At 64.6% G+C, this 57,671-nt stretch carries 58 protein-coding genes and 1 pseudogene (1 of these 59 running past the window's edge); 27 read left to right on the top strand and 32 right to left on the bottom strand.

Annotation, left to right across the window (positions count from 1 at the left end; all coding sequences use genetic code 11):
* The 13 genes from GY937_04295 to GY937_04235 form a co-directional block, all read right to left on the bottom strand.
* Positions 1-323: the 5' portion of a dihydrodipicolinate reductase gene (locus tag GY937_04295; GenBank protein MCP5055929.1), read on the bottom strand. The gene continues 736 nt to the left of window position 1, outside the view; only the first 323 of its 1,059 coding nucleotides appear in the window; the start codon lies at positions 321-323; its stop codon lies beyond the left edge, outside the window.
* Positions 324-431: 108 nt separating this feature from the next.
* The gene (locus tag GY937_04290) at positions 432-1,643 is read right to left on the bottom strand and encodes an SDR family NAD(P)-dependent oxidoreductase (protein MCP5055928.1); all 1,212 of its coding nucleotides are present in this window, start codon (positions 1,641-1,643) and stop codon (positions 432-434) included.
* A gap of 112 nt (positions 1,644-1,755) precedes the next feature.
* On the bottom strand, positions 1,756-2,781 hold the full coding sequence (locus GY937_04285) for a TIGR03617 family F420-dependent LLM class oxidoreductase (GenBank protein ID MCP5055927.1): 1,026 nt from the start codon (positions 2,779-2,781) through the stop codon (positions 1,756-1,758).
* Between the two features lie 4 nt (positions 2,782-2,785).
* Positions 2,786-3,706, bottom strand: coding sequence for an SDR family NAD(P)-dependent oxidoreductase (locus GY937_04280; GenBank protein MCP5055926.1), 921 nt, complete (start codon positions 3,704-3,706; stop codon positions 2,786-2,788).
* Positions 3,707-3,742: 36 nt separating this feature from the next.
* Positions 3,743-4,924, bottom strand: coding sequence for a steroid 3-ketoacyl-CoA thiolase (locus GY937_04275; GenBank protein ID MCP5055925.1), 1,182 nt, complete (start codon positions 4,922-4,924; stop codon positions 3,743-3,745).
* A gap of 18 nt (positions 4,925-4,942) precedes the next feature.
* Positions 4,943-6,118 carry a lipid-transfer protein gene (locus tag GY937_04270; protein MCP5055924.1) on the bottom strand — a complete coding sequence of 392 codons (1,176 nt, stop codon included), beginning with the start codon at positions 6,116-6,118 and terminating at the stop codon, positions 4,943-4,945.
* A gap of 2 nt (positions 6,119-6,120) precedes the next feature.
* The gene (locus GY937_04265; GenBank protein MCP5055923.1) at positions 6,121-6,540 is read right to left on the bottom strand and encodes a hypothetical protein; all 420 of its coding nucleotides are present in this window, start codon (positions 6,538-6,540) and stop codon (positions 6,121-6,123) included.
* Positions 6,537-7,682 carry an acyl-CoA/acyl-ACP dehydrogenase gene (locus GY937_04260; protein ID MCP5055922.1) on the bottom strand — a complete coding sequence of 382 codons (1,146 nt, stop codon included), beginning with the start codon at positions 7,680-7,682 and terminating at the stop codon, positions 6,537-6,539. Before GY937_04260 ends, GY937_04265 begins: the two co-directional genes overlap by 4 nt.
* A 3-nt stretch (positions 7,683-7,685) precedes the next feature.
* Positions 7,686-8,663 carry a hypothetical protein gene (locus tag GY937_04255; protein ID MCP5055921.1) on the bottom strand — a complete coding sequence of 326 codons (978 nt, stop codon included), beginning with the start codon at positions 8,661-8,663 and terminating at the stop codon, positions 7,686-7,688.
* Between the two features lie 18 nt (positions 8,664-8,681).
* On the bottom strand, positions 8,682-9,863 hold the full coding sequence (locus tag GY937_04250; protein MCP5055920.1) for an acyl-CoA dehydrogenase: 1,182 nt from the start codon (positions 9,861-9,863) through the stop codon (positions 8,682-8,684).
* Between the two features lie 261 nt (positions 9,864-10,124).
* On the bottom strand, positions 10,125-11,033 hold the full coding sequence (locus GY937_04245) for a hypothetical protein (protein ID MCP5055919.1): 909 nt from the start codon (positions 11,031-11,033) through the stop codon (positions 10,125-10,127).
* Positions 11,034-11,228: 195 nt separating this feature from the next.
* Positions 11,229-12,446 (bottom strand): sigma-54-dependent Fis family transcriptional regulator, encoded by a 1,218-nt coding sequence (locus tag GY937_04240; protein MCP5055918.1) that lies wholly within the window; start codon positions 12,444-12,446, stop codon positions 11,229-11,231.
* The gene (locus GY937_04235; protein ID MCP5055917.1) at positions 12,443-13,264 is read right to left on the bottom strand and encodes a HAMP domain-containing histidine kinase; all 822 of its coding nucleotides are present in this window, start codon (positions 13,262-13,264) and stop codon (positions 12,443-12,445) included. The genes GY937_04240 and GY937_04235 overlap by 4 nt, the downstream gene beginning before the upstream one ends.
* A 159-nt stretch (positions 13,265-13,423) precedes the next feature.
* On the opposite strand from GY937_04235, the gene GY937_04230 reads away from it, so the two are divergent.
* The gene (locus tag GY937_04230) at positions 13,424-13,993 is read left to right on the top strand and encodes a TfoX/Sxy family protein (GenBank protein MCP5055916.1); all 570 of its coding nucleotides are present in this window, start codon (positions 13,424-13,426) and stop codon (positions 13,991-13,993) included.
* Here GY937_04230 and GY937_04225 read toward each other — a convergent pair.
* From GY937_04225 to GY937_04210, 4 genes are all read right to left on the bottom strand, one after another.
* Entirely contained in the window at positions 13,833-15,284 is a 1,452-nt protein-coding gene (locus GY937_04225) for an alpha-L-fucosidase (protein ID MCP5055915.1), read from the bottom strand. The two genes, GY937_04230 and GY937_04225, sit on opposite strands and share 161 nt — an antisense overlap.
* Before the next feature lie 4 nt (positions 15,285-15,288).
* Complete coding sequence (locus GY937_04220; GenBank protein MCP5055914.1) at positions 15,289-15,648, bottom strand: DUF4345 domain-containing protein; 360 nt, start codon at positions 15,646-15,648, stop codon at positions 15,289-15,291.
* 63 nt (positions 15,649-15,711) lie between these two features.
* Entirely contained in the window at positions 15,712-16,170 is a 459-nt protein-coding gene (locus GY937_04215) for an autotransporter outer membrane beta-barrel domain-containing protein (GenBank protein ID MCP5055913.1), read from the bottom strand.
* 12 nt (positions 16,171-16,182) lie between these two features.
* Positions 16,183-18,507, bottom strand: a complete 2,325-nt coding sequence (locus GY937_04210) for an autotransporter domain-containing protein (GenBank protein MCP5055912.1) — start codon at positions 18,505-18,507, stop codon at positions 16,183-16,185.
* Between the two features lie 240 nt (positions 18,508-18,747).
* Between GY937_04210 and GY937_04205 the strand changes: the two genes are divergently transcribed.
* Positions 18,748-19,236 carry a hypothetical protein gene (locus GY937_04205; protein ID MCP5055911.1) on the top strand — a complete coding sequence of 163 codons (489 nt, stop codon included), beginning with the start codon at positions 18,748-18,750 and terminating at the stop codon, positions 19,234-19,236.
* A gap of 48 nt (positions 19,237-19,284) precedes the next feature.
* Positions 19,285-19,764: a hypothetical protein gene (locus GY937_04200; protein MCP5055910.1), complete on the top strand. Its 480-nt coding sequence runs from the start codon at positions 19,285-19,287 to the stop codon at positions 19,762-19,764.
* Positions 19,765-19,893: 129 nt separating this feature from the next.
* On the opposite strand, the gene GY937_04195 is transcribed toward GY937_04200, so the two are convergent.
* Genes GY937_04195 through GY937_04185 form a run of 3 tightly spaced genes read right to left on the bottom strand, consistent with a single transcriptional unit; the run spans position 19,894 to position 22,528 of the window.
* A complete protein-coding gene (locus tag GY937_04195; GenBank protein ID MCP5055909.1) occupies positions 19,894-20,940 on the bottom strand; it encodes a hypothetical protein in 1,047 nt (348 codons plus the stop codon).
* Positions 20,937-21,731 (bottom strand): hypothetical protein, encoded by a 795-nt coding sequence (locus GY937_04190; protein ID MCP5055908.1) that lies wholly within the window; start codon positions 21,729-21,731, stop codon positions 20,937-20,939. The genes GY937_04195 and GY937_04190 overlap by 4 nt, the downstream gene beginning before the upstream one ends.
* A complete protein-coding gene (locus GY937_04185) occupies positions 21,728-22,528 on the bottom strand; it encodes a fatty acid desaturase (protein ID MCP5055907.1) in 801 nt (266 codons plus the stop codon). Before GY937_04185 ends, GY937_04190 begins: the two co-directional genes overlap by 4 nt.
* A 167-nt stretch (positions 22,529-22,695) precedes the next feature.
* On the opposite strand from GY937_04185, the gene GY937_04180 reads away from it, so the two are divergent.
* From GY937_04180 to GY937_04140, 9 genes are all read left to right on the top strand, one after another.
* A complete protein-coding gene (locus GY937_04180; protein ID MCP5055906.1) occupies positions 22,696-23,916 on the top strand; it encodes a cytochrome P450 in 1,221 nt (406 codons plus the stop codon).
* A complete protein-coding gene (locus tag GY937_04175; protein ID MCP5055905.1) occupies positions 23,913-24,500 on the top strand; it encodes a TetR/AcrR family transcriptional regulator in 588 nt (195 codons plus the stop codon). Before GY937_04180 ends, GY937_04175 begins: the two co-directional genes overlap by 4 nt.
* Before the next feature lie 81 nt (positions 24,501-24,581).
* On the top strand, positions 24,582-25,364 hold the full coding sequence (locus GY937_04170) for a hypothetical protein (GenBank protein ID MCP5055904.1): 783 nt from the start codon (positions 24,582-24,584) through the stop codon (positions 25,362-25,364).
* Complete coding sequence (locus tag GY937_04165) at positions 25,361-26,053, top strand: RDD family protein (protein ID MCP5055903.1); 693 nt, start codon at positions 25,361-25,363, stop codon at positions 26,051-26,053. The genes GY937_04170 and GY937_04165 overlap by 4 nt, the downstream gene beginning before the upstream one ends.
* Positions 26,050-27,009 (top strand): stage II sporulation protein M, encoded by a 960-nt coding sequence (locus GY937_04160; GenBank protein MCP5055902.1) that lies wholly within the window; start codon positions 26,050-26,052, stop codon positions 27,007-27,009. The genes GY937_04165 and GY937_04160 overlap by 4 nt, the downstream gene beginning before the upstream one ends.
* On the top strand, positions 26,999-28,489 hold the full coding sequence (locus GY937_04155) for a hypothetical protein (GenBank protein ID MCP5055901.1): 1,491 nt from the start codon (positions 26,999-27,001) through the stop codon (positions 28,487-28,489). The genes GY937_04160 and GY937_04155 overlap by 11 nt, the downstream gene beginning before the upstream one ends.
* A complete protein-coding gene (locus GY937_04150; GenBank protein MCP5055900.1) occupies positions 28,486-29,718 on the top strand; it encodes a DUF4350 domain-containing protein in 1,233 nt (410 codons plus the stop codon). The genes GY937_04155 and GY937_04150 overlap by 4 nt, the downstream gene beginning before the upstream one ends.
* On the top strand, positions 29,715-30,689 hold the full coding sequence (locus tag GY937_04145) for a MoxR family ATPase (protein MCP5055899.1): 975 nt from the start codon (positions 29,715-29,717) through the stop codon (positions 30,687-30,689). The genes GY937_04150 and GY937_04145 overlap by 4 nt, the downstream gene beginning before the upstream one ends.
* Entirely contained in the window at positions 30,686-31,990 is a 1,305-nt protein-coding gene (locus GY937_04140; protein ID MCP5055898.1) for a DUF58 domain-containing protein, read from the top strand. The genes GY937_04145 and GY937_04140 overlap by 4 nt, the downstream gene beginning before the upstream one ends.
* A gap of 81 nt (positions 31,991-32,071) precedes the next feature.
* On the opposite strand, the gene GY937_04135 is transcribed toward GY937_04140, so the two are convergent.
* Both GY937_04135 and GY937_04130 read right to left on the bottom strand, forming a co-directional pair.
* Positions 32,072-33,502: a DUF3179 domain-containing protein gene (locus GY937_04135; protein MCP5055897.1), complete on the bottom strand. Its 1,431-nt coding sequence runs from the start codon at positions 33,500-33,502 to the stop codon at positions 32,072-32,074.
* Between the two features lie 2 nt (positions 33,503-33,504).
* Entirely contained in the window at positions 33,505-34,026 is a 522-nt protein-coding gene (locus tag GY937_04130) for a VOC family protein (protein ID MCP5055896.1), read from the bottom strand.
* Between the two features lie 54 nt (positions 34,027-34,080).
* On the opposite strand from GY937_04130, the pseudogene GY937_04125 reads away from it, so the two are divergent.
* Positions 34,081-34,257: pseudogene (locus tag GY937_04125) on the top strand (30S ribosomal protein S12 methylthiotransferase RimO).
* A 136-nt stretch (positions 34,258-34,393) separates the two neighbouring features.
* Positions 34,394-35,959: a glycoside hydrolase family 5 protein gene (locus tag GY937_04120; protein ID MCP5055895.1), complete on the top strand. Its 1,566-nt coding sequence runs from the start codon at positions 34,394-34,396 to the stop codon at positions 35,957-35,959.
* A gap of 4 nt (positions 35,960-35,963) precedes the next feature.
* Here the strand turns inward: GY937_04120 and GY937_04115 are convergent, their stop codons facing one another.
* Both GY937_04115 and rplC read right to left on the bottom strand, forming a co-directional pair.
* Positions 35,964-36,554: an RlmE family RNA methyltransferase gene (locus GY937_04115; protein ID MCP5055894.1), complete on the bottom strand. Its 591-nt coding sequence runs from the start codon at positions 36,552-36,554 to the stop codon at positions 35,964-35,966.
* A 50-nt stretch (positions 36,555-36,604) separates the two neighbouring features.
* On the bottom strand, positions 36,605-37,456 hold the full coding sequence (gene rplC / locus GY937_04110) for a 50S ribosomal protein L3 (GenBank protein MCP5055893.1): 852 nt from the start codon (positions 37,454-37,456) through the stop codon (positions 36,605-36,607).
* Here rplC and GY937_04105 point away from each other — a divergent pair.
* From GY937_04105 to mfd, 8 genes are all read left to right on the top strand, one after another.
* On the top strand, positions 37,365-38,363 hold the full coding sequence (locus GY937_04105; GenBank protein ID MCP5055892.1) for an isocitrate/isopropylmalate dehydrogenase family protein: 999 nt from the start codon (positions 37,365-37,367) through the stop codon (positions 38,361-38,363). The two genes, rplC and GY937_04105, sit on opposite strands and share 92 nt — an antisense overlap.
* Before the next feature lie 9 nt (positions 38,364-38,372).
* Positions 38,373-40,007, top strand: coding sequence for a hypothetical protein (locus tag GY937_04100; protein MCP5055891.1), 1,635 nt, complete (start codon positions 38,373-38,375; stop codon positions 40,005-40,007).
* Positions 40,008-40,011: 4 nt separating this feature from the next.
* Positions 40,012-41,016, top strand: coding sequence for a polysaccharide deacetylase family protein (locus GY937_04095; GenBank protein MCP5055890.1), 1,005 nt, complete (start codon positions 40,012-40,014; stop codon positions 41,014-41,016).
* Positions 41,013-41,333 (top strand): hypothetical protein, encoded by a 321-nt coding sequence (locus tag GY937_04090; GenBank protein ID MCP5055889.1) that lies wholly within the window; start codon positions 41,013-41,015, stop codon positions 41,331-41,333. Before GY937_04095 ends, GY937_04090 begins: the two co-directional genes overlap by 4 nt.
* Positions 41,334-41,432: 99 nt before the next feature.
* Complete coding sequence (locus GY937_04085) at positions 41,433-42,242, top strand: glycosyltransferase family 4 protein (protein ID MCP5055888.1); 810 nt, start codon at positions 41,433-41,435, stop codon at positions 42,240-42,242.
* A 9-nt stretch (positions 42,243-42,251) separates the two neighbouring features.
* Entirely contained in the window at positions 42,252-42,989 is a 738-nt protein-coding gene (locus GY937_04080; protein MCP5055887.1) for a glycosyltransferase family 2 protein, read from the top strand.
* Positions 42,990-42,994: 5 nt separating this feature from the next.
* The gene (locus tag GY937_04075; GenBank protein MCP5055886.1) at positions 42,995-44,149 is read left to right on the top strand and encodes a glycosyltransferase family 4 protein; all 1,155 of its coding nucleotides are present in this window, start codon (positions 42,995-42,997) and stop codon (positions 44,147-44,149) included.
* Between the two features lie 105 nt (positions 44,150-44,254).
* Positions 44,255-47,770 (top strand): transcription-repair coupling factor, encoded by a 3,516-nt coding sequence (gene mfd / locus GY937_04070; protein MCP5055885.1) that lies wholly within the window; start codon positions 44,255-44,257, stop codon positions 47,768-47,770.
* Positions 47,771-47,791: 21 nt separating this feature from the next.
* Here the strand turns inward: mfd and GY937_04065 are convergent, their stop codons facing one another.
* The 5 genes from GY937_04065 to GY937_04045 all read right to left on the bottom strand — a co-directional run bounded on the left by GY937_04065 (position 47,792) and on the right by GY937_04045 (position 52,188).
* Positions 47,792-48,931 (bottom strand): inositol-3-phosphate synthase, encoded by a 1,140-nt coding sequence (locus tag GY937_04065; GenBank protein ID MCP5055884.1) that lies wholly within the window; start codon positions 48,929-48,931, stop codon positions 47,792-47,794.
* A 63-nt stretch (positions 48,932-48,994) separates the two neighbouring features.
* Complete coding sequence (locus GY937_04060) at positions 48,995-50,116, bottom strand: hypothetical protein (GenBank protein ID MCP5055883.1); 1,122 nt, start codon at positions 50,114-50,116, stop codon at positions 48,995-48,997.
* A complete protein-coding gene (locus GY937_04055) occupies positions 50,113-50,772 on the bottom strand; it encodes a TetR/AcrR family transcriptional regulator (GenBank protein MCP5055882.1) in 660 nt (219 codons plus the stop codon). Before GY937_04055 ends, GY937_04060 begins: the two co-directional genes overlap by 4 nt.
* 94 nt (positions 50,773-50,866) lie before the next feature.
* A complete protein-coding gene (locus GY937_04050) occupies positions 50,867-51,586 on the bottom strand; it encodes an HAD family hydrolase (GenBank protein MCP5055881.1) in 720 nt (239 codons plus the stop codon).
* On the bottom strand, positions 51,583-52,188 hold the full coding sequence (locus GY937_04045) for a TIGR00730 family Rossman fold protein (GenBank protein MCP5055880.1): 606 nt from the start codon (positions 52,186-52,188) through the stop codon (positions 51,583-51,585). Before GY937_04045 ends, GY937_04050 begins: the two co-directional genes overlap by 4 nt.
* Positions 52,189-52,199: 11 nt before the next feature.
* On the opposite strand from GY937_04045, the gene GY937_04040 reads away from it, so the two are divergent.
* Entirely contained in the window at positions 52,200-52,478 is a 279-nt protein-coding gene (locus GY937_04040) for a GIY-YIG nuclease family protein (GenBank protein ID MCP5055879.1), read from the top strand.
* 83 nt (positions 52,479-52,561) lie between these two features.
* Positions 52,562-52,771, top strand: a complete 210-nt coding sequence (locus GY937_04035; protein ID MCP5055878.1) for a hypothetical protein — start codon at positions 52,562-52,564, stop codon at positions 52,769-52,771.
* Here GY937_04035 and GY937_04030 read toward each other — a convergent pair.
* Positions 52,768-53,682, bottom strand: a complete 915-nt coding sequence (locus GY937_04030) for a 2-dehydropantoate 2-reductase (GenBank protein MCP5055877.1) — start codon at positions 53,680-53,682, stop codon at positions 52,768-52,770. The two genes, GY937_04035 and GY937_04030, sit on opposite strands and share 4 nt — an antisense overlap.
* Positions 53,683-53,684: 2 nt before the next feature.
* Positions 53,685-54,473, bottom strand: a complete 789-nt coding sequence (locus GY937_04025) for a class I SAM-dependent methyltransferase (protein MCP5055876.1) — start codon at positions 54,471-54,473, stop codon at positions 53,685-53,687.
* A 17-nt stretch (positions 54,474-54,490) separates the two neighbouring features.
* Between GY937_04025 and GY937_04020 the strand changes: the two genes are divergently transcribed.
* From GY937_04020 to GY937_04010, 3 genes are read left to right on the top strand one after another with little or no spacing between them, the layout of a single operon-like run.
* Positions 54,491-55,234 (top strand): SDR family NAD(P)-dependent oxidoreductase, encoded by a 744-nt coding sequence (locus GY937_04020; GenBank protein MCP5055875.1) that lies wholly within the window; start codon positions 54,491-54,493, stop codon positions 55,232-55,234.
* Positions 55,231-55,704, top strand: a complete 474-nt coding sequence (locus tag GY937_04015; GenBank protein MCP5055874.1) for a DUF3465 domain-containing protein — start codon at positions 55,231-55,233, stop codon at positions 55,702-55,704. The genes GY937_04020 and GY937_04015 overlap by 4 nt, the downstream gene beginning before the upstream one ends.
* Before the next feature lie 38 nt (positions 55,705-55,742).
* Positions 55,743-56,540, top strand: a complete 798-nt coding sequence (locus tag GY937_04010) for an enoyl-CoA hydratase (protein ID MCP5055873.1) — start codon at positions 55,743-55,745, stop codon at positions 56,538-56,540.
* A gap of 43 nt (positions 56,541-56,583) precedes the next feature.
* On the opposite strand, the gene GY937_04005 is transcribed toward GY937_04010, so the two are convergent.
* On the bottom strand, positions 56,584-57,384 hold the full coding sequence (locus GY937_04005; protein MCP5055872.1) for an SDR family oxidoreductase: 801 nt from the start codon (positions 57,382-57,384) through the stop codon (positions 56,584-56,586).
* Between the last annotated feature and the right edge of the window lie 287 nt (positions 57,385-57,671).

Genomic DNA, 57,671 nt, shown 5'->3' with positions numbered 1-57,671 from the left:
TCGGTATCTCGGAATGGATAGAACCAGCCGAGGGGGGTCACTACGTTCTTGCCGGACGCGAGGATGCGCGCCACCTCTTCGGTATCGGGAAGCAGGGGGCTATAGAGCACGCAGTCGGCTTTCAGGGCGAGGATCTCCTCGATGTCGCCAGTGCTGGCGATGCCCATGTGTTTTCCGCCGCTGATCTCACCCGCATCCAGTCCGGCCTTGTCTTTGCTGTGAACCCAGCAGCCGACGAGTTCGAGCTCCGGGTGCTCGGCAATGCCCTGGATGGCCGCACGGCCCACGCCGCCCGTGGCCCACTGAATGACGCGATGAATCATGTCGCTCTCCCTGTTTGCCGGAGTCCAGAGTTCAGGTGTACTCGTGCAGCCCCGCCGCCTTCTCGGCCTCGAAGAAGGCCAACAAACGGATAGGGATTTCAGCAGGGGCTAGCGCATGTCCTCCGGCGTCTGCTTCTCCATGACGTCCTTCGCGACCATCGCCAACCAACTGCGCGGCATGATCCGGAATGCTGCGTTCGCCCGCAGCCAGTTGAACCAACCCGAAATGACAGAGGGTTGATGGCCGAGCGCATCGAGCGCCACCTCGACCACGTGGGCGGCGGGCTCTCCGGCGTGCGGGATCTCGCCCGCCACCTCCATGAACTCGCTCTCGGTCGAGCCGGGCAGCAGCGCGAGCACGTCGACTCCGGTACCGCGCAGCTCTCCCCACAAGCCTTCCGCCAGCAGATTGTCGAAGCTCTTCGTTGCGCTGTAGAGCGCATGCAGCGGGAGCGGCTGAGAACCGGCGACCGACCCGGTGAAGATCACGGCGCCCCGCCCCCGCTCGCGCATTCCCGGAAGCAGCTCTGCCGTCAGCGCGACGGGCGCCGCACAGTTGAGCTGAACCATCTGGGCCAGCCGATCCCGATCCTGTTTGTCGAAGCGGCCGGAATAACCCACACCCGCGTTGTTCACGAGCATGCCGATCTCGAGATCGGCGACCTGCGAGAGCAACAATTCGACACCGGTTGCGGTAGCGAGATCGACCGGAACCGTGCGGACGTCTACGCCGTGCTCGCGTGTGAGCTGTTCGGCGAGTTCCTTGAGGCGATCTTCCCGACGAGCCGCGAGCACACAGGAAAACCCTTCGCGGGCCAACGCCCTGGCAAACTCGGCACCGATTCCAGCGGAAGCACCGGTGATGATCGCCCATCCGCCGTAGCGCTCACTCAGTGGCCCACTCGTCTCGCCCTGGAAGAGCTCCCGCGCGTTCCACAGGGCGATCGTCGGAAGCATGAAGAACGCACCCGCAAGCAGCCCGACGACCCACGCGCCTTCGGCTTCCGTGTACAGCATCGGCCAGATCAGCATCGAAACGACGACCTGGCCCGCGTAGACGGCCGCCCAGGGCCACATCCAGGAATGCAATCGCCAGAAGCCGATCATGCCGGCCGCGTAGACGAACCAATGGGGAATCTCCAGGGCTTTTGCCCAGAGCCCATGAAAACGCACGCCGAACCAGACTTCCTCGTCCGCCGCGATCGGCTTGATGAAGAGATCCCATGGCATGTAGACCAGCGCCATGAAGGCGCAGAACAGCATCAGTGCATTCATCCAATGCGGACGCCGAGAGAAATGGTGACGAAGCCAGCTGCCCATGGGTTTCTCCGCGAAGGGGGAACGGGAGGGTAGCCCGCCCCGGAGCCGCCGGGAATCAGGGGCGCTGAGCCTCGAAGCATTCCAGGCTTCCGCCTCCGGTCTCGAGCGGGAGCTAGCTGGAGCGCAGGGCAGCGACGACCTCCCCGTAGCGCCCGTCGTCATCGGGATCCTTCGGCATACGGAGGCTGATCGCGGAAGCCACGCCGGCGTAGCGGCTCGCCAGTTCCCCGGCGATGTCGTCATAGGCTGCGGACGGCACCAGCACATCGAGCATCTCGTCGTTGATCAAGCTGGACATTCCGGCCCAGTCGCCCTTGCGCGTCTTCTCGAGCAGCGTGCGCCCGACCTCGCCCCAGCCGTGGTGCTCGAGCGTGGCCCAGTAGGCAGGCGTCGAGTAGGTGAACGCCAGGATCTCGCGAGCGGCCTCACGCTCCGCGGAGACAGCCGCCATGTCCGGCCCCGTGGCCGTCATCGGATTCGCGATGACCTCGATCTCGCCGACATCTCGGTCCCCAGCGTGCGCGCCCCCTTCGAGCATGCTTCCCATGACGTCGCGTAGATAGCCAGGGCTCGAGTTCGTGGGATGTGCGATGACCTTGTTGGCGACCTCTCCCGCCACAGTGGTCATCTTGGGCCCGATCGCACCCAACATGATCGGGAGGTCCGGGTGGTCGATCGGGCCAGGACTGAAGAAGGGTTGCATCCTGGTCAGCGTGTAGCTCTCGCTCTCGTAGCGGAGCGGCGTACCGTTCTGCCAACACTCGAAGATGGCGCGCAGGGCCCCGACGTAGTCGCGCATGCGCGCGGCCGGCGCCGACCAGGGCATGCCGAAGCGTTTTTCGACATTGCCCCGGACCTGGGGGCCGAGACCGATACCGAAACGACCCCCACTCATCCTGGCGAGACTCCAGGCATCCTGGGCCAGGAGCATCGGGCTGCGCGCGAACGCGACCACGACGCCGGTGAGCACATGGATCCGTTCCGTGTGTTCCAATGCCAGGAGCGAACCCAGAATGGCGTCGTTCACCGCTTCGGGGATGATCAAGCCATCGAAGCCCAGACGTTCTGCGCGCTGCGCATGAGCCGGGTAGTCGGCAAGCGGCAGGTGGATATCGTCCACCGACGCGTAGACGCGCACGGTCTTACGCCATGGGCAGCGCGAAGCCATCCTCGACGGGTTTCTTCCCCTCGAAGAAGCTACCGAGCACCTTGTCCAGTTCGTCGACGCTCCACGGGGCTTCATTCTCGTGATCGAGCGCCGCCTGGGGGCGCTCGTAGACACGAATGTGCTTGCCCCAGAGTTGCAAGACCTGGCCGGAGACGTGTGCGGCCTGAGGCGACGCGATCCATGCGATGAGCGGCCCGATGTGCTCTGGAGCGAAGGTATCGAAGCCTTCCTCGGGCTTTCCGAAGATCCCGGCCCACGGCCCGCTCATGGTCATCCGCGTTCGGGCCCGGGGAAGCACGACATTCGCTGTCGCGCCGAAGCGCTGGCATTCACGCGCCGCGGACATCGTGAGATAGGTGATCCCGGCCTTGGCCGCGGCGTAGTTGGGCTGGCCCACGTTGCCCATCAAGAAGGAATCCGATGCCGTGCTGATGAGTCGTCCGTAGAGCGGATCCCCCCCTTCGGCTTTCGACTTCTCACGCCAGTAGGCCATGGTGTGCCGGATCATCGCGAAGTGGCCCTTCATGTGAACCCGGATCACCGAGTCCCACATTTCTTCGGTCATCTTCACGATCATGCCGTCGCGGGAGAAGCCCGCATTGTTCACCATGATGTTCAGATCGCCGAAGGTATCGACGGCCGTGCGAACGACGCGTTCGGCGTCCTCCCAGTTGGCGACATCGCCGAAAGCCGCGACCGCCTTGGCGCCGAGGGCTTCGATTTCCTGGACCACGGCCTGGGCCGGCTCTTCACTCGTGCCCGAGCCATCGGCCTGGGTACCGAGATCGTTGACGACCACGCTGGCGCCATGACGCGCCAGCTCCAGGGCTTCGATCCGTCCGAGGCCCTGGCCTGCGCCCGTCACGATGGCGACTTTCCCGTCGAGAATTCCCATCTCACTCTCCCGTTCGTTGTTGACCCGTTCGTTTTCTTAGATGCGCTCGATGATCGTGGCGGTACCGACAGCGGAGCCGCAGCACATGGTGATGAAGGCCGTGCTCTTGTCCTGACGTTCCAGCTCATGAAGGGCCGTGACCAGCAAACGAGAACCCGTGCATCCGACAGGGTGGCCCAATGCGATCGCTCCACCGTTCACGTTGACCTTGTCCGCGTCGATCTGGGGGAAGCTCTTCAGCCACGCAAGCATCACGCCCGCGAACGCTTCGTTGCATTCGAAGAGATCGATATCCGTGAGCGAGACCCCGGAGCGCTTCAGGATCTTGTGCGTTGCATCGATCGGTCCCTCCAGGAGGGTCGACGGGTCGCAACCAGTGACCACCTCATGGACGATCCGCGCCCGCGGCCGAAGCCCCAACTCCTTCGCGCGTTCCGCGGTCATGTAGAGAAGGCCCGCTGCGCCGTCCGATACCTGGGAAGAGGTTCCCGCCGTGTGGACACCGCCCTCTTGGACTGGCTTCAAGGCCGCGAGGCCTTCGAGGGTCGTGTCGCGCAGGCCTTGATCTCGGCTGACCTGTTTCATCTCACCGGTCGGCGCACCATCATCACCTAGCACCGGAGCTTCGACGGGAAGAATCTCCCGATCGAAACGTCCCTCGTCCCAGGCCTGCTTGGCGAGGGTCTGGCTGCGCAGGCCGAGAGCATCCGTTTCGTCCCGGGTGATTCCGAACTTCTCCGCGATGAGTTCGACACCGATGAATTGGGACATCGGCTCCTCCCAGGGAAAGTCCTCGGGGAGAAAGAAACCGGGGCCGTTCATCACGTTCATGCCCAGGCCCACATGGCTCATCAATTCGACGCCACAGGCAATGCCGATGTCGATCGAACCGGTCTTGACCAGGGCGCTCACCAGGTTGTTCGCCTGCTGACCCGAACCACATTGCACGTCGATCGTGGTGCCGGCGGTCGAGTAGTCGTCGGGCGAAATCGAAAGCCAGGCATGGCGGGCAATGTTGTTCGATTGCTCACCCGCCTGGGTGACGCATCCGCCGATGACCTGGTCCACGTCGCCAGGCTCGATGCCCGCTTTGTCGATCAGGCCACGCTGCACCTTCCCCAACAACTGGGCCGCATGCAGCCCCGAGAGATCACCCTTGCCCATCTTTCCGCGGCCAATCGGCGTGCGGAGCGCCTCGACGATCACGGCTTCCGGCATCTGCAGTACCTCCTTTTCTCAGCTCTGCTGGCCGAGGATCATTGCGGCCGTGGGGACTCCGACTCCTGAAGTCACCAACACGTGATCGTTCTTGGCGGGCTGATTCGTCGATGTCCCACGAATCAGGCGCGTGCCTTCGACGATGCCATTGACGCCATGGATGTAGGCCTCGGAAAGCTGACCACCGTGGGTATTGGTGGGCAGGCGGCCGCCATCTGCGCGCAGCGCGCCATCCTTCACGAAATCCTTGGCCTCGCCGGGCCCGCAGAAACCGAAGCTCTCGAGCTGCATCAAGACGATCGAGGTGAAGGCGTCGTAGATGATGGCCGCATCGATGTCATCCGGTCCGAGGCCCGCCATTCCGTACATCTGCTTTGCCACCAGCTCCATCTCCGGGATGTTGGAGATCTGCGGCCGATAGAAACTCGTCATCTGTTCCTGGTCGTCGCCGGAGGCCTGGGCAACGCCGCGGATGACGGCCGCCGGCTGGGCCAGATCCTTCGCACGCTCGGGGGTCGTGATGACCACGGCGCAGCCGCCATCGGTTTCCTGGCAGCAATCGTAGAGCCGCAACGGCTCACAGATCCAGCGCGCGTTCATGTACTCGTCCATCGTGAGGGGACGCTCATGAAAGAACGCGGCGGGGTTCTTCACCGCATGGTCCCGCGTGGCGATCGCCACCTCGGCGAGATCTTCGGGCTTGGCTCCAAAATCATGCATGTAGCGCTGGGTGAACATCGCCACCCAGCTGGCCGGCGTGAGCAGGCCCCATGGCATGTACCAGCTCCAGTGGATGAGATCCGTCGTGACGATGTCCCCGGAGACGCCATCGCTATAACGCTGGCCCGATCGTCCATTCAGCGCGCGATAGGCAACGACATAGTTCGCCGCACCGGTCGCCACGGCCATGACCGCCTGGTGGATGATGCCGATGGCTGCACCACCTCCGTAGCCGATCTTGCTGAAGAACGTGATGTCTCCGCAGCCTACCGAACGCGCCACCTCGACCTCATCGTTGGTATCGAGGATGAAGGTGGTGAGACCGTCGATATCTTTCGGCTGGAGGCCGGCATCGAGAATCGCCTTTCGGACGGCCTCGGATGCCAATGCCAGCTCCGAAACGCCGGAGTTCTTCGTGTACTTCGTCTCGCCGATTCCCACGATGGCGGCCTGATTGTGAAGAGTGCCCGCCATGCTCAAGCTCCCGCAGGCAGGGCCACGGTCACCTTGCCCTCAACGTGGTTGCCCCACGAGTTCTTTCCAACGACTTCCACGACGATCGTTCCGTCGTCCCCCTTCTCCACCACCTTGCCGCGCATCTTCATCGTGTCCCCTGCGACGTTGGGTGTGCCGAGCTTGATTGCCAGGCCTCTGATGCATGCATCGACGCCCGCCCAATCCGTGACGTACCGCCCGACGTAGCCATTCGTCGTCAGGATGTTCATGAAGACGTCATTCAGGCCCTGGGCATTGGCCGCTGAACGATCGTGGTGGACCGGCGTGAAATCCCGGGAGGCGATCGCGCCGCCCACGATGACCGCCGTCGTGAGCGGGACGTCCAGCGCGGGGAGCTCGTCACCCACACCGACGTCCGAAAGGGAGAGGGAAGTCGTCATACGGATTCCTCCAGTCTCGTCCTGGCGAGATCGCTACCGAGCCACGCGAGCTGCGGCGATGCCGAGCCGAGTTGAAGCTCCAAGGCCCGCGCCCACAGGAAATATCGCTGAATCGGGTAGTCCACATCCGAGCCGATGCCGCCGTGAAGATGGACGCTGGCCTTGGCCACCCTCGAACCGGCTTCCGAGGCCCAGTATTTCGCGACCGCCGCATCGCGTGCTGCCGGCTGACCGTCGGCGAGCTTCCATGCGGCTCGCCAGGTGCACCAACGCAGGGCCTCCACGTCGATGAAACAATCCGCAGCCCGGTGTTGGACGGCCTGGAAGGTTCCGATCGGAACACCGAATTGCTCGCGCTCGCGCGTGTAGCCGGCGGTGATATCGAGTGCCTGTTCGGAAACGCCAATCTGGATGGCCGCCGTAGCGACGAGCGCTCTCTCGTGGAGCCAGGTCAAGATCTTCTCACCGTCGGCTTCCTCACCGCCGAGGCGTTCGTCTGCATCGACTCTCACGCCCGAGAGCTCCATCTCGAAGAGCAGGGCGCCGGTCGAGATTCGACTTCCGGACAGTTTCACGCCCGGTCCGTTCGGATCGACGAGGAAGATCGCGACTTTGCCGTCCGCTCCTTCCAACCGAGCCGGCACGAGTATGCGATCAGCTCTGGAGGCGGCTGACACGAAGCACTTGCGCCCTTCGAGAACGAAATCGACTCCCTCGGCTCGAGCGATCGTGGCCGGGGCTGCCACCTCGGCCGAATCCGCGTCGAGCAGGGCCGCGCCCAGCTGCGCCTTGCCGGCCGCGATGCGCGGCAACCACTCCGCCTGCTGCGCCGCGGTGCCGTAGGAAACGATGGGCAACGCACCGAGCACCAACGTCTCCAGTGCAGGAACCGGCGCAACGACCCGGCCCACTTCTTCGAGCAGACAGCAGAGTTCGAGGAATCCCATCCCCATGCCGCCGTGGGCTTCGGGGATGGCGATACCGAGCAGGTTGGCCTCCGCCAGTTTCGCCCAGAGCTCATCGTCCTGTGCAGACTCGCTAGCCGACGCCTGCTTGACGCGATCCGTGGACGCTTCCTTCTCGAGGATCTCGCGAGCCAACTCGCGAACCGTCTCCTGCTCTTCGGTGAACGTGAACTCCAAGGTTCAGGCCGCCGGGCGGAAGACGGGCAGCTTCAGGCCATCGTCGCCCTCTTCTACCGCGCCCTGGACCGCCATTCCGATGTGCACGTCTTCGGGCTTGCAGCCGAGCAGATTCGACACGATCCGGGTGCCTTCCTCCAGATCGATGAGTACTGCGAGGATCGGGAAGTCATAGCCGGGGAACTGGGGATGGTGCATCACCGTGTAGGTATGCACCGTGCCCTTCCCGGAGGCCGCGATGTAACCCATGTCCATCGCACCGCACTCGCCGCACATCGGGCGCGGCGGATGAAAGAGCTTGCCGCATTGGTTGCATGTCTGGATGGGAATCTTCCCGGCCTCGACTTCGTTCCACCATGGAGCATTGTCGTGGCCCATCGGCGCCTTGATCCGCGCGGGCGCAGCGGCCGCTGCCGTCTCGCCTGAATCGGCCGCCGCAGCCTGCTGAGCGGGGATGAACTTGAGCACGCGGAACGTCAGCCAGCCGATTTCATCGCCGTTCTGGTCCGTGTAGCGCGACCGCGTGTCGATGAAGTAACCGATTCCGAGCGCCGTGGCCTTTTCTTCGGAAACCGATTCGATCACGGTCTCCTCGGTCACTTCGTCGCCCGGCTCCAGGTAGCGTGTGTATCCCTGTTCGGTATTCGTCGCGACGACGGATGTGTAGCCATGATCCGTCAGCAATTTGTGGATGCGCTGCACACCGTTGGTCGGCTCGTCGTAGCCCTCGTGCATCTCGAAGCCGTCCATCGTCCATGCCTGGAGCATCGTCGGCGGCGCGACGATCCCTTCATGGCACGAGTCCTTTGCGGCACTGGGTTCGAGATACGCGGCGTTCGTATCGCCCATCGCGTCACACCACGCCCGGATCATCGGTTCGTTCACCGCATCGCGGCCGGTCTTGGGCGGACCGATCGGCTTGCCCACGAACTCGTTCAGCTTCGCTTCGAGTTCTTTCTTCTGGTCGGGGGTCAGAGGCATTTCGTCTCTCCCTTCTGACTAACGCCGGGCGCGGGGCATCTGGAGGCCGGCCGCCGCGATGATGTCGCGTTGCACTTCGTTCACACCGCCGCCGAAGGTATTCACCATCGCCATTCGATAGGCGCTTTCGAGCAACCCGCCGAAGAGTGCTCCACCTTCCCCGCGCCGCACGATTCCAGCCTGGCCCGTGATCTCTTGCAACAACCGGTAACAATCGATCACCATCTCGGTGCCGAAGGCCTTGACCGCCGAGGATTCCGCCATTCCTGGTGTTCCCTGATCGATCAGCCAGGCAGAACGCCAGTTCATCACCTTGAGCGCTTCGACCTCGGCATAGACCTTCGCCAGGCTCTGCTGCACCCACGGCTCGTCGAGCATGCGTCCACCGCCCGGGCGTTCCGTCTTCTCCGTCCAGGCCCACACCTCATCGAACAGCCGGTCGAGGCTGGCCGGCATGGCGAGGGTGATGCGCTCCAGGTTGAGCTGCCCGGTGATCAACCCCCAGCCGCCGTTCTCAGGCCCGATCGTATTCGAGACAGGCACGCGGATGTTCTCGTAGAACGTTGCGTAGGTGATCTCACCACCGATCGTTTCGATCGGCGTCGCCGTGTAACCGGGATCGGTGGTCGGCACGAGGATGATCGAGATGCCCTTGTGCTTCGGTGCATCCGGATCCGTGCGACAGGCCAACCATACGTAGTCCGCATCGTGGGCGTGGGTCGTGTAGACCTTCTGCCCGTTGATCACCCACTCGTCGCCATCCCTAACGGCGCGTGTCTGCAACGACGCAAGATCGGTCCCCGCATTCGGCTCCGTGTAGCCGATCGAAACCATCAACTCACCGTCGCGGATCTTCGGCAGCAGCGCGTCCTGCTGCTCCTTCGTACCGTGCTGCATCAGCATCGGCCCGACCGTGTTGACGGTGATCAGCGGAAGCGGAGCGCGCGCGCGATACGTCTCATCCCAGAAGATGAATTGCTCGATATGCCCGCGGCCCTGGCCACCCCATTCTTCGGGCCAACCGATCACCAGCCAACCGTCCTTCCCCATCCGCCCCATGGCCTCACGAAACGCCGGCCCACCGAGCAGGTCCCATTCTTCATCCAGCCGCCGGCGCAGATCACCTTGCAGAAGACCGGCGTAATAGGCCCGCAGCTCCTGGCGCAGGGCCTTCTGCTCGGGGGTGAAATCGATGTGCATGGGGGAAGACAGCCTCTCGCGGTTAGCCCCATCCAGCCGGAGGAGCCTCGAGGGCAGAATTGAAACATGTTCTAGTTTTGGGCGCAAGGGCCCGACAGCCGGGGATTCCCAGTGCCTTCCGAGCCATCGGCCACCTGGCGGCCATTCGTGTCGACCAGGGGCTGATGCGTCCGATCGATCGGCGGCAGAACTGCCGGATCAGGCTGAACCGGAGCAAGGGGCTCTGGGGAAACGGGGCGCCCGCGTACGCGGCGCTGCTAGTCAGCCCTCACGCCGCAACGCGATTCCATGTTTCTCGACCAGCCGGTAGATGGCCGCGCGGCTGCGCTGCATCCGCTCAGCGGTATTCGTGACGTTTCCGCCGGTCTCCTGGAGGTTTCGGATCAGCATTTCCCGCTCTTCCAGCTCGCGGTGCGCGCGCAGATCAGCAACGGAGGGGCGGAGTTCTTCGAGCACGGCTTCCACCTCCGGCAGGCCGATCTGCGGATGCTCTGAATACGCCACCAGGCGCTCGATGACGCGCCGCAACTCGTTCAAGTTGCCCGGCCATCGCTCGTGGGCCAGGCGACGAAGAGCACCCGGGGTGAGCTGCCGATCCGACCGACCCAGTTCGTGACCGATCGATGTGAGAATCCCTGCCGTCAGCCCGGGAAGATCCGCCCGACGGTTCCGGAGGGCGGGTAGACGCACCTCGAAGCGCTGCAGCGCCTGCCCAAGATCCGCATCGAACTCACCGCGAGCGATCTGATCCGGGAACAGAGGGTCCGCCGAACCGATCAGGCGGGCCCCGTTGGAGGAAGACTCCACGAACCGGCGCCACCGCTTCTGCCCGTCGGGCGCCAACCGCTCGAGCCCGAGCAGATGGATCGTTCCGCGGAGTGGAATCGTTTCCGGATCACCATTTTCTACGGCTACAACGACGAACGCTGCATCGGGCTCCGGCCCCATGGAGTGCAGTCGCCTTGCGGCTGCTCGGCATCCGGTTCCGGGCTCCCCGAGCAGCAAGACGGGTGCACGCAGGGCGGCCAGGCCGCGCAGCCACTCGCGCACACGCGCGATGGCCGGACTCTCTCCCGCCAGGGGATCGAAGAGCTCATGCGAGCCACACGAAGCACCAAACGATCGCATGGGCGGACTCGGCGGCCTTCGCTCACCTGAGATCTGAGACATTTCCGTACTCCTTGTCATCGGGCCCTGCGAAACCTGCCATCAAGAGAACGACGGGACAGGTTGATCCCGTATGTCGCATGCGAAACGACGTCAGCCGTGTCATGCGGGTGAGCCTAATCTGCTGATGGCGTCCCCTGGAAGGTTCGAAAGCCACCGATTCCGACAGAAAACGCCAAAGCGGCACTGCTCGGAACACTAGGCCAACCCGTGCTTCTTCAATCGATAGGCCACGGCGCCCCGTGTCATCCCGAGACGCCGTGCCATCTCCGCCATGTTTCCGCCACACTGATCGAGCAGATCGACCAGTTCGTCTCGCTCTGCCGCATGCCGTGCGGCCCGGCGCTGCAAGAGGCCTTCATGCTGCTGACAGACGACCGCCCGGATGGCTTCCCGGATCGCCGCTCCAGAGACGACTCGCCCCCCGGCATAGGCCAGCGCTTTTTCCAGCACGTTCTTGAGCTCGCGGATGTTCCCTGGCCAGGGTTGCCCCAGGAGGGCTTGGATCGCCTCGTCCGAGAGCCGATGGCCTTCGATGCCCATGCTCTGAGCGGCTTCTGCCATCAACTCGTGAGCCAGGGCCTCGATGTCGGCTGGCCGTTCACGCAGGGCTGGAACACGAATACGAAGCGTGTTGAGTTCCTTGTAGAGACGCGCATCGAGGCTGGTCCCATCCTGCGCGGTGCCGGCACCCTCTCTCCCGGTCGCCAAGATCCGGGAAAAATCGGAACTCTGGCCCCGGATCCTGTGTAGTTCGGTGAACCAACGGCGTTGCTCGGGAACCGGAAACGCATCGATGTCGCATAGCAATATCGCTCCGTGTCCATCCGGGAGCCCCTGTGTTTCCTTGTCGACCCTTAGAAGTGGATGTCTGGAACCCGAGAGAGAGTGCAACGCCTCCGCGATCCGGGCTCTCCCCACCCCCTTTTCTCCCGTTACGAATACGGGCGCATCCACCGGCGCCAGGATCCGGATGGCCTGGCGCACCTCGTCCAGCTCCCGCGAGTGGCCCGTCAAGAGTCTCTCGGCCTCGTCGCCCGGAGCCAGCCCCCTGCGCCGAACGAGCCCGCGAACAAGAGGTTCAAGCCTTTCGAGATCTTCGGGAAAGCGAAGGTAGTCATCGGCCCCGCTTCGCAACGCGGAAACCGCCGCTGAAACCTCCGCGTAGGCCGTCAACAACACGAGGGGAACGCTCGATGCGGATCGGATATTTCGGAGCAGGTCGAAACCGTCAGCTTCGGGCATTCGCACATCGCTGACGATGACGTCCGGGTTCTCCTGTTGATAGGCGAGCCATGCCTCAGCCCCATCCGCAGCTCGCGTCACTGAAAAATCCGGCGTTGCGAACTCTCCCGCAATCAAGTCCAGCGCTTCGGGGCAATCGTCCACGACCAGGACCGAAATCACCTGATTCATGCCGCGGCCTCAGCCTCGGCGAATTGGATCCGGACTCGTGCAATCGTTCCCCAGCCCGACTCGGATTCGATCTCGAGACTTCCGCCCAACTCCGCGACGATCTTCCGCGAGATCCAAAGGCCCAGCCCGGAGCCCCCGTGTCGAAAGCTCACGAACGGATCCATCACGCGATGCAGGTGCTCGCCGGGAATTCCGGCACCCTCATCCCGGACTTCGAGATGAAGCGTGTGATTGACGCAGAGAACACGCAGCTCGACCGGCCGAAGGTCGTCGACGGCTTCGATTGCGTTGTCGAGAAGATTGACGAGGACGCGGCCGAGGCGTTCCGAACCGATCGGTAGATGAGGCAGGCGCGGCAAGGGATGGACCACGACCCGGCCCGATCCGTGCACGTCTTCGACCTCGCGTCGTGCGTTCTCGATCAAATCTGCGAGATGGACTGGATCCGAAGCGACGGGTTCCTGGTCCTGCTCGAGCACACTCCGAACGAGTTCCCGTAGCTGGCCCGCCAGACGGGCCATCGACGCGTGCGCATCAGCCTGACGCTCGGGCTCGATGGACCCGTCGCGAAGCTTGCAGGCAAGCACCTCGAGCACACCCAGGGGCTTGCCGATCTCGTGAGCGAGCTCTGCATGAATGCGGCCCCTGGCGGCAAACTTCTCCGAGATGAAGCGTGCCTCTTTCCCAACCTGATGCACGTCGCCGAGAGACTCAACACCTGAAGCTCCGGGCACGCGAACGGCGATCCGCTGGGCCCTCGATAGAAGGACGGCCAGGAGAATCATCGCGAGAGGCGCGTCGATCGTGCGCGAGAGCAAGGAAACACGTGCACTCCCCGGAGGAGCCGGCAGCGGAAGAACCCAGGAACGCATCGATTCTAGAAAGGCAGCCTGATCCTCAACTTCATGACTACCTCAGGAGGTTCGCCGGCTGGCCCGGACGGCTTCGGAAATCCCCCCGAGGGGCCGTCGTAGCCCTTGGCATTCGGAAGCCAGGCTGCCGGGGTGAACAAGCTCAGCGAGTTCCAGGAATTCGTGATCGACCAACTCGGCGAAGCCGGCGATATCCAGGCAAAGCGCATGTTTGGCGGAGTCGGCGTCTACGTGGAAGAGGTGTTCTGCGCGATCCTCACTGGAGAGGGCCGCTTCTACCTGCGCGTCGATGATGGGAACCGGGAAGCGTTCGTGAGCCGGGGCCTCGCCCAGATGCGTGGCAACGGCAAGGCGATGATGCCCTACTTCCAGGTACCGGCGGAGGTGATGAAGACGGACGAGAGCTGGCGATCTGGGCGGCCGATGCGCGAGCAGCAGCCCTGCGAGCAAAGACCGGAAAGAAGAGGCGGGGGGCGAGGTCACGGAACAGGAGCTGATCTCCTGGCACGAGAGTTCAGTCTGGCACGCCCTCGATCGCCAGCGCTCGGGCAACCTCCCCCGGCCTCGCTTCCGGCAGGGGCACTTTCGTGTCGGCACCCAATCGTTCGACTCCGGGGAGCGTCGGCGCACCCAACCAATGCAGCGACGCGCCCGCGGGCACGGGCAGATCCATGAAGGTCACGCTCTCCCCGTCCGGCCGGCCAAGCAGGAAAGCGTAGACCGTCTTTCCCTTGCGGGTGAAGCGCACGGGAATTCCCTCCCGGGTCTTCCCTTCCGCCCGGGTCCACGGGCGGGTGTCGTAGATTCCTTCGGCATTCTGCGCGAGAAATTCGCCTAGCCAGCGAAGACGTTCCATCTGCAGCTCGGGAATCTGGGCATCCCTGCCCCGTGGCCCGACGTTCAGCAGCAGGTTCCCGTTCTTGCTCACGATGTCGATCAGTGAGTGAATCAGATCCTCCTTGGACACGAAATCTTCGGGCAACGACGTATGGTTGTAACCGAAGCTCTTGTCCATCCCCCGCACGCATTCCCATTTCTTTTTCTGGATGTCGGGGAACGAAGCGTATTCGGGTGTGCGGTAGTCGCACATCGGCGGGGATGGCGGCGCGATGGAGCCGCCGCTCTTCTTGATCTGACGCACGAGCAGGGCTTCGAGCAACCGGGTCACCGGCCGAAGACGTATCAGCGGGATCAGCCAACTCCGCGTCAGCCAGCGATCGTTGATGACGCCCTCGGGCACTGCGTTGTAGTAGTGGGCGAGCAGCCTCCAGAGTTCAGCCGGGTAGTCCGGCCAGGTGATGTCGTTCCAGAGAACATCTGGGGCCACCCGCTCGATCAGCTCACGCACCTGAGCGGCGGCATATTCCGGGTAGGCGCCGCCAGGCATTCCCGCAAACACATCGACGAGGCCTTCGAGGGGGCGATCATCGAAGGTCCAATCGAGGCCACCGGAGTAGTAGACGCCGTAGCGCATGCCCGCCTCGCGAACGGCAGAAGCCAGCTCGCCGACGACATCCCGCCCGGTATTCCATCCCTTCCACTTCGGATTCGGATGAGCGACGTCGCTTGGCCACAAACAGAAGCCGTCGTGATGCTTGGTCACCAGGACGATGTAGCGCGCCCCAGCTGCCCGGAAGTGTTCCGCCCACGCTGCGGGTTCCCATTGCTCGAGGCCTTTGCGGTAGTCGTCCGCGAAACTCTCGTACGGAAGATCGCCGTAGGTTTCCTGGTGGTGCCGTTGCACGGCTGAGCCCGGAAGCTTCAGGGAGTTCCAATACCACTCGGAGTAAGGCGATTCGGTCTGGTCCGTTTCGCCGGCGAAGATTTCATCGATACCCGCGCTTCGGGGCGCGAAGGCCGGCACGGATGAAACACTCCAGTGGATGAAGATCCCGAGCTTTGCGTCGTGAAACCACTCGGGAACCTGGTGCGTGCGCAGGCTTTCGAGAGTCGGAGCGTACGCCACGGGCTCAGCCCAGGTGCCCGGTGAGTAGTGCCGTACCCACCACGAAATCGAGAATCAGCCCGGGCACGACCTTACCCGGTTCGGGCCGGTCGATGGCCAGGGAGATCAGCTTGGCGACACCGCCGCCCATGAAGGCCGCCGCGCCGACCAGAAACGCCGCCGGCTCCCGGGTGATGAGACACACGAGGCCGATGGATCCGAGGTTGCCCCCGAATACGGCCCGCAGCTCACTCATGCCATGGAGCCCGCTGGTCGCAAGGCCGGTGGCCTCAGCCAGCACGAGAGGGCGCAGCAGACCGACGGCCCCGAGCAGCACGGCCGCGAGAGCACCCAGCAGGGGAATGCTGGCGAGAGCGGAATCCATGGAGTCCTCCTTGGCGAGGCCCCATGCTACTTCAGCGCACTGCGGAGGCGAAGGTGGGCGGGACTAGAACTGCCACTCCAAGCCGCCGACCAGGGCATGGCTGCGAAACTCGTCACGCCCACGGTGAAAATCGTACTGGAGCTCGAAGCGGAGCCGCTCGTTCCAGTGGGCCACGAGGCCGATCCCCGTCGACCATTCCTGTCCTGCACGACCGTCGCCTCGAACATGGAAGGACGACTGGGCCAGGCCAGGGAGCGAGGCGCCGATCCGGCGGTCGTCACTCAGCCACTGCTGTGCCCACTCGCCGTGGATTTCCGGTGCCACTTCGAGGCGCTCGTCCAGGAGACGAAAGCCTGTGGCAAGACGAAGCCCCACGAAGCTCTCCAAGCCATCGCTGGAGCGACCATCCACGGCGAGGTTGAAGGCACCCGCACCCTCTTCTTCGAACCCGTCCTGAGAGAGCCTTGCATAACGAACTCCGAGCTTCGGTTCCCAGGAGAGCCTCTTCCACTCGAAGCGCAATCCGGTGCTCGCCTAAGCGGCGAATACACGGCCATCGTGATCTGACGTCGCGCGACGCTGCACGTCGGCGAAGGCAACCCGACGTTCACTTTCGTAACGATTCCATAGCTGCTGAACCATCACATCGGCGAAGAGCGGCCCGTCGCTTTCGATCGTCGCATAGAGTGACAAGCCACGACCGAGGATTTCACCGGCACTACCCGGGCGGTCGGATGCGACGTCGGTCTCTTGCCAGCTGCCCGCAAGGCCCATCCGAAAATGCTCTGAGAGCAGCAGATCGGCCCCCAGCATCGTTCCAGCGCCGTCGAAATCGTAGCCAGCAACATCGGTGGCGCCCGGTTTCTCTCCGGAAACGCCGAGCCCGTACGCCCAGAGTGTCGGCCTGTTCGAATCTGGGGAAGACGGCTTCGGATGCGGTGAGGATACGGCGGGCAGGGTTTCGCCGGGTTCGGGAGCCTCGGTCACTGGTGAGGAAGGAATCGGTTCCGCGGGCTGGAATCCCAGGCGGGCCGGCCCCCCCGCAGCAGCTCGCAGGCGGCGTTCGATCGTATCGAAACGCAACTCTGCCATGTGATCGGCAAGCTGGGGATAGACATCGAAGGTCTCCGGATCCATCGAGGTCAGCGCCGCTGCGATTTCATTCTCCTGGAGAAAATCGAGGGACGATGTGAGTGTGCTCGCAGCGGGGCTGGAACCCGCAGCGACGGCATGATCGAGAGCGCCTGCGACACGGCTCTGATTGGGTGTCAGGGTCGGCAGCGATGCATAAGGAAGCCGCTCGACTCGCAATTGGACTCGGCCCTTCGGATAGAGCGTCTCGAACCGCAGGACGGGAGAGCCACTCGTCACCGTGGTCGCGAATCGACCCGTTCGGCCACCGCCCGTCGTCAGGATGTCGTATCGCTTCCCGTCACGAAACGTCCCGCTGTCCTGGTTGACGACGATCGTGCCACCCCGAAGTGTTGCCTTCCCTCCAATCCGGAGTCGATCGGCGGAATCCGGCGTGACGTCGATCGCGAGACGGCTGCTGCGATGAAAGGTCACATTGCCGCGCGTACGCAACGTACCGATTCCACCCGCAGCCCCGGGGCCAACGGTTCCGCGGACGATCACATCCGGAACTACCGTTCCGCGTCCGCCTAGCGTCCCACCGGATCCCACGGCGAATGTCGCAGCATCCAGCACGCCATCGACCTGAAGTGTGCCGCCGGAGATCAACGCAGGCCCACCGATCGTCGACATGCCGCGCAGGGTCCAAAGGCCCCGGCCGCGACGTGTCAAGGATTCGAATGCCAGAAACCTCCCGGCGTAGCCTCCACTTCCCTCGAGGAAGACCGAATCCGTACCGGTGCCTCCCTGGATGTCGCCGAAGATCTTCGAACCCGTCTCGAGGGTGAGTTGGTTGGTGCCGTTGCGGAAGCGGATCGCCGTACCGGAAGTGCCAACGACACGTCCCGAGTTGGTGATGCTTCCGTCGACACCGTTGATCCGTATTCCGATCGTGCCCTCCGCTGTACCTCGATTCACGATGTTGGCACGGTGGCGAGCGTAGATTCCTTCCCGGGTGCTCGATCTGGCGATCCCCTTGTTCACCAGGTTCGCATCATCGCGCCCTTCGATTCCTCGAAGTACGGAATCGACCCGGCCCGTATTGACCACCGAACCCCGGTTGCGGACATAGATACCGCGTCGGCCTGAATCGATGCTCGCAGCATTCGTAACAACGCCGTCATCGAGGAGGCGGATGCCATCCCAGCCGGAGCGAATGCTCCCGGACGCGTCCACCTGGCTGCGCCGGCGTGCGTAGATGCCGTAGCGGCCCGCGTCGATGGATCCCCGATGGAGGACGCTGCTGTCGTCCAGAACCCGTATCCCGTATCGCCCGGATCGACGCGTTCCGTCGTTTCGTACGAAGGATCGGTTGTTCGACAGAATCCCGTACGTGCCGGCATCGATGAAGCCTCGGTTCACGATGCTGGCATCATTTCGCCCGCGAAGTCCGAAGCGCGTAGCCCGCAACGTCCCTGTGTTCGTGATCGTTGCTCGATCCCGGACCACGATCCCATCGCGGGCGTCGATGCTGCCGCGGTTCGAAACGATGGTGTCGCTCGAGGTATCCAGGATCCCCTGGCTGCCCGGATTGTTGATCTGTCCGTCGTTGGTCACCGTGTACGTGCCCGACGTACGGACGCGGCCCGTCACGGCGCCGGTCGGGCTGACGTAGACGCAGCTTCCGCCGCTCACGTTCAACGAGCCGCTGGGGCCTGTGACGTTCGGGTCGGGGGGACCACCTGCACATACCTGGGCCGCCACCAGGCGGGGGGCCGAAAGGAGCAAGACGACAAGGAAGCACCGATGGACGAAACACATAGGTGTTTTGCCTTATCGATGAGTAGATCTTTCCACTTAGTAGTGATTTCTGTGGCTTCTCTCACTCAGAACTCCCGATTGTGCTCCTGGGTGTTCAGCTCTGATGGGTAGGTGGATTTAGCCCCATATTTCCGAAATGCGAGCTGGTTTGGATCCTCGCTTCCTCTTTTCGTGCGTCAGGCCGAAGAACCGCCAGGGGCTCCAACCGTGCAGGATGGTCACATCTCGATCGGCAATCTCACCGCTTTCGCCTGGCTTGGCGTCGGCCTGCTCCTGCTCGCGAGTTGCAGCGCAGAAGTGGAAACCCCGGAAGCCCAGATACGCCGAACCCTCGCGTCGCTCGAGGCCGCTGCCGAAGACGGAGACGTCGGCGGGTTCAAGGAGTTCGTGGCCGAGCATTACAGCGATGCCCATGGCCACGACAAGCAGGCGCTCGGCGCCTTCGTCGCCTTCCAGGTCATGCGGAACGGCAACCGGCATATCGTCCTGCGCGTGCGCGACATCCTGGTCGTCTCGCCGGGGAACGCGGAGGTCACGCTCATTGCGGGAATCGGAGGCACCCGCGACGCCGGCAACGCCCTCTCCCTGCATGGCAACGTCTATCAGATCGACGTCGACCTCGAGGAAGCAGAGGCGGGGACGTGGCGGCTGGCCTGGGCCCAGTGGAAACCCGCCCCTGCGGCGGAACTCCTCTAGGAGGACGCGCGAACGGAGCGGGCACCCGGTGGTAGACTGCCTACTGAGATGCCCACCCCGACCCCCGAAGACTCCCGCACGAACCGCTGGAAGTTGATCCGCGATCTCCTCGTCTTCGTCTCGAAGGCCAGCCTGGAGGCCCTTCGGGATCTGGCCTTGATTCCTGCTGCCCTGATCGCCGGCGTCGCGGGCCTGATGCTGTCGCCCTCGCGCCCCGAGCGATACTTCCACGAGATCCTGAAGATCGGTGACGAGTTCGACGAGTTCGTGGACCTGTTCGGAAAGCAGGCACGCGGCCGGCGCGGGCTTGCCACCGAGGAGAACGAAGACGGCGAGGGCGCAGCGCTACGCGCCGATGATGTCTTCGATCGAATCGAAAACCTCTTGGTCGAGGAATACCATCGCGGTGGCGTGACGGCACAGGTCAAGGAAGCCATCGACCGGGGGCTCGACGTCGTGCAAGAAGCGGTAGCCGATGGTGCACCAGCCCTTCGCGCCCCCGAATCCGAAAAGGACTGCGGCGAGTAGACCCAAGCTACGCTCGCCGGGTAGGCGAAACCGATCTCGACGAGTCGATCGAGGTCGATCCCTCGAAGCCATGGAAGACGACGAGACGGGCACCATCGAAATCGGCTGAAGCCTTCGAAGCTGGCACGCCTAGCGTATCTCGACGGTGTAGCCGGCCTCGACCAGCGCGACGGCCGCCTGCTGGGCGTCGAGGACGCGAGCCAGGCTGCGTACGCCGGGCGCTGCGGCCCAGCCCTCACGGACCAGGGCCTGCGCCAACCAGACTGCGGGTAGTGCGGGGATATCCAACCCAGCCGTTTCGGCGATGACCTCGGTGCGACCTCGCTCGCGTCCGTCCGCATCGTCCGCAACCACGCTGAGAATACCTCGCTCGGTTCCCAGGTTGCGCGCAAGCTTCGCAAAGGGAAGTGCGATGCTTGCACCCCGCTCGACCCAACGAGGCCCGAAGCGGCCGAGCGCCGGTGCTGCGAAGGCCAGCATGCGATTCAGTGCACGACGATCGAAGCCCATATGAAAGCGAATCGGCAGGAATCGCTGCCCGACCCGGACCTGACCATTCGAAAAGGCCGCCGGGTAGGATCCGAAGTGCAGCTCGCGTCCATCCAGGACTTCATGGGTCAAGAGCTTGCCGAACCAGCGACCGCCCGGCCCCTTGCGCCCGATCGGCAGCAGCAGGCTTGCGAGCAATGCACGCGTGACCGGGTTCCTGGAACCCATCGAGAGGAAGACCCGCAGCCCAGCGACCCCGGAATCGCCCTGCCAGCGTTGCGCCAACGCATCCACCAGGCCCGGCACGGTGGAGCAGCCCGGAATGACGAGGACACCGGCTTTCGCCGCCGCCCTCTGCTCGCCGACCTCCCGAACCCTCTCGACAAATTCCAGCCGTTCGGACAGATCCGCATAATGACATCGTGACGAGATAGCCGCGTGGACGAGCGCGGCCGGGTCGTACGTAAACGGACCGACCGCATTGATCACGAGGTCTGCGGTCGTGAGCAGCGCGGCCATGCCCTCGCGATCGGCCAGATCGAGCTGATGGATGGGGAACTCCGCATGCCCCTTTCCGCTTCGATTGGTTCCAACCAGGAGAGCCGTGGGTGCCAGGCGCCGAATCAACCGACACACCCGAGTGCCCATCTCGCCGGTCGCTCCGACGACAACGATCGTCTTGCTCAAGGTGCGTCAGGTGGGCATGCGGCCAGATCGCGACAGCCGATCTGGGCGTGGGAAGCATGATAGGCCAGGTAGTGTTCGCGAACCCGGGCAGCCGTCGACGCGAAGGGATCCGCATGAAACAGACCCTCGAGTACGGCCTTCACCGTCGTCGCCCAGGGTGAGGGGGGAATCGTCTCGTAGGTCAGACCCGCGGCCAACAGCACGACCCGCTGATTTGGCAGGTAGCCCCCGCCCATGAAGGCAGGAAGATAGGGATTCCCGCTTTCGTTCTGCATGGGCGGAATCGCCGTGTCGATCCGTGTCACCGAATCCGGAAGCCAGCTGAAATCCTGCAACTGATTGAACGAGACGCTGGTCGCTACCAGGAAGGCCAGTGCGGCGGCCATCCGGATGCGGCCGTGCGGCGACCAGAGCACCAGGCCGGCCGCGGCACCGGCGGCTGCATGAATTCCAGCGATCGAAAGCAAGAAAGTCGGGTAGATCACGACGGGGAGACCGAACGCGAGCAGCAGCCATTCGCCGATGCTCGCCACATGCCCGGAGAAGACCATGATCGGGAAGTAGGCGAGGCGCCAAGCCAGGATGCCCGCCACCAGGAACAACAACAGGCTTCCCGACCTCGGCGAAAGCCGGCGGAACATCGCGGCGCCTAGCGACAGCCCGCCGATCGAGGCGAGCTGAATCCCGGACCACAGAGGAAGCTGCCGCAGAGGACGCATGGCGTCGATGGAATGGCCCACCAGCACCAGTGCCGCCGTCAGCAGAATCGCGGCGAGCGCGATCCGCTTCACCAGACGATCTTGCTGCGCAGCTCCGGCGCCACGACGTCCAGGCGCTTCGAAAGCTCCGGCAGGTGACACGTGGGCACCGCCGGGAAGAGGTGATGCTCCATGTGATAGAACATGTTGTAACTGACGAACGATTTGACGTCGTTGCGCAGCGTCCGCGCGATGTAGTGGGTGCGATCGCAACCGTGGTGCACCGTCCATACGGCAAAGAATGCCGAGAAGCATTGGCCGACAGCCATGGCCATGACGTGATACTTCAGCCACGAAAAATCGAGAATGAAGAACGTCGCGATTACCATCGTGGCAACGACCGCGAGCTCCGCATAGATCCACTTCTTGATCTTCGGCTTCCCGAGAGTGAGTGCCGCGTGATGGAGCCGAATCGGAAACTGGGGACCGGTGGCCAATGCCTTCCAGCCCGGCATGCGCGCGCTCATGGCTTCGACATCGTTGTCGTCCATGCAGTGCCGATGATGACGAAGGTGGTTCCACTGCACCGCATGCATGGAGCTCATCATCAGGGGGGAAAGCACGAACATCAGCCACTCGTTGGTCTTCGGAGTGACACCCACGGCGTAGTGGAAGGCGTTGTGGACCTGGCGTAGCCCGCAGAGGAAGAAGACGAACGAGCTGGCCAGCGCCGGAACGAACCAGGCCAGATGCCAGGTCGTCCCCCAATGGGCGAACACGAAGGACGCCAGCAGCCAGGGCACGTAGATCACAACCTCGTAGGCCACCTCGATCTTGCCGAGATCGCAGAGATCCCTCCATTCCACTTCAGCGAGCCGCGGGTCTCGCAGGATCTCGAGCGCCATGGGGTTCCTTTCATCGGTGCGCGCGTATTCAAGCAACCGGGGCTCCAACCCGCCAGAAGACCGCCTGGGGCAGGTCATATGTTGACAGTTGTCGATGTTGATTGACGTATGTCAGCAAGCAATCTAACGTCCAATGGCCATCTGGAGACCCGTTGATGCGCCCCTACCACCCGCCCTCATTCCACCCGGAAGACGCAGACTGGTACCGGGGCGATCCCCACGCGGCGTTTCGGGAGCTCCGAGCCAACGACCCGGTGCACTGGCATGAGGCGGGCGGCTTCTTCTGCGTAACTCGCCATGCGGACATCCAGTACGTGTCCCGCCACCCGCGGCTCTTCTCCTCGGCACGCGGCACGCAGCTCTTCGAGGCCTTGCCTTCCCGCCGGGGGAAGCTCCTCGGCAACGCGAGCGGCGGGGCCGCGCCGGCCATCATCCGCATGGACCCGCCGGCCCACAACATCCACCGCAAGCTGGTGATTGGCGAGTTCACGACCCAGCGCGTTGCGAGGATGGAGCCGTGGATTCGCGAAGTCGCCCGCCAATCTCTCGACGCCATCGACCCCGCCGGCCCGATCGATCTCGTCGATCGGATCGCCGTACCTCTACCCATGCAGGTGATCGCCGTGCTCCTGGGTGTGCCGCCTGAAGACGCCGACCAGTTCAAGCGCTGGTCCGACGCAGTGGTCGAACTGGGTGGCGGCGAAACGGTTGCCGCCAATGTGCGGGTGATGGGCGAGTTGATCACGTACCTCGGCGGAGTCATCACGGAACGCCGGAGAGAGCCGCGAGACGATCTGGTTTCGCACCTCCTGGCCTCCGAGATCGACGGGCGGCGGCTCACCGACGCGGAGATGGGGATGTTCTGCGTCACGCTACTCGTGGCGGGCAACGAGACCACCCGAAATCTCATCTCGGGGGGCGCACTCGCACTCGCACAGCACCCAGATCAACGCGATGCGCTGGCGTCCGACGCTTCGCTGATACCGAATGCGGTCGAGGAGATGCTGCGCTGGGTGTCTCCCGTCCGCAGCTTCGTTCGCCATGTGAACGAGGACACCGAGCTTCGTGGCCAGAAGATCCGTGAGGGCGACTATGTGGCGCTCTTCTATGCATCGGCGAACAGGGACGAGGAAGTCTTCGGCGACGATGCAGAGGCTTTCGACATCCGCCGGGCCGATGCCCGGCGTCACATCGCCTTTGGCTTTGGCGAGCACCTTTGTCTCGGTGCTCCGCTTGCCCGCCTCGAGGCGCGTGTGATGTTCGAGGAGCTGCTCGCTCGTTGGCCCCGCTTCGAGCCCACGGCACCCGCAACGCCGCTTCACTCGAGCTTGATGCAAGGCCTCCAGCACCTGCCGGTGATGCTCGCTCCGTGAGCGCCTCCTCGCCTTTCGTTCGCGTCGGGTCTCGAGAGCGGCGCCGCCAGGAAAGCCGCGCAGCGCTCTACGAGGCGGCCCTCGCCGAGTTCGTTCGCGTTGGCTTTGGAAGCGCCAGCGTTGCCGAGATTGCTCGAATCGCGGGCGTCTCCCGCCCCAGCTTCTATTTCCATTTCCCGAGCAAGGAGCATGTGCTTCTCGAACTCCGATGGCGCAAGGAGCTGGAAATCATCGACCGATTGCGGCCGTGCAACTCCCTCACCGAAGTCCTGCATGCCCTCCCCGATGCCCTGGTCGATGCGTTCGAGAGCATCGGAGATGCCGAGCTCGCCCGTGACATGACTCGCGCCCACGCCCGAAGACCCGGCGACCGCTTGCTCGACGAGCAGCCCTTCCCGTTCGTTCACGAGCTCACTGACCAATTCGAGAGAGGCGGAGAGCGAGGAGAACTTCGCGCCGGCCTCCAGCCGGCCCGCGCCGCATTTCTCTGCCTGACCAGCGTGTTCGGCTACCTGATGGCGGCCGAATCGCAGTGGGATCGACGCACTGACCTTCGTGCCCTCTGCACGCTATTCCTCGCCTAGCAGTTCCGAGCGTCGCACCATTCAAGAGGATGGACCCTACGACCGATCGCATCGGGTAGAAGAGGCCGAGGAGGAACCCGCATGTCCGAGAATCCCTACGCACCGCCGTCCGCAGATGTGGAGACAGCCTCGAGCGGCACGATGGATGGAACCGGAGACTTCCAGATCGGCCAATGCGTCTCCGACGCCTGGTCCGGCACCTGGGCCAGCTTTCCCCTCTGGTTGGGGGTTGGCATCGCCGCCACGCTCATGCTGGTGGGCGCGGCGGTCACGGTGATCGGGATCTTCCTCGTCTGGCCGGTCCTGTTCTATGGAGTTGGCGCGTTCCTGCTCGCCGTCCACGACGGCCGGGCCAATTTCGACGATCTGTGGGCTGGCTTCCGAAACTACGGAACGACACTCGGCAGTGGCCTGCTCTTCTTCTTCCTGATGGCATTGCTCTCCTACGTCGGGCAGATCCCGGTCTTCCTCGGGATGTTGACCGAATCGACGGGGCTTACGGTCGCCGGACAGCTCGTCAATCTCATCTGGGCCTTCGTGTTGGTGCGATTCTATTTCGCATTCTTCATCTGGGTCGAGCAATCGGCGGCGCCCACCGAAGCCATCCGCCGTTCGTGGACGATGACCGGGCCCGTGAAATGGAAGTTGATCGGATTGCTGTTCGTGATGGGAGCCATCTACATGGTTCCGCTCGTCCCGATCATTGCTTTGTTCATCCCTGCAATCGCCAGCGACTCCGGCGTCATTCTGGTCCTCGGTGGCATTCTTGCCGTCGTCCTCATGTCTCCCGCGACGATGATCGGATACTTGATCTGGGTCTCTGCCTATCGTCAAGTGGCCGGCCGCCCCGAGGTCGCGCGCTGAACAGCCCCGTAGACACCCGCTTCCGGGTCGAAACACCGGAAGGGATCGAGCTTGCTCTGTCCGTAGCTGGGCTGGTACCACGGGGGCTGGCGTTCCTCGTGGATGCATCGATCCGGAGCGTCATCTACTCCGCCGCCGCGTTGGGTTTCTTCCTCTGGCTCGGGGACGCTGCCGTCGGCCCTACGTTGCTCGTCGTCTTCGCCACGGAGTGGTTCTACCCCGTCGCCTTCGAAGTGCTCTGGGGAGGTCGGACACCCGGGAAGGCCGGTCTGGGCCTCCGAGTCGTTCATCTCGATGGAACACCCATCCGCTTGCCAGCCTCGCTGCTCCGGAACCTGCTGATCGCAGCCGACTTCCTGCCCGTGGCCTACGGTTTCGGAATCGTATCCATGCTATGCGATCGGAACTTCCGGCGTCTCGGAGATCTGGCGGCCGGATCCCTCGTCGTCCACACCCGTCATGAAGGCCTTCCGGACCGGGTTCATGCAGATGCCGCGCCGTTTCCTCCGCCGATCGCGCTCGACGCCGAAGAAGAACGCGCCGTGATCGCCTTCGCCGAGCGCGCCCCCAGTCTCTCCGCGGCGAGGGCCGATGAACTGGCCGGTCTTGCGACCCCGCTTGGCGGAACCCGCATGGATCTAGAGGGGATTGCGGCCCATCTCCTGGGGCGAGAAGGGTCGGGGCGGTGAAGCAAGAGGCCTTTGTGCGCGAGCGCGAGGAACGTTGGCACGCATTCGAGACTGCCTTGCTTGGGCTCGAAGCCCGCGAGCCCGCGGCCGCGGATTTCGCGGGAGCGTACCGCGCGATCTGTCAGGATCTGGCTCTCGCACGGGAGCGGGGGTTCGGGACCGGCCTGGTCGGGCGCCTCGAAGGGTTCGCGATGCGCGGCCACCAGCAACTGTACGGCGCGCGCCCCCAGAAGGGATTGCGCTGGCTCGAAGGCCTGCTCGCGTTTCCCGCAGCGCTTCGCCGGGAATGGAAACTCCTGGCCGCCACCGCATTGCTCTTCTATGGGACTGGTGCCATCAGCTACGTCGCGGTCCGAATCAACCCGGACGTCGTCTACTCGGTGGCCGGCGCAGAAACGGCCACCAACATCGAGCAGATGTACGACCCGGACGCCCCTCATATGGGGGCGCCACGGGAAACCTCCGGTGATCTCGCGGCTTTCGGGCACTACATCAGCAACAACGTCTCGATCGGCTTCCGTTGTTTTGCGAGCGGCATCCTGTTCGGCCTTGGCAGCATCTTCCTGGTCGGATTCAACGGCGTGCTGCTGGGGGGCGTCGCCGGTCATATCGTGAACATCGGATACGGCGAGACCTTCTGGCCTTTCGTGATCGGCCACGGCGCCTTCGAACTCAACGCGATCGTCGTATGCGGTATGTGCGGCCTGCGGATCGGGCTTGCCGTCACCGTTCCGGGACGTCGAAAACGCGGCGACGCCCTGCGCACGGCGGCTCGAGGAGTTCTTCCCCTCCTCTACGGCGGAACCGCCATGTTGGTCATCGCCGCCGTCATCGAGGCTTTCTGGTCATCGAACCACGATGTCTGGCCGACGCCCCTGCTCTACGCGGTAGGAACGGGCCTTTGGGTCTTCGTCCTGGCTTCATTGCTCTTCGCGGGGCCCAGACGTGCAAGCTGAAGAGCTTCGCATCGCAGCACACCCCCGCTCGGGCTGGGAGGCCATCGACCTCGGCTTCGCGATGGCGCGCACCTGGTGGCGGCCCATCTGGGGCGCCTGGTTCCTGATCGTCATTCCGATCGCGTCGGCTCTCATCATCGCTCTCCGCGGCCACCCGTGGTGGACGCTCCTACTCCTGTGGTGGCTGCGGCCCGTGGCGGGTCGTGTCGTTCTGCACGTACTTGGGAAGGCGCTCTTCGCCGACCCTCCTTCCCCTGTTGCAACCTTGCGGGCGATTCCCCAGATCCTTCAGAACGGTGTCTTCGCGTCCCTCACACTGCTCCGCTTCAGCCCGAACCGTTGCTATGCGCTTCCCGTTCTTCAACTCGAGGGTTTGAGTGGGGACGCAAGACGAGAACGGACACGGGTCCTCACTCGCGCCGAGCTTGGCCCCGCGGCCTCTCTCCATTCCATCGCAGCTCATGTCAACCTTGCCTTGATCGTCGCCTTCCTGATGTTCGTCTTGTGGCTGGCACCTGAAGCGTTGACCGAGCAGGTCTCGTTGTTGTTCGAGAACTGGTTCGAAGGCGACACGACCGCTGGGGGGCTTTTGATTGCGTGCTTGTACCTGGCCGGTACGAGCGCGGTCGAGCCGTTGCTGATCGCCGGGGGATTCGGCCTGTATGTGAACCGGAGGATGTGGCTCGAAGGTTGGGACATCGAAATCGCATTGCGCCGATTGGCAAAGCGATCCGGGCGCGAGAAGCAACGCAGCCCTGACAATGAGGTCCGGCGCGGTTTCGCTGCGCTGGCGTTTCTGCTGGTGTTTTCCTTCGCTTCGATCGCTCGGGCGGAACCAGTTTGTGTCCCCGAGGATTCGACGACTGCGGGTGCGTGCAGCATCGAAATCCTGGCAGACGAAGCATTCGGACACTGGGAAGATGTCGAGCGTTGGAGGCTTCGGGAGTTCGAGTGGGACTCGGATACCGAGATGCCAGAGTGGGCCTTTGGCGACGCGTTCGGCGAGATCGTTGCGGGGTTGGTAGAGATTCTGTTGTGGGTAGGCCTCGCGGTAGGCCTCATCCTGCTCGTGGCCCGGGTGGCGCGGGAGCCTCCGTGGGAACGACCCACCCTCGACCGGAGTGCGCCCGTCGCCCTGTTCGGCCTCGACCTCGACCCGAAGACCCTTCCCGCGGATGTCATCGGTGCAGCCCGTGAGGCCTTTGCGCGTGGGGAAACGACGCGGGCGATCAGCCTCTTGTATCGCGCCGCGTTGATCCTCTTGATCGAACGACGTGAGCTGAGGATCCCGGACAGCGCCACCGAAGGGGATTGTGTGCGCATCGTCCAGGGAACATCCGATTCGCCGCTCGTCGACGATTTCACTGCCTTGAATGAAGCTTGGATCCTCTCACGTTATGCGCGAGCAACGATTGGAGCCGACGCCTTCGCCGACCTCTGCCGCCGCTGGGCACCACGACTCCTGGAGCCGGCGTCGTGACCCAGAATCGTTGGACATGGCTCGTCGTCGCTTTGGGTTGCGTCGCGACCACGGGCCTCTTCTTCACATGTTTCGAGCGCCGGACAGAAGCCAGGTACCGGAGCTCGAGTGCGGAAGCGAAGCGCAATCCCTATCTGGCCTGGCAACGTCTCCTCGAGCGCATGGGGCACGAGGTGAAGGTTCTCGAGGGGCCCAGCGAATTCTCGGGTGCCCTCCCTGAGATCGGCGCGACGATTTTCTATCCGGCCAGGCGGCTCTCGCTTGGCAAGGAGCGCTCCGAACGCCTCCTTCGCTGGGTCGATGCCGGGGGCCACCTCTGGGTGACGACATGGACACTCTGGGAAGACGAAAACAGGCGTCCGGATTTCCTCCTCGACCCCCTTGGCGTCCGGCAGTTCGCAACCTTCATGCCGGGCGAGGAGGACGAGTCGTCTGTCGAGGCTTCCGAGCCGGACGAGGAGGAGGTGGGCGCGGCGGCTCCGGATTCCATGCAGAACGCCTGGCCCGAAGTGAGATGGGACGAGGTCGAACTCTCCTTCGACAGCGGGAAGGATCCGCATACCGTCTACTTCGACCGGGATTTCTGGCTCGAAGCGCCGGATGTCGAGACCATCGCGGTCGTCCAGGGAGAGACAGGCGCGCACCTCATTCGCATTCGTCACGGCCGCGGCTTCGTCACGGTCGTGACAGACGACTATCTGATGAAGAACGACGGCCTCGGAAATGCCGACCACGCCGAGGTGGCGTTGCGACTTCTGCTCCGAAAAGGCCGAGGACCGCAGCTCGTCTGGATCCTCCCCGTCGAGAACTGGCCCGGTTTCCTGAGCCTGGTTCGCAAGCACGGCTGGGCGGCCCTCGTGGCAGGATGCGTCTGGCTGCTCGCGTGGGCATGGCGGGCAGGCCGGCGTTTCGGCCCGTTGATCCTCGAGAAACCTCCGGTTCGTAGAAGCCTGCTCGAGCACATCGAAGCCGGTGGGCACCTGCTGGCGCGGGGAAGGCGCGACGTGTTGGTCGAGGCTGCCCGCGACGCCCTTGGTGATGAGCTACGTGCGCGCCGGCCTGGATGGCTGCGGATGCGATCGGATGAGCTGGACGAGCATCTCGCGGAATCCGCTGCCCTGCGCACGGCCGAAGTCACCAAGGCGCTGCGCGGGGAGGACGTAACATCCGGCCGCATGGTGTTCACCCAGACGATTGCAACCCTCGAGAGGATTCGACACACGCTATGAGTTCAACTCCCGATGCAACACAGGATGCAGCCAATCTGCTAGGCCAGCTTCGCAGGCAGATCGGAAACGCGATCGTCGGCCAGCACCAGGTCGTAGACGAGGTTCTGATCACCGTCGCCGCGGGCGGGCACGCGCTTCTCGAAGGCGTTCCCGGAATCGGCAAGACCTTGTTGGCCCGTGCGCTTGCCCGGGCGTTCCAGGGCGAGACATCGCGTGTACAGTTCACACCGGATCTGATGCCCGCGGACATCGTGGGACATATGCTCTACGAGGCCCGCACCGGCGACATGAAGCTGCGGCGCGGTCCGATCTTCACCCATCTCTTCCTGGCGGATGAAATCAATCGCTCGCCGGCAAAGACCCAGGCCGCCTTGCTCGAGGCGATGCAGGAACGTCAGGTAACGATCGAAGGCGATTCCCTGGCGCTTCCTGCACCTTTCGTCGTGCTTGCGACCCAGAACCCGGTCGAGATGGAAGGAACCTACCCGCTTCCCGAGGCGCAGCTCGACCGCTTCCTGCTCAAGATCCGGGTCGGCTACCCGAGCGAGAGCGAAGAGGTCGAGCTCACCCAACATGTAACCGGCGGGCGGGTCGGCGACGCCTTCGCGCTGGACGACGTAGAAGCGATCGCGACGCCTGCGGACATCGTGAAGATCCAGGAAGCGACGGCGGGCATCTACGTAGACGAAAGCGTGGTCGGGTACGCCGTGCGGATCACCCGTGCCACACGCGCACGTTCGGGCCTTGCGATGGGCGCCGGCCCCCGTGGCGCTCTCGCGTTGGTGCGCGCAGCTCGCGCCCATGCGTTGCTCGAGGACCGTGCCTTCGTCACGCCGGATGACATCAAGAACATCGCTCCTGCTGCTCTGCGCCACCGTGTGCAATTGGAAGCCAGTGCCGATCTCGAGGGCCGCTCTACGGACGATGTGATCAATGACATCCTCGCGGAGGTGGAGGCGCCGCGAGAATGATCCCCAGCTTTCGCGCACTCGTCGCACTCGCTGCATGGACGGCACTCGGTGGAATCCTGGCATTCGTACCGGTTGTGGAACCTCTTTGGGTGGTTCTTGGCGTCCTCGGGTTGGCCGTCTTCCTGGGCGACGCCCTGCTCGCCTGGTGGACACCTGCACCTCACGTGACCCGCGACGCACCGAATGTCCTCTCGATGCAGGCTCACGCGGATATCGTGCTGCGCCTCGCCAATCGTCATCGGCGTGCGCTTCAGATCGAGCTCTTCGACCATGTTCCCGTCGAGCTGGAAACCGACGACTTCCCGCGCTCGTTCGTGATCCCGGCCGGAGAAGAGGCGGTCTTCGACTATCGCGTTCGGCCCGTTTCACGTGGCACGGCCCATTTCGGCCCGACGGAGATGCGCATCGCCTCGCCCTTGCATCTCTTCGATCGCGTCCACCGCCCGAAGGTTGATACGCGCGTGCGCATCTACCCCAATTTCGATGCCGTGCGCCACTACGAGCTTCTCGCCACCGAGCATCGTACGAGCCAGCTCGGCGTTCGGCGACGGCCCAGGCGGGGTGCCGGCCTCGAGTTCCAGCAACTTCGCGAGTACCGCCCGGGGGATCCACTGCGGCAGGTCGACTGGAAGGCCACGAGCCGTTTCCAGCGCGCGATCTCCCGGGAGTACCAGGACGAGCGAGACCAACAGATCATCCTGGTCCTGGATTGTGGGCGCCGGATGCGCGCGCAGGACGGCGAGCTTTCCCATCTCGATGCCGCCCTGGATGCCGCCCTTCTGGTCGCCCACGTGGCACTTCGCCAGGGCGATGCCGTCGGGTTTTCGACCCTGGGGGGCGAGCAGCGCTGGCTGGCTCCACGCAAGGGCAGGGGCCAGCTCGGTGCGCTCCTCGATGGTGCGTTCGATCTTCATGCCCAGCCGCGCGCCTCGGACCACCTCAGTACTGCGGCGCAGTTGATGGGCCGGATCCGCAAGCGCAGCCTGATCGTCTGGATTTCCAACCTGCGTGACGAAGACGGCAGTGAACTCAGCGCGGCAATGAAGCTGATGGCGCGACGCCACCTCGTGATGTTGGCGAGCCTGCGCGAGACCGTCCTCGACGCACGCCTCGAAGACCCGGTGCAGAACCTCGAAGACGCAACTCGCGTCTCTGCCATCCACCACTATCTGCACCGCCGACGCCAGGCGCACCGGGCCCTCGAAACCGGAGGCGCCCTGCTCCTCGACACGACCCCGGAGAAACTCCCGATCGCCCTCGTGAACGGCTACCTCGACGTCAAATCCGCCGGCCTCCTCTGAAGTCAACAGCGGGGACGGGGTTTACAATTGACTTGTTGCTCCGCAACAAGTCAATTGTATACCCCGTCCCCGGTGTTGACTTCAGGGCAGTGCGGTCTCGGGATGGAAGGCTTGCCAGGCGAACCAGTAGGCGAGTGTTCCCGGGCGGCGGGGGGCGTTCGCTCCGCCGGGTCCGATGAGCGCCTCTTCGGTGATCTGCCAGCGTTGGCCTTCGCCATCGAGGAGGCTCTCGTTGTCAGGACCGAGACGAAAGCCGGCTTCGGTTGTTGCGTACACTCGAACCGCCCCGCCGGCGTCGTAGCGCACCGGCCCGGCCCGGTCGTCGAATCCCTCGACCTCGATACGACCACTGATTGCAACGAGCACGATTCGTTGTCCAGCGATCTCGCCATTGGTTACCTGGGCTTCGACGAGATCGGCAAGCTTCCAGGCCTTTGCCTGGCCGTCGTGAACCAGGCCGAAGACGCGATCCTTGGTGGCCAACTCGTCGCGGTTCAGAAAGACGGGAAAGAGCTTGTCCCGTGAGGCGAAGTAACCGCCGTAAGGCTCGCCGGGCTGGTAGGGACGGTCGAAGCCTGTATCCAGGGTGAGCACGGTCGTATCGGGATTGCGGAGTTTCCACTCGCCCCAGGTGATCACCACCGCGGGAAGCAGCGCCAACTCGAGGCCTTGTCGCCCAGCGAGTTCACCGAAGACCGGGCGTCCTGTGAGCTGATTCCACAAGGTCGTGGTCTGCCTGTCGTACATCAGCTTGTTGCTGCGATGCAGGAGGCCGCTCGTGCCGAAGCGCAGCGGCTCCTTCATCCCAGGCACACGGCCGTCGTAGGCGATCCCCGAACCACATAGCGTGCAGTAGGCGAGCGAAATCGGGATTCCGCCGAGCGTATCGTTGGCAAGCTCGTGCCAATCGAGAATGCGAAGCGGATAGGCCCGGCTCGCACCACCGGCCGCGACACCGAAGACGGGCTCGCCATCCTTCATGTGTTCGGCGCCGGCCACGGAAACGTGCTTCGGGTGCTCGAGCGGCGGGATGCCATCGATCCGCACACCACCCCAATCGATCTCCGCCACGCGAATCGTGGTGGGTGCATCATCCGTCAGGATCTCCGCGTAGCGCGGCTCTAGCGGTGAGAGAAGCCGTCCCTTCCAGCTGGCGAAACCGGGCAGCTCGGTCAGGTCGGTACTTCCGTACCACTCGGCCCAGCCAAACCAATCGCCACCCAGCTCCTTGCCCGAGAGCCGCTCCAGGGAAATGACCCGCTGGTTGTAGGCCACGCGTCCAGCGATGCCGAGCTGGCTGATGCGCATCAGCTCGATCAGCGGGGCTACGAAACGCGTATCCCCCGCGGCCTCGATCTCAGCGAGTGCCGCCTCCTGAACGGCCTCCTCTTCTGAAACCAACGCTTCGAGAAGTTCGGCTTCGCGCCCGTCCGCCACCTGTGGCGCGGGAGGCTCAGTGCAGGCCAACCAGCCGAAAGCCGCCAGCGCGAGCGCAAACCGAGCCCAGGTCATCCTCAACCCGCGGCTGCGATCGTCTCGAATGCCTTCACGACCTCGGGCGGCGCCTGCACGAGTTCGATCAGCACACCTTCGCCGCCGATCGGCGAATCCGCGTTGCCCTTGGGATGGACGAAGCAGATCTCGTGGCCCGTGGCGCCACGCCGGATGCCCCCCGGCGCGAAACGCATCCCCTTGGCTTCGAGCCATGCGACGGCGGCGTGAAGATCGTCGATCCAGAGGCCCACGTGATTGAGTGCCGGCTCGTGAACCTTCGGCCGCCTCTCCGGATCGATCGGCTGCATCAAGTCCACTTCCACCTCGAATGGGCCGCTGCCACAAACCGCGATGTCTTCATCGACGTTCTCGGACTCGCTCTGGAAGTCACCGGTGAGAGTGAGGCCCAGGGTCTCGACCCAGAGCTTGCGCAGCGCCAGCTTGTCGAGGCCGCCGACGGCGATTTGTTGGATACCGAGAACCTGGAACGGACGATCGGACACGGGTGCCTCCGGGATTGGGAATGCGGAACCAGGGATCATACGCGCCCCCGGGAGGGTCGGCGAGCAGCGGAGTCGGGTACCCTTCGGCCCCTCATGTCCACGGACGGCCCCAAAGCAACGGTCTTCTTCCATTCCCTGGGATGCCCCAAGAACCTCCTCGATACGGAGGTCATGCTGGGGAGCCTGGCGACCCAGGGCTACGCCCTGGCCGAGGAGCTGGAATCCGCCGACGTCGCGGTGATCAATACCTGTTCGTTCATCGAGAGCGCTAGCGCCAGGGCTCTCACTCGATTGCAGATTGGCCATGACAGTGGGAAAATAGCCCCGCATTTCCGCAGAACCGGAGACAGCGATGCGCCCCCTGAATTCTCGAAGCCTCACCTCTCGGTCCGCTCGGCGACGAACGATGGCGATCACAGGCTGCCTGGCTCTCCTCGCGATCACCTCGGGCCTAGGAACCCAGTGCAGCCCTGCAGCGCCTGCTCCTGCCGAGCCCCGCTTCATCACGGACGACCAGGGCCGCGCGTTGATCCTGCACGGCATGAACGTGAGCGGCGATACCAAATTCGATCCCGAGCGCATGCCGTGGGTCGATCGGGACGAGGTGGCTCGGCTGACCCGCGATTGGGGCTTCAACTTCTCGCGCTTCCTGATCACCTGGGACGGCATCGAGCCCCAGCGCGGTGTGTACGACGAAGCGTATCTCGACCGGGTCGAGGAACGTCTCGATTGGCATCACGAAGCGGGCATCTTCGTCGTGCTCGACATGCATCAGGACGTGTATGGCCCGGTCGATTCGGACGGCCGCCAAATGAGCGGCAACGGCCACCCGGCCTGGTCGATGCTGACCGACGGTGAACCCTTCCCCAACCTCCCGGGCAACTGGTTCCTGAAATACTTCACCGCGGCCGTCACCCGCGCGTTCGACAATTTCTGGGACTACGACGGCCCTACCGGCTGGGTCCAGCAGCACTACCTGGATGCCTGGTTGCATGTGGTGAAACGCTTCAAGGATCACCCCGCCGTACTGGGCTACGACCCGATGAACGAGCCCTGGCCTGGCTCCGGACTGGCCCAACCGGATGCATTTTCAGCCGATGACTTCGACCAGGGCGTCTATCAGGAATTTCTGCAGCGTTTCATCAACATGGTGCGAAGCGTGGACCAGGAGGGGTGGATCTTCTACGAGCCCCGAGCCTGGGGACCCAATGACGGCTACCCCTCCCGAATCGGCATCCTCGACGACCCACGTGCCGGCGACGATCACCTGGTCTACTTCCCCCACTACTATTCGCTGATCGTGGATACCAGTGGCGAGTACCCGGATTTCGATCGAAGCGTGGAGTTCTGGGCCGAATCCCGCAGCACCGAGATCAACGCCCAGAAGGCCCCGCTGATGATCGGCGAGTGGGGCACGGGACAGGGCACGATCGGCGTCGACCGCTACCTGAACGACGTCATGCGCATGGCCGACCGCGTGACCAGCGGCTGGGCCTACTGGGATCACACCCCGGGTGGCTGGGGCATCGTGGACGGCAACGGCAATGAGAAGCCGCCGGCCGACATCCTCACCCGCGCCTATCCGCGCCGGATCGCCGGCTATCCGACCCAGGTCGACTACGACCCCGCGACCCGGATGATGATCCTCATGTACAAGAGCCGGCCCGGGGTTACCGGACCTACCGAGATCTACGTCCCCCAGGGCCGCCATTTCCCGGAAGGCTTCGACCTCCGGGTGAGCCATGGCAGATGGTATGCGGCCTGGGACGCGGAGAGCGAACTGATCACGCTCTGCGCCGCTCCCCAATCCAGGCTGCGAGCGGTGATCGTCAGCCCCGCCGCGGGGCCGAAGCCGCTGATGCCTCCGCCTGGGGTGCTGGAGACCTGCGAGTTTCCGAGACCGACCCCGAGACCGAAGAGGGCCCAAGCGTCCCGGAGGACCAAGCCGCCGTGGGCCTGGAGTACACCCTGAAGGACTAGGAACGGCCGAGCAGGTACTTCTCGGTCGTTCCCTTCCTGCTCGCCTTCGGCTTGAGAACCTTCACGCTGCCAAATTGCGAACGCATTCGCTTTTGGAAAGCCTGGGCCTCAGGGCAATCGAGGAGCTTCACCAGCAGGGTGCCTGCTGGTGCGAGGAGGGTGGGGATGGCGCCCTCGACGGCCTCGAGCAGCAGCTCTTCGCGTGCCCGATCCGTCGCCCGTATGCCGGTGAGCTTGGGTGCGGCATCGGAGAGCAGCACGTCGGCGGGCCCACCCAGTTCCTCGAGAATCCTTTCGAGAACGGTGGGTTGGGTGATATCCCCGGTGAATGCGAACACGTTCGCCAGCTCTGTGAGCGGGTCCATCTCGGCCAGATCGACTCCGACCACGCGGCCCTTCGGCCCTACGATCCCTGCCGCCACCTGCAGCCAGCCTCCGGGCCAGCAGCCGAGATCCACGACGCGCTGCCCGGGCCGCAGCACCCGCTGGGCCTCCTGCAGCTCGAGCAACTTGTACGCTGCTCGCGACCGATACCCCTCGCGCTTGGCGCGCTGGTGGTAGCTGTCCTTCCGGTCATAACGCGCCATGGCGGAACCTCGGGCCAGGGCGATCGGTGGCCAGCTTGCCTGGCCCTTCCCTACCGCTTGGGAGCGGAAGCCGGGCGGAGACGGAGCAGGGCGTTGTTGTGGCCGGGGACACCGCCGCGAACAAGGACGAGATTCTTGTCGGTATCGACCTCGACCACCTCGACGTTGCGGGTCGTGACCTTCTCGTTGCCGGCCTGGCCGTACATCTGCTTGCCCTTGATCACCTTGCCGGGGTAGGCGCCAGCGCCGATGGAGCCCGGTCGGCGGGTGCCTTCGTGGGTTCCGTGCGTCTTGCGGTTGACCTTGAAGTTGTGGCGCTTGACCACACCTGTGTTGCCGCGGCCCTTGCTGGTGCCGATCACATCGACCTTCTGGCCGACCTCGAACAGCTCAGCATTGATCTCGGCTCCGACGTCGAAATTGCCCAGCTCCTCCTCGGAAACCCGGCATTCCTTCAGGTAGCGCTTGGGTGCTACACCGGCCTTCTCGAAGTGACCGAGGCGAGGCTTCTGGAGGGTCACCCGGCGGCGCTCCCCGAAGCCGAGCTGGAGGGCGGAGTAGCCGTCCTTCTCGGGGGTCTTCTTCTGGACGACTGTATTCGGACCCGCCTCGAGGACGGTCACCGGGATACACTCTCCGCTCTCAGAAAAGATCCGCGTCATGCCGATCTTGCGGCATAGAAGCTCGATAGCCACGTTCAGACTCCCGAAAAAAGAGGGCCGGGGAGCCGACGATTGGGCTCCCGGGGCCGAAGGCGGCGGATGATAGGAGGAAGCCAGGATCGTGTCGACCACTCCCAGCGGGGCCAGAATCCACCGGGCCACCTTGATCCAGGGCGACGGAATCGGCCCTGAAGTGACCGGAGCAGCCGTCCAGGTGCTGGAGGCGGCCGGAGTCGCCATTGAATGGGAACCGGTCGAGGCCGGGGCCGAGGTGGTCCAGAAATACGGCACCCCGGTCCCCGAGGGTGTCCTGGATTCGATCCGGAAGACCCGCGTCGCCCTGAAGGGCCCGATCGGTACCCCTGTGGGTGGTGGTTTCCGGAGCGCCAACGTCACCCTCCGGCAGTCCCTCAGCCTGTTCGCTTCGGTTCGGCCGGTCAAGAACCTGCATGGCGTGGCGAGCCCCTTCGATGGGGTCGATCTGGTCGTGGTGCGGGAGAACACCGAGGGCCTCTATTCCGGGCTCGAGCATCAGGTGGCGCCGGGCATCGTCGAGAGCCTGAAGATCGTGACCGAGGCCGCCTCCCTGCGCATCGCCGAGTACGCCTTCCAGCTGGCCCAGCGTGAAGGCCGCAGCGAGGTATGCACCGTCCACAAAGCCAACATCCTGAAGCTCTCGGATGGGCTCTTCCTCGAGTGCGCTCGGCGGGTGGCGAAGGGGTACCCGGAGATCAAGCACCGCGAGATCATCGTGGACAATTGCGCGATGCAGCTGGTGAGGGATCCGGGCCAGTTCCAGGTACTGCTGCTCGAGAACCTGTACGGCGACATCCTGTCGGATCTATGCGCGGGGCTCGTCGGCGGCCTCGGCGTCGTGCCCGGCGCGAACATCGGAGAGGACATCGCGGTCTTCGAAGCCGTGCACGGCAGCGCGCCGGACATCGCCGGCAGACGCCTCGCCAACCCGACGGCCGTGATCCTCTCTGCGGTGATGATGCTGCGGCACATCGGCGAAGACGACGCAGCCACGGCCATCGAGCGGGCGGTGTTCCAGGCCCTCGCTGAGCCGGGCAACCACCCTGGCGATCTCGGCGGCCGTGCCGGCACGGACGAGATCACCCGCGCCGTGATCGAACGTCTCGAGTAGCCGACACCGATGAACGCTTCCCTGCGCCCTCTCCTCGTGCTCGGTCTCGACGGGGCGACCTTCGACGTGATCCATCCGCTGGTTGCGGCGGGCCGCCTTCCGAACCTGGCCCGCTGGATGGAAGACGGCCAGGCCGTGCCGCTGCCGAGCACTGTGCCGCCCATGACGTTTCCCTCCTGGAGCAGCTTCCTCACCGGTCTCACACCCGGCGAGCACGGGATGTTCGACTTCACCCAGAAGCTCCCCGGGCGCTATCGGCTGCGTTTCACCAACGCGACCGATCGAAACGGGCATAGCCTCTACCGTCAGGTGAGCGACGCCGGTGGTTCGGTGCTGGCCCTCGGCATGCCCGCCACTTTCCCGCCCGAGAAGGTCAATGGATTGCTGGTCTGCGGCTTCGACGCTCCCGTCTCGACGGGGACCGACGCCTCGTCTGCGAGTGATCCTTCTCTCTACCGCTCCGTGGTCTCCCGCACCGGCCCCTGGATGCGCCCGGACCTGGACGAAGGCGCGGAAGGGGATGAAGAGGCTTGGCATGAGCATGCCGTCGACGTCTTGTTAGGCCGTGTGCGACGCAAGACGGATTTCGCTTTGGAAGCCTTGCGACAGCTCCACGAACAGAATGCTTCGCCAGCACTCGTCAACGTGATCTACTCCGAAAGCGATACGGTGGCCCATCACTTCTGGCGCGACCACGACCCGAACTCTCCAAGGCACGACCCTTCAGCCAGCGCAAAACGGTTCGGAGCCGTGGCTGCCGTCTACGAAGCCCTCGATGCGGCTTGCGGCGAGCTGAGCGACGCGATGGGGCCGGACGCGGCCTGCGTGATCGTTTCGGACCACGGCACCGGGGGAGCGGGGCGGAATGTGGTGCACTTGAATCGATACCTCGAAGCCTGCGGCCTGCTCGTACGCTCGGGGGGCGGCGCCGCGGCGGCGCGTCTTGCCCGGAGTGCGAGAGACACCGCCTTGCGCCTGCTTCCGCCGGGGGCGGCCCAGGCCGTTTTCCGACGGGTTCGGCCGGCCGCGGCGCGCATCGAGAGCGCCGCCCGCTTTGGTGGTTTCGATTGGACGCGAACCGCGGCCTTCTCGGAGGAGGCGAACACCCAGCCCGGAGTGTGGCTCAACCTTCGCGGCAGGGAGGAGCACGGAAGCATCGATGCAGGAGATGCGGAGCGAGTGCGCCGGGAGGTGGTCGACGCGCTGCTCGATTGGAAGCTCCCGAGCGGGGAGCCAGTCGTGGCCCGGGCACGACCCCGCGATGACGTCTACCACGGCCCCTTCGTCGACCGTGCACCGGACATCGTCGTCGAGCTCGCCCAGGATCAGGGCTATGGCCTCTCTCTCGTTCAAACCCCGTGGGCGACGGCTCCGCCGGCCATTCGCGAGCTCGACGCTCACGAACTCGCCGGCGGGCGCGGACGAGGCATGAACGGGGTCCACCGGCCCGACGGTGTTTGGATAGGCCCTACCGGACTCGGCGTTCCGGCGGCCATGCCTCGCGTCGCCCATACGTTGCTTCGGGCGGTCGGCGTCACCCCGGGCGCGAGTGAAGGCGGCGACTCTCCCGCGCCTCGCGCCTACAGCGAGGAGGAAGACGCCATCGTAGCGGCGCGCCTCCGCAAGCTCGGCTACCTGGAGTAACCAAGTGGCCCTCCGACACCACGTACGCGATCTCGGCGCGCAGCTCTTGTGGCACCTGCGTTTGTCGCGGCCGGGGCGGACTGCGGCGGATCAGCTCACGATCATCACGTTTCATCGTGTGCTGCCCGATCCGAATGACTCCCCGCTTCCCCACCTCGCAGTCACTCCCGCGCTGCTGCGCGGCTGCCTGGATTTCTTCGCCGATCACTACACCTGTCTCACGGTTTCCCAGGCCACCGAACGGTTCTTCTCGGGCGAGCGTCCCGCCCGCCCTCTGCTTGCCGTCAGCTTCGATGACGGACGCAAGGATGGCTTCCTGCATGCGCTCTCGGCGCTTCGCGCCACTCATGTTCCCGCCACTTTCTATGTTCCGGCAGGCTGCGTCGAAGACACGAAACCGCTTTGGCACGATGCGCTGGCCTGGATCGTGCGCCGCCTCGAAGAACAGGACGCAACGGGTGCCGTGCGGGAAGAACTTCCCGAACTTGGAGACGCTGCCCTTCCGCACGCGGTGGTCCAGCACGCGAAGAAGCTCTCCGAGCAGGATCGTGGCGCCCTCATCGCCCGCCTTGGAAAGCTCGCTGGCGAGATGAACTTCCCGTTCTGGGAGCAGCCGATGAACTGGAGCGAGCTGCGACAACTCGCCCAGGAAGGGCATGAGATTGGCTCCCACTCGATGAGTCATAGTGTGCTGCGTGAAGATCTCGGCGCCGATCAGCACCGCGAGGTCGCTGCATCCCGTCTTCTGCTGAAAGAAGAATTGAACGAGCCCATCACGAGCTTCTGCTTCCCGACGGGCGAGTACGACGACGCGACACTGCGCGAATTGAAGAACGCGGGCTATCAGAATGCGGTCACGACCCAGCCGGGACCGAACGACGCGAATGCCGATTGTTTCGAACTGCGGCGCTTCGACATTCAAGGGCCACTGAATTCCAATCGCCGCGGCGAGCTCAAGCAGACCGTGCTGGCTTGGCGCCTCTCGCGCCTTCCAGGAGCACCGGGATGAGCGAAACATCGCCGCTCTGCGTCCTGGTGAGTCGCTATCCAGCGATCTCCCACACGTTCATCCGGCGCGAAGTCGAAGCGTTGCGGGCCCTCGGTGTCCACGTAGAAACGGCGAGCCTGCGCACGCCCGGGGATGAAGAACTCCTGGTCGAGATCGACCGGGAGGAGCGCCAGCGAACTTTCTATGTGCAACCGGTGCACCCATTCGCGGTGGTGGGCGCAGTGCTTCGTGCAATCGTCCAGCAGCCCGCACGTACGATGGCGACCACTCGCCTGGGTTTCAGCCATCGCGGGCCGGGCGTCCGCGGTCTGGTCTGATGCGTTTTCTATCTGGTCGAGGCCCTCTACCTGGCCGCCGAACTGCGGCGACGCGGCGTCCGGCATATCCACTCCCAATTTGCGAACGCCGGTGGCACGGTGGGCCTTTTGACCAGCGTGCAGCTCGGTATCGGCTGGAGCCTGACCCTGCACGGCCTCTCGGATTTCGGCGATCCCAAGGGTCAGCGGCTGCGCGAGAAGTTCGAGCTCGCGCGCCTCGTCGTTTGTGTTTCCGAGCACGGCCGGCAGCAGGCCTTGGAGATCACAGGGGGCAAGCTGGCGGAACGAATCCACGTCGTGCGCTGCGGCCTCGACGAGGAGGCTTTCGAGGCTTCGGCACCATCTTCGTCCCCTGATGGCCCCTTGAAACTCGTTTGTGTCGGACGGCTCGCACCGGAGAAGGGGCATTCGGGCTTGCTCGACGCCCTGGCCGAGGCGCGGGAGCTCGGCCTGGACGCGGAGCTGCGGCTCATCGGGGAAGGTCCGGAGCGGGCCGCCCTCGAACAGCGCGTGCGCACATTGGGCCTCGAAGCCCACGTGGCGCTTCCCGGGGCCCGCGGTGGTTCGGAGTTGCGCAAGGAGCTGCTCGAGGCCGATCTGTTGGTGCTCTCGAGTCTGATGGAAGGCCTGCCCGTCACATTGATGGAGGCCCTCGCAACCGGCACGCCGGTCATCGCACCGCGGCTGTCCGGAATCCCTGAACTGGTACGCGAAGAGCAGGATGGCTGGCTGTTCACAACGGGATGCTTCGACGAGTTGGCGCGGGCGTTGGTCGTTGCGCAGGAAGAACGCTCGCGGCTTCCCAGCATGGGTGCCGAGGGGCGGGAGCGGGTGCGCACGCTACACGATGCTCGGCGAAACGGGGAACAGTTGAAAGAGCTGCTCGCCGCCACAGGCGCCTGGGGGTAGGCTGGATCCATGCCGCGGCCCGTGCCCGAACTCTCCATGGTCTTTCCCGTGTGGAACGAGCAGGACAATGTCGAAGCGCTCCTCCACGCTGCGCTCGACCTGGGGAAGCAGCTCTCGGGTCCGTTCGAGATCGTGGTGGTGGATGACGGCAGCCGTGACGAGAGCCGCGCGATGGTCGCCAGCCTCGAGCAGGAGCATCCGGAGATCCGCCTCGTCACCCATCCTTCGAACCGGGGCTACGGTGCGGCGCTGCGCTCCGGCCTGCGTGCTGCCCGGGGGCGTTGGGTCTTCTTCAGCGATGCCGATCTGCAGTTCGACCTGAACGAACTGCACCGCCTGCTCGGGCATACGGACACCTTCGACATCGTTGCCGGTGTCCGCACGCCGCGCCGGGATCCGTGGGGGCGACGTCTGTTGGCTGGAGGCTGGGGCCTGCTCGTACGGGGGCTCTTCGATCTTCCGGTGCGCGACATCGACTGCGCGTTCAAGCTCTTCCGCCGTGAGGTCATCGACGCGATTCCGATTGCTTCGATCGGCGCCTTCATCAACACGGAAATCCTGGTACGCGCCCGACATGCGGGTTTCCGCATCCACCAGGTTCCGGTCAGTCATCGGCCCCGTCAACGAGGGCAGCAATCCGGGGCCCACCCGAGAGTCGTGTGGCGAGCTGGCGTGGAGCTGGCCACATTGTACCGCGAGCTGCGCGCTCCAGACGCCACGGCGACTCCAACCCGCGCCAAGCCCTGAAGCCATTGCGCCTCGCCCTCGTCCTGGCCGCACCTTTCCCGACCCTTCAGGGTTCCCAACGTTATGTGGCCGAGCAAGCGCGCGAGCTGCAACGTGCGGGGGCCGAGGTGACGCTCTTCACGTATGGCACGGGAGACGGGCGCTCCATCGGCGATCTCGACGTGATCCCGGTTCCCGCAGGCCTCTCGCCGCGCAGCCTGCGTTCGGGATTGCAGCCGGCCAAGCTCATCGCGGATATCGCGCTCGGTGCGCGGCTCCTGCGTGAACACCGACGCAGGAGGTTCGACGCCATCCTCGCCCACAACGCGGAGGCTGCGGCGACCACCCTCTGCGTTCGTCGTTGGCTGCGGCGGCCCGTCGTGTACATGGCGCACACGCTCTGGGAAGAAGAGCTCGAAAGCTATCTGCCGCAAGCCGCTGCGAAGTTCGGTCGAGCCCTCGGGGCACGAATCGATCGCGGTCTGGCTTCGGCATCCGACTCTGTCGTCGTGCTGAGCCGTGCGGCCGAGGCCCGGCTCGCGCCCTTCGTCCATGGCGAGATCGCGCGAATCGTCCTCGGCGGCGGGCCGGAGCAGCCTCCGGAACCCGAGGACATTGCGAGAGCCTGCAACCGCTTCGGGCTCGAGGTCGAGGGTTTCGTTCTCTACCCAGGCAATCTGGACCGGTACCAGAACCTGGCCCTGCTCGACGCCGCCGCGGAGCATTTCGATCTCGGGCCCGTCGTGGCTGCGGCCCACGACGATCGAGGCGGCGTGCTCTCGAATATTCTCACGCTCGGGGTCGAAGACCCCGAAACCCTCCGCCAGCTGATCTTCGCTGCCCGGATCGTCGTCATCCCTCGGCGGGCGGTGGGCGGGTTCCCGATCAAGGCGCTGCAGGCGATGGAGGCCGCTCGGCCGATCGTGGCCGTGGAGGGCGTCGTCGACGGCCTCGCCCACGACCGATCCGCCTGGCTACTCCCCCAGGGCAGTGACGGCCGGGATCTGGCCGCAGCGCTCCGCGGCCTCTGGGCGAACACCCGACTCCGCACCCGCCTGGGCGAGAACGCGCGGGCCACCTTGACGCTCCAGAGCAAGAGTGGGGACGTTCTTTCCGCTGTTTCCGTTGTTTCACGAAACAACGGAAACAGCGGAAAGAACGTCCCCACTCCGGACCGCTAAGCTCGGCGCGGAACGTTTGAAGGACCCGCCCCCGCCTCGCGCGGGGAGCGGGCGTCGTGCGTGTGGCGGCTGTTGCAAGCCGCTTCTCAGGAGGAAGTTTCGAGGGTGGCCGAAGGCGATCTGCAGCCGCTGGCCGAGAGGCTGGCTAGGGGCGTCGGACCCCGGCGGCTCATGGGGCTCCGCGGTGGAGCGCGTGCCGCGGTGCTCGCGCGCCTGGTCCAGGCCGCGGGCTCACGCACCGTCCTCGTGGTCACGGCCGGCGCGAAAGAAACGGACCGCGTGGCGCAGGATCTGGCGTCGGCTCTGGGTGAAACGACTGCCGAAGAAGGGGGGCGCGTGCGGACCTTCCCGCATCCCGACACGCCCCCCTACGATCGCTTTTCGCCTCAACCCTTCGTCGTGGCCCAGCGCCTCGACATCTTGTTCCGCCTGGCCGATCCAGCTGAGGACGAACCCGGGACGATCATCGTGGCGCCCTGGGCAGCACTCACTGGCCGCGTCCCCGCCCGGGATGTGGTGCGCGCCCGCTCCGTCCGTCTGGACGTAGGCGCATGGATCGACCGGGACGAACTCGTCGCCACCCTCGTTTCCGCAGGCTACACCCGCCAGCCCCTGGTCGAGGAGCGAGGAGAGGTCGCCGTACGGGGAGGCCTCGTAGATGTCTTTCCGCCGCAGCGCTCACGTCCGGTGAGGATCGAGTTGCTAGGCGACGAAGTCGAATCCTTGCGCGAATTCGACCCGGCCAGTCAACGCTCCGAAGCGCGCCTCGAACGCCTGATCGCAGCGCCCGCCCGTGAGATCCTGGGCGATCGCGAGCTCGTCGTCGAACGGAGTGACGCCATCCGCGAACGCGGTGCAAAACAGGGCATCAGCGTTCGGAAACTCGATGAACTACTCGACGCCCTGCTCCGCGGAAGCCTGCCGCCGGGCGTCGAAGCGATGGCCCCGCTGCTTCAACCCGGCCTGGAGACCGTCTTCGACGCCCTGCCGGATGACACCCTCGTCGTGGTCGATGAGCCCGCGGCGGGGCGTGACGCCCTGTTGCATGCGGATACCGAACGCCTCGAGAACTGGGAGGGAGCACAGAACGGCGAGCGCGTCGTCTGCATGCCCGACGAGCTTGCTCTGGGCTTCGACGCCGTGCAGGCGGAGATCGAGAGGCGTGAGCCCATCACCCTGGAACGTCTGGAGGTGGAGGCCGGCGAACCCGCACTCACCTTGCGCTCTTCCTCCCAGGATGACTTGGGCACCGCATTGCGCGCGACCCGAGCCGACCCGGGCGCAGGCGATGCGCTCCGCCCGCTCGTCGAGACCCTGGCCCTCTGGTCGGACAGGGGCCTTCGTGTCGTACTCTCGGCCAGCGCGCTTTCAGGCGCGGATCGCCTGCACACCTTGCTCGGTGAGTACGGAGTTCCCTCGCGCCTCGTCCGGGAGCGGGCTCCCCTCTGGAGGTGGTCGGCCGCCGGAGAAGTCGAGGTACGAATCGGCGCCGCTAGCGAAGGTTTCGTGCTCCCGGATGAAGGCCTCGCCGTTGCCACCGAGGACGAACTCTTCGGCCCCCGAGAGAAGCGTCGCCGGCCCGGAAGCTGGCGCGAAGGCGCAGCGGTGGAGGCGCTCGGCCAACTCACCGCGGGAGATTTCCTCGTCCACGCGGAGCATGGCATCGGCATCTACCGGGGCCTCGTGATGCTCGAGCTCGGCCGGCTCTCCGACGAATTCCTTCGCATCGAGTACGACGACGGGGATCGCCTGTTCGTACCCGTCCATCGTCTCAACCTCGTCCAACGCTATGTCGGCTCTGAAGGGGGCGCCCCGAAGATCGACAAACTCGGCGGGACGACCTGGGAGAAGACCAAGCGAACGGTCAAGCGCTCGATGCGCAACATGGCGAAGCAGCTGCTCGACGTGCATGCCGAACGGGAACTGGCTCCCGGCATCTCGTTTCCAGGAAGGAACCGCGCACTGGAAGAATTCGAGGCGGTCTTCCCCTTCGAGGAAACGCCGGACCAGGCCGCTGCCATCGAGGACGTCCTCGTGGATCTGGTGCGCGATCGCCCGATGGATCGATTGGTCTGCGGCGACGTGGGCTATGGCAAGACCGAGGTGGCATGCCGGGCCGCGTTCCAGGTCGTGATGGCTGGGAAACAGGCGGCCGTTCTCGTCCCCACGACCGTCCTGTGCCAACAGCACGCCGAGACCTTCGAAGAACGGTTCCGCGGCACCGGCGCCCGGGTCGAGAGCCTCTCCCGTTTTCGCAGCCCGAAGCAGGCCAGGGAGGTGATGGAGGGACTGGCCGAAGGCAGCGTCGACATCGTGATCGGCACCCACCGGCTATTGCAGAAGCACGTGTCGTTCCGGGATCTCGGGCTGCTGGTCGTGGATGAAGAGCATCGTTTCGGTGTCGCCCATAAGGAACGCATCAAGGAGCTGAAGAAGACGGTCGACGTGCTGACGCTCACCGCCACCCCGATCCCGCGAACCCTGCAGATGGCCTTCAGCGGGCTGCGGGATCTTTCTGTCATCCAGACGCCGCCTGCGGATCGCCTGGCAATTCGAACCCAGGTATGTCGTTTCGAAAAATCGCTGATCCGAGAAGCGATCCTGCGCGAGATTCGACGCGGAGGGCAGGTCTTCTTCGTGCACAACCGGGTGCGCACGATCGGGGCGTTGGCAGAATTCCTCGAACGGCTCGTCCCGGAGGTGAAGATTCTCGTGGCTCATGGCCAGATGCCGGAACGCAAACTCGAAGATCGAATGCTGGCCTTCATGCACGGGGACCATGATGTGCTTCTGTGCACGACCATCGTCGAGAGCGGGCTGGACATCCCCCGCGCCAACACCATGCTGATCGACAGAGCAGACGCCCTCGGGCTCGCCCAGCTCTACCAGCTCCGCGGGCGGGTCGGGCGGAGCCGGAAACGCGCCTACGCCTACCTGCTCATCCCGGGCGAAGCAGCCCTCACGCCCGACGCGACCCGCCGGCTCGAGGCGATTCAGGATCTCACCGAACTCGGTAGTGGCTTCCGTCTCGCCAACATGGACCTCGAAATTCGAGGTGCCGGAAACCTTTTGGGCGGAGAACAATCGGGAAACCTGGGAGCGGTCGGCTACGAGACCTACATGGAGCTTCTCGAAGAATCGATCGCCGAGCTGCGCGGCAGCGGCAAACACCTGGCCATCGACCCGGAAATCCGCCTTCCCGTGGCCGCGCGCCTACCCGAAACGTACGTCGCGGACGTCAGCCAACGTCTGGTTCTCTACAAGCGCCTCGCCAGCGCGCCCGACCTCGATGAGGCTCGCCGCTTGCGGGAGGAGCTCCTCGACCGCTTTGGCCCGCTCCCCGAGGAAGCCGAGCATCTGGTTCAGGTCATCGAGTTGAAAGTCCGCGCCCGCGAAATCGGTGTCATGAAGATCGAGATCGAGCGCGGCGCCCTCGTACTCACCGCCGCCGAAACCAGCCAGGTCGATCCGGCAAGGCTAGTCGAGTGGATGAACACCAACGATCCCGAGATCGAAGTCCTCCCCGACCACCGCATCCGCACCAACGCCCCCGACAAGACCCCGGCCGCACTCTTCCCCCGAACCCACTGGCTCCTCGACCAGCTGACCCACCCCTCATGAGTCAACAAGCGGGGACGGAGTTTACAATTGACTTTTCTCCGAAGAGTCAATTGTAAACTCCGTCCCCGCTTGTTGACTTATGAAGGTTTCGAGTTGGCGGTGGGCTTCTTCGTCGGGGAGTTGCTGCGGGGGGTGCTTCATGAAGGCTGCGCTTGGGGCGGGGAGGATTCCGCCTTGGCCCCGGTCGAGGGCGAGCTTGCAGCAGCGGATGGCGTCGATGGCGACGCCTGCGGAGTTCGGGGAATCCTCGACGGAGAGACGTAGCTCGAGGTTCATCGGGACGTCACCGAAGAGCTTGCCCTCCATGCGGAGGAAGCAGACCTTGTTGTCGTTCTGCCAGGGCACATAGTCGCTGGGGCCAACGTGGATGTTCTCGTCGGCGATCCGCTCTGCGGCGACGGACTGCACGGCCTCGGTCTTCGATTCCTTCTTCGAGGCAAGGCGGTCGCGGTTCAGCATGTTCAGGAAGTCCGTGTTGCCGCCGGTGTTCAACTGGTACGTCCGCTCGAGCTTCACACCCCGCCGCGCAAAGAGCTCCGTCAACATACGATGGGTGATCGTCGCACCGAGCTGCGCCTTGATATCGTCACCGACGATCGGAAGCCCACGCTCCTCGAAGCGTTCGGCCCAGGCCGGATCGCTGGCGATGAAGACGGGGATGCAATTCACGAAGCCGGCGCCGGCCTGGAGCGCGCATTCGGCATAGAAGCGGGCCGCCAGCTCCGAGCCGACGGGCAGGTAGTTCACCACCACCTCCGCCCTGCCTTCCTGGAGCACGCGAACCACCTCGGCCTGATCGGCTTCCATGGCGTCGGCAACCTGGAACGTCCGAGCTGTAGGCTGCTCACCCATATGCCCCGAAACGCCGTCCAGGATTTGGCCCATGCGTACCGGAACGCCCGCCTTCGGAACCTCCGGCGCGAACACCTGGGTGCAATTGGGCTCGGCGAAGATCGCTTCACTGACGTCCCGCCCGACCTTGCGCCCGTCAACGTCGAAAGCCGCCACGATTTCGACATCGCACGGCCGGAAGCCGCCGATCTCCGGGTGCATCAGCCCAATGAGATCATTGGGCCCCTGAGTTCCATAGTGGTGAATTCCCTGCACCAATGAGCTGGCGCAATTTCCCACACCCACGATCGCGATTCGGATTTTCTTCATTTCCCACGCCCCCGCTGTTCGACAGGGGAGTTTGGAGGGTTGAAGGTGGTCTCCGCAAGGGGCTCAGCGAGCCGCCGCCCCCTGGACGACACCGCCCGCATCCTTGGGTCCCTCGGCCAGGAACTGCATCAGGATCTGCACCAGCTCGGTCGGAGGAGTCGGCTCGGGCTCTTCGACCGAATCCTTCATGTGCTCGAAGCGCAGCAGATCCATCTTTTCGTAGGCAGCCCGCACCCGCGGCGTGAGGAGACCCAGGCGTTTCAGGTTGGGCACGATCTTCGAGAAGGTCATCTGCCGGAAGCCGACCATGAAGGGCATCTCCTTGGCCCACTCGGTCCACAGCGGCACATCCCATCCAAGCCGCTCGAAGACCTGCGTCATGAGCAGGCGCTCGCGAAGCAGGTGGGTCGCCTCGATCACGAACTCCTCGCGCTCGCGAAGCTCGTTCCCGCTCATCTCTTCCGTGTAGAGCTTGTCGAGGGCCATGACGCCGAAGGCCACGTGCCGGGATTCGTCCGCCATGATCCGGGTGGTGATGTCCTGGATCAGCGGCTCCCCGGCCATCATCATGCGCATCATCCCGAAGGCGGCGAGCGCCAATCCCTCGACCATGATCTGCATGCCGAGGAACGTCACATCCCAGCGCGAATCGGTGATGATGTCGCTGAGCAGCGTTTGCAGGCTGGGATTCACTTCGTAGGAGAGCCCCAACTTCTCGGTGAGGTAGCGGTGGTAGACCTCGACGTGGCGCGCCTCATCCATCACCTGGTTGGCGGCATAGAATTTCGCCTCTTCCCAGGGGACGGTTTGCACGATCTTCGCCGTTGCGAGTAGTGCACCCTGCTCGCCGTGGAGGAATTGCGAGAGCATGAACCCGTTCATGTTGAGCTGCAGCTCGATCATTTCCTCGTCGGACATCTTCTTCGGCGGGTTCATGACGTTGTTCATCACGTCAGCCGCGCCGGCAGCCGACCGCTCCGCCATCATCCGCTCGATGCTGACCTCGGTGCTCCAATCGAGCTCCGATGCGTTCCAATCGAGGGCCTTACCCTTCTCGAAGAGATTGAGAAGGTTCTGCTTGCGCAGCGAGTATTCCCAATCGAAGACGGTGTTGACCGTGGCTTTGACGTCCTGGAATTTTCCGGTGGGAGGGATCGGGACGGGGTTCTTCTGCTCGTATTTCATGAGGACTCCTGGGGCGCGACATAACAAAGGAAGTTCCTGGATATCTCTGTCGCAAGCTCTTGATCGGAGAGCACACGACCTGCGGCACGCACTTCGCCCATCAGCACCAGATGGAGCATGAGGGCGAACGCAAACTGGACACCGAGATCGACCGCGACCTCGGGCTGGGGATGGGTGATGCGCTCGGAGCGCGAGAGCACGAGCCGACCGATGCGCTCGGAAACGCTTGCGCGGAAACGCAGGGCATCGGCGCGGGTGTCCGGGTCATCGGTGACCCGCTGCAGGAACGCGGCGATCAGGTTGCGGCGCTCCCGGGCGATGCGCACCAACTCGGATGCGCAGACCTGCACGATCTCCGGCAGGCCCGTGTCCGTCCAGCGCTGACCATCCGCCAGCTGGTCGACGAGTGCTGACATGCTGCGGAAGAAGCGCTCCTCGATCGCGCTCAAGAGTTCGTTCTTGTCCTTGAAACGGGCGTAGAACCCGCCGACCGAAGAGCCGGCGCGACGCACGATCTCGGGGATCGAGGAATCCGCCAGGCCCTTCTCCTCGATCAATTCTTCCGCTGCCTCGAGAATGCTCTGGAGGGTTCGCTCGCTTCTCGCCTGTTTCGGGCGGCTGACGCTCTGGAGCGGCTGGGCTGTGGATCGGGCCATGGCTTCCCCTTCGATCAGATTCAGCGATGGGACGTCGCGATCTGTGGAGGAAAATCCGAATCAAAATCCGAATCTGTTTCGGATTTTGGGGATTCTAGACCCAGTCCATCAGCTCTGCAAGAGCCTGGATGGTCGCAGTGGGCCGAATTCGGCTCATCTGGGCACTGCCCTTACCTGGAGCATCGACCCAGCAGGCGTGCAAACCCGCCGATTGGGCTCCCTGGATATCGGCGGTCAGATTGTCGCCCACCATCCAGGCCTCGCCTGGTGCCACATCCACTTCCGCGAGAGCCTGTCCGTAGACCCTTGGATCCGGCTTGCCGAAACCCAGCTCGCCCTCGACCAGGATGGCCTCGAAGAAAGCGCCGAGCCGGAACCGCTCGATCTTCCTGCGCTGCAGCTCCGGGCCACCGTTGGTCACCATCACGAGGGGGATGCCTCGCGTGCGGAAGTGCTCGAGCGCGTCCATGGCGCCCGGAAGCGGCTCCACCCGGGCTTCGCGCTCGTCGTGAAAGGCATCCGCCATCGCCGCACCGCGTTCAGGCTGAGGCAGCCCGAGCGCCTGAAGGGCCCACAGGCAGATCGTGCGCCGCGCCCCGCGCAGATCATGCCGCCCCAGGCGACTGCGCTCGGGCGGGGCCCAGTAGCGGCCGGCTGCCTCGCCCACTGCTGCAAGCAGTATTTCGGCATCGAGCCCGAGCTGCGGAGCAAAATGGTCCGTCACGCTCTTCCAGACATCGTCGGCCAGCGGCCCGTAGACGAGGATGGTGTCGTCGAGATCGAGCAGCAGTGCGCGGGGCGGCCTCGTTCTCACCGGTCGATCCACTTCTCGATCGCCGGAGGTTCCCACGCCGCAAGCTGGTCGAGCAGAGCGTCCGGCTCCTCGGCATGAAGCAGCAGACCGCGATGCTCCGGGCGCAGGAATCGCCTCTCGACCAGCCCGTCGAGGAAACCGGCGAGCCCAGCGTAGAAGCCATCCACTTCGAGCAGCCCCGACGGCTTTGCCAACTCGCCGAGCTGCACCCACGTCAGGACTTCGAAGAGTTCATCCAGCGTGCCCACGCCGCCGGGCAGGCTCACGAAGGCATCCGCCCGCTCCATCATCAGCTGCTTGCGCTCGAACATGCTCTCGACCACGAGAAGCTCCGTCAGCCCCTCGTGGGCGACCTCCTTCCGCGCCAGGGAACGCGGAATCACGCCGACGACCTCGCCGCCGCCCTCGAGAACCGTATCCGCGACGATCCCCATCAAGCCGACACAGCCCCCGCCATACACGAGGCCCAGGCCGCGGCGCACGAGCGCCTCGCCGAGAAGGCGGGCTGCGTCCGCGTAGCCCGGCTCGGAACCGCGGCTCGAGCCACAGAACACACAGATGCGACGGAGCGCTGAAATGCTGGAACCCTCCCGCTGTGTCATGCTGCGCGCCAGTGGACTGGTGGGTCTACATCCTGCGCTGCGGCGACGGTTCGTTGTATACCGGAATCACCAACAATCTCACCCGACGGCTCGAAACGCACCAGCAAGGCAAGGGCGCGCGGTACACGCGAGGGCGGTTGCCGGTGAAGATGGTGTACCGGGAGGCGTGCGCGGGGCGTTCCGAGGCTTCGAAGCGGGAGGCCGAAATCAAGCGCTTCCCGCGCGCTCGGAAGCTCGCGCTTCTAGGCGGTCGGAAAGCCCGACGAGGAGGGTCGCGGCGGCGGAGCTGACCGGCGTCGGGTTCCCTTGCCTTCCGGCCTGGCCACCTCTGCCAGGCCCGCTCTCGGTACTGGAATCATGGTAGGCTGGAAGCATGTCGGCTGGACGGCTCGGTGTAGGAGCTCTTATCGTACGGTTTGCCCGTCGTCTTCGTTATCCGCAGCTCTTCTTTCTCATGGCCGGCATCTTCGTGCTCGACCTGATCATTCCGGATGCCCTCCCATTCGTGGACGAGGCGCTCTTGGCGCTCGGCACCTTGTTCCTAGGGGCCTACCGGAAGCGGGGCGAAGCGGACGAGGTTTAGCGAGCAGGCCGCTCTTCCAGGCGGTCGGAAAGCGCAGCGAGGAGGGTCGCGGCGGCGGAGCTGACCGGCGTCGGAATTCCGTGGCGTGCGCCGATGCGAACCACGACAGCATTTCGCGCGTCGTGCTCGAGAGGCCTTCCGGCCAGGCGATCCAATAGAATCGAAGTTGGTTGTTCGGGATTCGTGGCGGCAAAGGCCGCGATCAGCTCGTCGGCAAGCTTCGGGTCGAGCTTGGCACCTTCGGCGCGCGCGACCAGGATGGCTTCCGCTGCCAGGGCCCGACCCCAGGCCGCGTTCGTGGACTGGCGGAAGGCTCCCATCCCACGACCGGTCAGCGCCGTGACCGCCCCGGAGCTGGCGTTCAAGCATAGCTTGCGCCAGAGCGCGGTGACGAAATCGGCGGATCGCTCGACGATGGCTGGAGAACCCTCGAGCAAGCCTGCAAACTCCTCCCCGAGCATGTCGTCGGCAACGACCAGCCGAAAGGGCCCGCGCTGAAGGATGTACCCCGGAGCCGGCCGCTCGGCAGGGCAATCGACGACCACCGGAAGCACCTGGGCGTTGCCAACGAAAGGTGAGACCCGCTCGCGCTGCTCGACCCCGTTCTGCAGGACAGCCACCCGCGTTCTCGCGCCGATCATCCCCTGCAGCCATGGCCCCACGTCCCCGGTTTGATGAGCCTTGGTCGCGAGGAGGATCCAGGAAAAAGGGCGATCCGAAGGAGCGGCGACCGCACGGCCCGCACCAAGAATCGGCCCAGAGGCCGTCAGTGGGCCCGATGGCGTCTGCACCGCTACCGGACCGTCGTGGGCGCTGCGACTGAACATGGCCACCGACCGACCGGCGGCGCAGAGATGGGCCGCTGCCACACCCCCAATGGCGCCGACGCCGAGAACGGCCACGTCGCCCATCTTCAACGTCTCGCCGTGATCAAGACCGCCTCGTAATCGACCGCGATCCTTCCGCCGGCCTCTTCGATTGCTCGCGCCAGCCCATCCCAGAGCCGCTGCCGACTGGCCTCCGGCAGCAGGAGGTGGCCGGATTGCGTCTGCATCAGCTTGAGATACTGCTCGGTCCCATACTCCTGACGCCACGGGAAGTTCTCGATCTGAGCGGGCCCGAAGGCCTTCGTTCGCGTGATCCGCTCGTCGATCGGCTCGCGCGTCGCCGCCTCGCCGCCTACCGCGACGACCTTCTCGAGCTGCGGTGCCTCCGCCCGATAGACCGCGGCGAGAGCCTCGTGAAGCGCGCTCTCAGCGGGCAGCGGGCGATTCCAGAAGAGCGCGATCAAGCCGTCCGGCCGAAGGGCTTGCGCGGCTTTCGTATCGCCTCGCTCCGGATCGACCCAATGCCAGGACTGGGCTGCGATCAACAGGTCGAAGGGTTCCGCGGGAAGATCGTAGTCTTCGAACCGGGATTCCTCGATCTCGACTGCTGGAAATGCCTTCGTGCGCTCGCGGGCGAGGGCGGCAAGCTCAGCGCCAGGCTCGAGGCAGACCATCCGATGGCCGCGTCGTGCGAAGGGAAGTGTTGCTTTGGCCGGACCGCAGCCGATCTCGAGAATTCGCCCTGGCTCGGAAAGGCCCGCCAGTTGAAGCACACGCTCCACGAGCGCTTCCGGATAGCCCGGTCGGACTTCATCGTAGAGCGCCGCGACCTGGTCGAACGTCGCGCCCCGCCGGTTCCGATCCGCCTGCTCCACTCGGCTAGAGTAGACCCATGGATGCCGCCGAGCGAACCATCGTGATCACCGGAGCCAGCCGCGGCCTGGGAGCGGGCCTTGCCGAGGCGCTGCACGCGGAGGGCGCTCGGCTGGCGTTGTGTTCGCGCTCGGCTCCCATCCTGCCGAGCAGCGAACGCGTCCTGTCGGCCGAATTCGACGTGCGCGACACCGACGCCGTCGCCCGCTTCACGAAGGATGCTGCTGCGCGCTTTGGGAGCATCGATCTCTGGATCAACAACGCGGGCGTTCTCGCGCCCATCGCGCCGTTGCGCGATGTCGATCTCGAGGAAGCGCACACCCACGTCGAGATCAACCTGCTCGGTCTCCTCGCCTGCTGTCAGGCCTTCGTTCGCCATGCTCGGGAGAGGGAAGGAGGCGGCACCCTCGTCAACATCTCCTCGGGTGCCGCCCGCAAGCCCTACTCCGGTTGGTCCGTCTACTGCGCGGCCAAAGCCGCCGTCGATCGTTTGACGGAATGCATCGATCTCGAAGAGCGGGCCCACGGTCTTCGTGCATTCTCGGTGGCTCCGGGCGTCATCGATACCGACATGCAGGCCTTGATTCGGAGCACGGATGAAGCCGACTTCCCCGACCTGCCGAGGTTCCTCGCGATGAAGCGCGACGGCCGCTACAACACGCCGGCCTTCATTGCTGAACGGCTGTTGGAGCTGGCGTTCGGAGAATCTGGCCAGCCAGCTGACGTTCTCATCAGCCTGCCGAATGAGTGGGAGACCCGATGAAGCTCTTGCGCAATTTGCGCCCGGTCTTCCTGTTGTTGTTGATCCTGGGAGCCTACTACCGCACCCAGGGTTGCACGCCGCAGGGGGATTCCGGCGTTCTGGGTTCCTCCCCAGAGCCGCCTGGCCGCAGCATGGACGCCTACGACGTAATCGGCGATGCCTTCCGTGCCGGCCGAAGCGACATCCTGGTGATCGGCGAAGGCCGGGTGGAAAAGGTGCTCCGAGACGACAACAAGGGTTCGCGGCATCAGCGTTTCCTGCTCGCACTCGATTCAGGCCAGACGGTTTTGATCGCCCACAACATCGATCTCGCGCCTCGCATTCCGGATCTTCGCCGCGGCGATGTCGTCCTGTTCAAGGGCGAGTACGAATGGAATGAACGAGGCGGAGTCGTCCACTGGACCCATCACGACCCGGCCGGCCGTCATGCAGACGGCTGGCTGAGGCATGAAGGCTCCCGTTACGACTGATCGGAGCTCCCTGTTGCGCGCGGCGCGCTCGTGCGATCATGGAAGGCCGTAGGAGGATCCCTTTGGAAACGCTGATCGTCGAACGCAATGGGGACGGGATCGTCACCGTCACCCTCAATCGCCCCGAGAAGAAGAATGCCATCTCCATGCCGATGTGGGCCGAGCTCGGCGAGACGTTTCGCGAGGTCGCAGAAAGCAAGGATGACCGCGTGATGGTGCTGACTGGGGCCGAGGGCGCGTTCTGCGCGGGAGCGGACCTTACGCCGGACGGAGACGCCGACTGGCATCAACTCGATCGCATGCAGTACTACGGCTGGGTCGGGCTCGCCCTGCACGAGATTCCCAAGCCTGTCATCGCAAAGGTGAACGGGGTTGCCGTAGGTGCCGGCCTGAATCTCGCTCTCGGTTGCGACCTGATCGTGGCGGGCGAAAGCGCGCGTTTTTGCGAGATCTTTGCGCGCCGCGGCCTCGCCCTCGATCTGGGCGGCTCGTGGTTGCTCCCCAGGCTCGTCGGCCTGCACAAAGCGAAGGAACTCGCGCTGCTCGCCGAGATGCTCAGTGCAGAAGAGGCGGAGCGGATCGGCATCGTCAATCGCGTGGTACCGGATGCGGAACTGGACGCGTTCGTCGACGACTGGGCAAACCGGCTGGCCGAAGGCCCGCCTCTGGCGCTGCAACTCTCCAAACGCATGCTCACCAGCGCCATGACAGGCAGCCTGTCCGAAGCCCTGCATGCCGAAGCCATGGCGCAGAGCGTGACAGGCGCTTCGAAGGACACGCGAGAGGCCATGATGGCCTTCTTCGAGAAGCGCACACCGGTCTTCCACGGGAAATAGGGATTTCGATTCCGGCGGAAGCGCCGTCTCCTGAGGCGACGCGCTACTTCGTCGAGCGCCGACCGATGAACCCCCCGACCGAACGCACGAGCCAGCGGGGATAGAGCTGGACCGCACTCGCCAACAACCGGTTGGGGACGCCCGGAACCACGACTGCGCGTCCCTCCATGCAGGCGGCATAACCCTCCCGAGCGACGTCATCGACCTCGGAAAGAAGGAAGCCCGGCACGCTGCGGGTCATCTCGTGCTCACTCATCGAGCGGTCGTACATATCGGTCTTCGTGATGCCGGGGCAAAGCGCCGTGACCGTTACACCGCTTTCCTTCAGCTCCTCGGACAGTGACTCAGAGAGTGAGAGCACGAACGCCTTGCTGGCTGCGTAGAGCGCCATCGACGGCACCGGCTGAAACGACGAAGTCGATGCCACGTTGAGGATGCGGCCCCTGCCTCGCTCGAGCATGCCCGGCAGCAAGCGACGGATCAGTGTCGTGAGCACCACCACATTCAATTGCAGGAGGCGCTCCTGGGGTTCGAGCCCGATCTCCGCGAATGCGCCTTGTTCCATCAGACCCGCGTTGTTCACGAGCACGTCGACCGTGAGGCGAGCCTCCTCCAGCTCTTCGACCAGTTTCGCCGAGGCACCTGGTGCGAGCAGATCCGTCGGAAGGACATGGACCGTGACGCCATGCTCCTTTCGGCAGCACTCAGCCAATGCCTGGAGCTGAGCCTCGCGCCGGGCCACGACGATCAGGTCGAAACCATGCTCGGCAAACACGTGAGCCAGCTCCAGGCCGATTCCACCGGAAGCGCCGGTGATGAGAGCGGATTCCCGGCGATTCGCCATGGCCCTACCTCTGGACGGGGATGGTTCAGGCTACCACGACTGCGCAGGGTATAGAGTGCCAGCTTGGACCAATGCTGGCTCGGGACTGGCGCGCCGGGCCGATACTGCGCCACGATCCCGCGATGGAAATCTCGAACAAGGTGGCCATCGTGTTGGCGATCACGAGAAACCGTAGAAATCTGATCATCTAGCCGTGGTCGCGCGCGAGTGCTGGTTTCTCGTCAGAACGGCGAATCGGTGTCGGTCGGATCGGTGTCGAGTTCGCGATCGAGAGCCGCGAGGTAGTG

The organism is bacterium (assembly GCA_024228115.1).
GTDB lineage: Bacteria > Myxococcota_A > UBA9160 > UBA9160 > UBA6930.
Note: the sequence above shows the minus strand (reverse complement) of the source record. Positions and strands in the feature narration are given on the sequence as shown.

Excerpts from the sequence above, each read along its gene's own strand:
- GY937_04035 (MCP5055878.1), top strand. The coding sequence starts at position 52,562 with ATGTCGGCTGGACGGCTCGGTGTAGGAGCTCTTATCGTACGGTTTGCC.
- GY937_04200 (MCP5055910.1), top strand. The coding sequence starts at position 19,285 with ATGCCCACCCCGACCCCCGAAGACTCCCGCACGAACCGCTGGAAGTTG.
- GY937_04250 (MCP5055920.1), bottom strand. The coding sequence starts at position 9,863 with ATGCACATCGATTTCACCCCCGAGCAGAAGGCCCTGCGCCAGGAGCTG.
- GY937_04245 (MCP5055919.1), bottom strand. The coding sequence starts at position 11,033 with ATGTCTCAGATCTCAGGTGAGCGAAGGCCGCCGAGTCCGCCCATGCGA.
- GY937_04005 (MCP5055872.1), bottom strand. The coding sequence starts at position 57,384 with ATGGCGAATCGCCGGGAATCCGCTCTCATCACCGGCGCTTCCGGTGGA.
- GY937_04220 (MCP5055914.1), bottom strand. The coding sequence starts at position 15,648 with ATGGATTCCGCTCTCGCCAGCATTCCCCTGCTGGGTGCTCTCGCGGCC.
- GY937_04115 (MCP5055894.1), bottom strand. The coding sequence starts at position 36,554 with ATGGCGCGTTATGACCGGAAGGACAGCTACCACCAGCGCGCCAAGCGC.
- GY937_04100 (MCP5055891.1), top strand. The coding sequence starts at position 38,373 with ATGAACGCTTCCCTGCGCCCTCTCCTCGTGCTCGGTCTCGACGGGGCG.
- GY937_04240 (MCP5055918.1), bottom strand. The coding sequence starts at position 12,446 with ATGAATCAGGTGATTTCGGTCCTGGTCGTGGACGATTGCCCCGAAGCG.
- GY937_04255 (MCP5055921.1), bottom strand. The coding sequence starts at position 8,663 with ATGCCTCTGACCCCCGACCAGAAGAAAGAACTCGAAGCGAAGCTGAAC.
- GY937_04020 (MCP5055875.1), top strand. The coding sequence starts at position 54,491 with ATGGATGCCGCCGAGCGAACCATCGTGATCACCGGAGCCAGCCGCGGC.
- GY937_04130 (MCP5055896.1), bottom strand. The coding sequence starts at position 34,026 with ATGATCCCTGGTTCCGCATTCCCAATCCCGGAGGCACCCGTGTCCGAT.
- GY937_04265 (MCP5055923.1), bottom strand. The coding sequence starts at position 6,540 with ATGACGACTTCCCTCTCCCTTTCGGACGTCGGTGTGGGTGACGAGCTC.
- GY937_04170 (MCP5055904.1), top strand. The coding sequence starts at position 24,582 with ATGTCCGAGAATCCCTACGCACCGCCGTCCGCAGATGTGGAGACAGCC.
- GY937_04120 (MCP5055895.1), top strand. The coding sequence starts at position 34,394 with ATGGCGATCACAGGCTGCCTGGCTCTCCTCGCGATCACCTCGGGCCTA.
- GY937_04010 (MCP5055873.1), top strand. The coding sequence starts at position 55,743 with ATGGAAGGCCGTAGGAGGATCCCTTTGGAAACGCTGATCGTCGAACGC.
- GY937_04270 (MCP5055924.1), bottom strand. The coding sequence starts at position 6,118 with ATGGCGGGCACTCTTCACAATCAGGCCGCCATCGTGGGAATCGGCGAG.
- rplC (MCP5055893.1), bottom strand. The coding sequence starts at position 37,456 with ATGGCGACTCCGGCCGCCTCCAGCACCTGGACGGCTGCTCCGGTCACT.
- GY937_04145 (MCP5055899.1), top strand. The coding sequence starts at position 29,715 with ATGAGTTCAACTCCCGATGCAACACAGGATGCAGCCAATCTGCTAGGC.
- GY937_04140 (MCP5055898.1), top strand. The coding sequence starts at position 30,686 with ATGATCCCCAGCTTTCGCGCACTCGTCGCACTCGCTGCATGGACGGCA.
- GY937_04055 (MCP5055882.1), bottom strand. The coding sequence starts at position 50,772 with ATGGCCCGATCCACAGCCCAGCCGCTCCAGAGCGTCAGCCGCCCGAAA.
- GY937_04065 (MCP5055884.1), bottom strand. The coding sequence starts at position 48,931 with ATGAAGAAAATCCGAATCGCGATCGTGGGTGTGGGAAATTGCGCCAGC.
- GY937_04280 (MCP5055926.1), bottom strand. The coding sequence starts at position 3,706 with ATGGGAATTCTCGACGGGAAAGTCGCCATCGTGACGGGCGCAGGCCAG.
- GY937_04080 (MCP5055887.1), top strand. The coding sequence starts at position 42,252 with ATGCCGCGGCCCGTGCCCGAACTCTCCATGGTCTTTCCCGTGTGGAAC.
- GY937_04275 (MCP5055925.1), bottom strand. The coding sequence starts at position 4,924 with ATGCCGGAAGCCGTGATCGTCGAGGCGCTCCGCACGCCGATTGGCCGC.
- GY937_04045 (MCP5055880.1), bottom strand. The coding sequence starts at position 52,188 with ATGACACAGCGGGAGGGTTCCAGCATTTCAGCGCTCCGTCGCATCTGT.
- GY937_04015 (MCP5055874.1), top strand. The coding sequence starts at position 55,231 with ATGAAGCTCTTGCGCAATTTGCGCCCGGTCTTCCTGTTGTTGTTGATC.
- GY937_04290 (MCP5055928.1), bottom strand. The coding sequence starts at position 1,643 with ATGGGCAGCTGGCTTCGTCACCATTTCTCTCGGCGTCCGCATTGGATG.
- GY937_04060 (MCP5055883.1), bottom strand. The coding sequence starts at position 50,116 with ATGAAATACGAGCAGAAGAACCCCGTCCCGATCCCTCCCACCGGAAAA.
- GY937_04135 (MCP5055897.1), bottom strand. The coding sequence starts at position 33,502 with ATGACCTGGGCTCGGTTTGCGCTCGCGCTGGCGGCTTTCGGCTGGTTG.
- GY937_04090 (MCP5055889.1), top strand. The coding sequence starts at position 41,013 with ATGAGCGAAACATCGCCGCTCTGCGTCCTGGTGAGTCGCTATCCAGCG.
- GY937_04030 (MCP5055877.1), bottom strand. The coding sequence starts at position 53,682 with ATGGGCGACGTGGCCGTTCTCGGCGTCGGCGCCATTGGGGGTGTGGCA.